Source organism: Sphingomonas sp., assembly GCF_019746665.1.
GTDB lineage: Bacteria > Pseudomonadota > Alphaproteobacteria > Sphingomonadales > Sphingomonadaceae > Sphingomonas.
Window position 1 is genome coordinate 1 of record NZ_JAIERS010000015.1, and the last position, 55,446, is coordinate 55,446.

At 67.2% G+C, this 55,446-nt stretch carries 53 protein-coding genes, 1 tRNA gene and 2 riboswitches (1 of these 56 only partly in view); of the genes, 22 read left to right on the top strand and 32 right to left on the bottom strand.

Translation table 11 applies throughout. The features are described 5' to 3' along the window. The first annotated feature begins 41 nt into the window (after positions 1-41). Both K2X73_RS10415 and K2X73_RS10420 read left to right on the top strand, forming a co-directional pair. Complete coding sequence (locus K2X73_RS10415; protein ID WP_294110776.1) at positions 42-608, top strand: sigma-70 family RNA polymerase sigma factor; 567 nt, start codon at positions 42-44, stop codon at positions 606-608. Positions 609-904: 296 nt separating this feature from the next. After that, the gene (locus K2X73_RS10420) at positions 905-1,639 is read left to right on the top strand and encodes a chlorite dismutase family protein (RefSeq protein ID WP_294110608.1); all 735 of its coding nucleotides are present in this window, start codon (positions 905-907) and stop codon (positions 1,637-1,639) included. Positions 1,640-1,864: 225 nt separating this feature from the next. On the opposite strand, the gene K2X73_RS10425 is transcribed toward K2X73_RS10420, so the two are convergent. Continuing rightward, positions 1,865-2,239: a hypothetical protein gene (locus K2X73_RS10425; RefSeq protein WP_294110610.1), complete on the bottom strand. Its 375-nt coding sequence runs from the start codon at positions 2,237-2,239 to the stop codon at positions 1,865-1,867. 57 nt (positions 2,240-2,296) lie between these two features. Here K2X73_RS10425 and K2X73_RS10430 point away from each other — a divergent pair, with 57 nt between their 5' ends. After that, on the top strand, positions 2,297-2,902 hold the full coding sequence (locus tag K2X73_RS10430; RefSeq protein WP_294110612.1) for a ferritin-like domain-containing protein: 606 nt from the start codon (positions 2,297-2,299) through the stop codon (positions 2,900-2,902). Between the two features lie 45 nt (positions 2,903-2,947). Then, on the top strand, positions 2,948-3,286 hold the full coding sequence (locus K2X73_RS10435; protein WP_294110614.1) for a c-type cytochrome: 339 nt from the start codon (positions 2,948-2,950) through the stop codon (positions 3,284-3,286). 253 nt (positions 3,287-3,539) lie between these two features. On the opposite strand, the gene K2X73_RS10440 is transcribed toward K2X73_RS10435, so the two are convergent. The 8 genes from K2X73_RS10440 to K2X73_RS10475 form a co-directional block, all read right to left on the bottom strand. Further along, positions 3,540-5,561 (bottom strand): TonB-dependent receptor plug domain-containing protein, encoded by a 2,022-nt coding sequence (locus K2X73_RS10440; RefSeq protein WP_294110615.1) that lies wholly within the window; start codon positions 5,559-5,561, stop codon positions 3,540-3,542. Between the two features lie 110 nt (positions 5,562-5,671). Then, positions 5,672-6,808, bottom strand: a complete 1,137-nt coding sequence (locus K2X73_RS10445; RefSeq protein ID WP_294110617.1) for a HAMP domain-containing sensor histidine kinase — start codon at positions 6,806-6,808, stop codon at positions 5,672-5,674. Beyond that, positions 6,805-7,563 carry a response regulator transcription factor gene (locus K2X73_RS10450; RefSeq protein WP_294110619.1) on the bottom strand — a complete coding sequence of 253 codons (759 nt, stop codon included), beginning with the start codon at positions 7,561-7,563 and terminating at the stop codon, positions 6,805-6,807. Before K2X73_RS10450 ends, K2X73_RS10445 begins: the two co-directional genes overlap by 4 nt. Then, positions 7,532-8,050 carry a hypothetical protein gene (locus K2X73_RS10455; protein WP_294110621.1) on the bottom strand — a complete coding sequence of 173 codons (519 nt, stop codon included), beginning with the start codon at positions 8,048-8,050 and terminating at the stop codon, positions 7,532-7,534. The genes K2X73_RS10450 and K2X73_RS10455 overlap by 32 nt, the downstream gene beginning before the upstream one ends. 688 nt (positions 8,051-8,738) lie before the next feature. Continuing rightward, positions 8,739-9,281, bottom strand: coding sequence for a hypothetical protein (locus K2X73_RS10460; RefSeq protein WP_294110624.1), 543 nt, complete (start codon positions 9,279-9,281; stop codon positions 8,739-8,741). Next, positions 9,278-9,598: a hypothetical protein gene (locus tag K2X73_RS10465; protein WP_294110626.1), complete on the bottom strand. Its 321-nt coding sequence runs from the start codon at positions 9,596-9,598 to the stop codon at positions 9,278-9,280. Before K2X73_RS10465 ends, K2X73_RS10460 begins: the two co-directional genes overlap by 4 nt. A 24-nt stretch (positions 9,599-9,622) precedes the next feature. Beyond that, the gene (locus K2X73_RS10470; protein WP_294110628.1) at positions 9,623-10,474 is read right to left on the bottom strand and encodes a hypothetical protein; all 852 of its coding nucleotides are present in this window, start codon (positions 10,472-10,474) and stop codon (positions 9,623-9,625) included. 243 nt (positions 10,475-10,717) lie between these two features. After that, positions 10,718-10,791: transfer RNA gene (locus K2X73_RS10475), tRNA-Gly, on the bottom strand. A gap of 242 nt (positions 10,792-11,033) precedes the next feature. Here K2X73_RS10475 and K2X73_RS10480 point away from each other — a divergent pair. After that, the gene (locus tag K2X73_RS10480; RefSeq protein WP_294110630.1) at positions 11,034-11,942 is read left to right on the top strand and encodes a LysR family transcriptional regulator; all 909 of its coding nucleotides are present in this window, start codon (positions 11,034-11,036) and stop codon (positions 11,940-11,942) included. Here K2X73_RS10480 and K2X73_RS10485 read toward each other — a convergent pair. Then, positions 11,887-12,414: a redoxin domain-containing protein gene (locus K2X73_RS10485; RefSeq protein ID WP_294110632.1), complete on the bottom strand. Its 528-nt coding sequence runs from the start codon at positions 12,412-12,414 to the stop codon at positions 11,887-11,889. The two genes, K2X73_RS10480 and K2X73_RS10485, sit on opposite strands and share 56 nt — an antisense overlap. A gap of 575 nt (positions 12,415-12,989) precedes the next feature. On the opposite strand from K2X73_RS10485, the gene K2X73_RS10490 reads away from it, so the two are divergent. Beyond that, on the top strand, positions 12,990-13,733 hold the full coding sequence (locus tag K2X73_RS10490; RefSeq protein ID WP_294110634.1) for an AraC family transcriptional regulator: 744 nt from the start codon (positions 12,990-12,992) through the stop codon (positions 13,731-13,733). Between the two features lie 18 nt (positions 13,734-13,751). Here the strand turns inward: K2X73_RS10490 and K2X73_RS10495 are convergent, their stop codons facing one another. After that, positions 13,752-14,633, bottom strand: coding sequence for a transporter (locus K2X73_RS10495; RefSeq protein ID WP_294110636.1), 882 nt, complete (start codon positions 14,631-14,633; stop codon positions 13,752-13,754). Positions 14,634-14,772: 139 nt separating this feature from the next. Beyond that, positions 14,773-15,681: an AraC family transcriptional regulator gene (locus K2X73_RS10500; RefSeq protein WP_294110638.1), complete on the bottom strand. Its 909-nt coding sequence runs from the start codon at positions 15,679-15,681 to the stop codon at positions 14,773-14,775. Positions 15,682-16,053: 372 nt separating this feature from the next. Between K2X73_RS10500 and K2X73_RS10505 the strand changes: the two genes are divergently transcribed. Both K2X73_RS10505 and K2X73_RS10510 read left to right on the top strand, forming a co-directional pair. Beyond that, complete coding sequence (locus K2X73_RS10505; protein WP_294110641.1) at positions 16,054-17,268, top strand: hypothetical protein; 1,215 nt, start codon at positions 16,054-16,056, stop codon at positions 17,266-17,268. 22 nt (positions 17,269-17,290) lie between these two features. After that, positions 17,291-19,465: a TonB-dependent receptor gene (locus K2X73_RS10510; RefSeq protein ID WP_294110643.1), complete on the top strand. Its 2,175-nt coding sequence runs from the start codon at positions 17,291-17,293 to the stop codon at positions 19,463-19,465. A 160-nt stretch (positions 19,466-19,625) separates the two neighbouring features. Here the strand turns inward: K2X73_RS10510 and K2X73_RS10515 are convergent, their stop codons facing one another. The 3 genes from K2X73_RS10515 to K2X73_RS10525 are packed head-to-tail and all read right to left on the bottom strand — an operon-like array spanning position 19,626 to position 23,293. Next, the gene (locus K2X73_RS10515) at positions 19,626-20,747 is read right to left on the bottom strand and encodes a hypothetical protein (RefSeq protein WP_294110645.1); all 1,122 of its coding nucleotides are present in this window, start codon (positions 20,745-20,747) and stop codon (positions 19,626-19,628) included. Positions 20,748-20,755: 8 nt separating this feature from the next. Beyond that, positions 20,756-21,316 (bottom strand): chlorite dismutase family protein, encoded by a 561-nt coding sequence (locus K2X73_RS10520; protein WP_294110647.1) that lies wholly within the window; start codon positions 21,314-21,316, stop codon positions 20,756-20,758. A 36-nt stretch (positions 21,317-21,352) separates the two neighbouring features. Beyond that, entirely contained in the window at positions 21,353-23,293 is a 1,941-nt protein-coding gene (locus K2X73_RS10525) for a beta-galactosidase (RefSeq protein WP_294110648.1), read from the bottom strand. An 87-nt stretch (positions 23,294-23,380) separates the two neighbouring features. Between K2X73_RS10525 and K2X73_RS10530 the strand changes: the two genes are divergently transcribed. Beyond that, on the top strand, positions 23,381-24,817 hold the full coding sequence (locus K2X73_RS10530) for an SLC5 family protein (RefSeq protein WP_294110650.1): 1,437 nt from the start codon (positions 23,381-23,383) through the stop codon (positions 24,815-24,817). A gap of 250 nt (positions 24,818-25,067) precedes the next feature. Continuing rightward, positions 25,068-25,673: a response regulator gene (locus K2X73_RS10535; protein WP_294110652.1), complete on the top strand. Its 606-nt coding sequence runs from the start codon at positions 25,068-25,070 to the stop codon at positions 25,671-25,673. A gap of 14 nt (positions 25,674-25,687) precedes the next feature. On the opposite strand, the gene K2X73_RS10540 is transcribed toward K2X73_RS10535, so the two are convergent. Next, positions 25,688-28,753: a PAS domain S-box protein gene (locus tag K2X73_RS10540; protein WP_294110654.1), complete on the bottom strand. Its 3,066-nt coding sequence runs from the start codon at positions 28,751-28,753 to the stop codon at positions 25,688-25,690. Between the two features lie 194 nt (positions 28,754-28,947). On the opposite strand from K2X73_RS10540, the gene K2X73_RS10545 reads away from it, so the two are divergent. Continuing rightward, positions 28,948-29,550 (top strand): PilZ domain-containing protein, encoded by a 603-nt coding sequence (locus K2X73_RS10545; RefSeq protein ID WP_294110656.1) that lies wholly within the window; start codon positions 28,948-28,950, stop codon positions 29,548-29,550. A 14-nt stretch (positions 29,551-29,564) separates the two neighbouring features. Here the strand turns inward: K2X73_RS10545 and K2X73_RS10550 are convergent, their stop codons facing one another. Together K2X73_RS10550 and K2X73_RS10555 are read right to left on the bottom strand one after the other, a co-directional pair. Next, positions 29,565-29,714 carry a hypothetical protein gene (locus tag K2X73_RS10550; protein ID WP_294110658.1) on the bottom strand — a complete coding sequence of 50 codons (150 nt, stop codon included), beginning with the start codon at positions 29,712-29,714 and terminating at the stop codon, positions 29,565-29,567. Positions 29,715-29,736: 22 nt separating this feature from the next. After that, entirely contained in the window at positions 29,737-30,300 is a 564-nt protein-coding gene (locus K2X73_RS10555) for a hypothetical protein (protein ID WP_294110659.1), read from the bottom strand. A 281-nt stretch (positions 30,301-30,581) separates the two neighbouring features. On the opposite strand from K2X73_RS10555, the gene K2X73_RS10560 reads away from it, so the two are divergent. From K2X73_RS10560 to K2X73_RS10575, 4 genes are all read left to right on the top strand, one after another. Further along, positions 30,582-30,989, top strand: coding sequence for a DUF2946 family protein (locus K2X73_RS10560; RefSeq protein WP_294110661.1), 408 nt, complete (start codon positions 30,582-30,584; stop codon positions 30,987-30,989). A 74-nt stretch (positions 30,990-31,063) separates the two neighbouring features. Further along, positions 31,064-33,292 (top strand): TonB-dependent receptor, encoded by a 2,229-nt coding sequence (locus tag K2X73_RS10565; protein ID WP_294110662.1) that lies wholly within the window; start codon positions 31,064-31,066, stop codon positions 33,290-33,292. After that, positions 33,292-34,665, top strand: coding sequence for a PepSY domain-containing protein (locus K2X73_RS10570; protein WP_294110664.1), 1,374 nt, complete (start codon positions 33,292-33,294; stop codon positions 34,663-34,665). The genes K2X73_RS10565 and K2X73_RS10570 overlap by 1 nt, the downstream gene beginning before the upstream one ends. A 37-nt stretch (positions 34,666-34,702) precedes the next feature. Beyond that, the gene (locus K2X73_RS10575) at positions 34,703-35,965 is read left to right on the top strand and encodes an APC family permease (RefSeq protein ID WP_294110666.1); all 1,263 of its coding nucleotides are present in this window, start codon (positions 34,703-34,705) and stop codon (positions 35,963-35,965) included. Position 35,966: 1 nt separating this feature from the next. On the opposite strand, the gene K2X73_RS10580 is transcribed toward K2X73_RS10575, so the two are convergent. The 8 genes from K2X73_RS10580 to K2X73_RS10615 form a co-directional block, all read right to left on the bottom strand. After that, a complete protein-coding gene (locus K2X73_RS10580) occupies positions 35,967-36,617 on the bottom strand; it encodes a hypothetical protein (protein ID WP_294110669.1) in 651 nt (216 codons plus the stop codon). Between the two features lie 84 nt (positions 36,618-36,701). Then, on the bottom strand, positions 36,702-37,718 hold the full coding sequence (locus tag K2X73_RS10585) for a type II secretion system F family protein (RefSeq protein ID WP_294110671.1): 1,017 nt from the start codon (positions 37,716-37,718) through the stop codon (positions 36,702-36,704). Between the two features lie 3 nt (positions 37,719-37,721). Then, positions 37,722-38,699 (bottom strand): type II secretion system F family protein, encoded by a 978-nt coding sequence (locus K2X73_RS10590; protein WP_294110673.1) that lies wholly within the window; start codon positions 38,697-38,699, stop codon positions 37,722-37,724. A gap of 34 nt (positions 38,700-38,733) precedes the next feature. Next, positions 38,734-40,017: a pilus assembly protein CpaE gene (locus K2X73_RS10595; protein ID WP_294110675.1), complete on the bottom strand. Its 1,284-nt coding sequence runs from the start codon at positions 40,015-40,017 to the stop codon at positions 38,734-38,736. 1 nt (position 40,018) lies between these two features. Further along, positions 40,019-40,645 (bottom strand): CpaD family pilus assembly lipoprotein, encoded by a 627-nt coding sequence (locus tag K2X73_RS10600; RefSeq protein ID WP_294110677.1) that lies wholly within the window; start codon positions 40,643-40,645, stop codon positions 40,019-40,021. Positions 40,646-40,662: 17 nt separating this feature from the next. Beyond that, positions 40,663-42,354 (bottom strand): type II and III secretion system protein family protein, encoded by a 1,692-nt coding sequence (locus tag K2X73_RS10605; protein ID WP_294110679.1) that lies wholly within the window; start codon positions 42,352-42,354, stop codon positions 40,663-40,665. Continuing rightward, positions 42,354-43,391, bottom strand: a complete 1,038-nt coding sequence (gene cpaB / locus K2X73_RS10610; RefSeq protein WP_294110681.1) for a Flp pilus assembly protein CpaB — start codon at positions 43,389-43,391, stop codon at positions 42,354-42,356. The genes K2X73_RS10605 and cpaB overlap by 1 nt, the downstream gene beginning before the upstream one ends. A gap of 46 nt (positions 43,392-43,437) precedes the next feature. Further along, complete coding sequence (locus K2X73_RS10615) at positions 43,438-43,914, bottom strand: prepilin peptidase (RefSeq protein WP_294110682.1); 477 nt, start codon at positions 43,912-43,914, stop codon at positions 43,438-43,440. 49 nt (positions 43,915-43,963) lie between these two features. Here K2X73_RS10615 and K2X73_RS10620 point away from each other — a divergent pair, with 49 nt between their 5' ends. Both K2X73_RS10620 and K2X73_RS10625 read left to right on the top strand, forming a co-directional pair. After that, positions 43,964-44,902, top strand: coding sequence for an alpha/beta hydrolase (locus K2X73_RS10620; RefSeq protein WP_294110683.1), 939 nt, complete (start codon positions 43,964-43,966; stop codon positions 44,900-44,902). After that, positions 44,902-45,987 carry an FAD-dependent oxidoreductase gene (locus K2X73_RS10625; RefSeq protein WP_294110778.1) on the top strand — a complete coding sequence of 362 codons (1,086 nt, stop codon included), beginning with the start codon at positions 44,902-44,904 and terminating at the stop codon, positions 45,985-45,987. Before K2X73_RS10620 ends, K2X73_RS10625 begins: the two co-directional genes overlap by 1 nt. 3 nt (positions 45,988-45,990) lie before the next feature. Here the strand turns inward: K2X73_RS10625 and K2X73_RS10630 are convergent, their stop codons facing one another. Continuing rightward, positions 45,991-46,164, bottom strand: a complete 174-nt coding sequence (locus K2X73_RS10630) for a DUF1508 domain-containing protein (RefSeq protein WP_294110684.1) — start codon at positions 46,162-46,164, stop codon at positions 45,991-45,993. A gap of 98 nt (positions 46,165-46,262) precedes the next feature. Here K2X73_RS10630 and K2X73_RS10635 point away from each other — a divergent pair, with 98 nt between their 5' ends. Next, the gene (locus tag K2X73_RS10635; protein ID WP_294110685.1) at positions 46,263-47,471 is read left to right on the top strand and encodes a J domain-containing protein; all 1,209 of its coding nucleotides are present in this window, start codon (positions 46,263-46,265) and stop codon (positions 47,469-47,471) included. A gap of 68 nt (positions 47,472-47,539) precedes the next feature. On the opposite strand, the gene K2X73_RS10640 is transcribed toward K2X73_RS10635, so the two are convergent. The 5 genes from K2X73_RS10640 to ispH form a co-directional block, all read right to left on the bottom strand. After that, on the bottom strand, positions 47,540-48,154 hold the full coding sequence (locus K2X73_RS10640) for a hypothetical protein (RefSeq protein WP_294110686.1): 615 nt from the start codon (positions 48,152-48,154) through the stop codon (positions 47,540-47,542). Then, complete coding sequence (locus tag K2X73_RS10645; protein ID WP_294110687.1) at positions 48,151-48,948, bottom strand: hypothetical protein; 798 nt, start codon at positions 48,946-48,948, stop codon at positions 48,151-48,153. The genes K2X73_RS10640 and K2X73_RS10645 overlap by 4 nt, the downstream gene beginning before the upstream one ends. A 44-nt stretch (positions 48,949-48,992) precedes the next feature. Further along, the gene (gene rnhA / locus K2X73_RS10650; RefSeq protein ID WP_294110688.1) at positions 48,993-49,448 is read right to left on the bottom strand and encodes a ribonuclease HI; all 456 of its coding nucleotides are present in this window, start codon (positions 49,446-49,448) and stop codon (positions 48,993-48,995) included. Further along, the gene (thrB, locus tag K2X73_RS10655; RefSeq protein WP_294110689.1) at positions 49,445-50,413 is read right to left on the bottom strand and encodes a homoserine kinase; all 969 of its coding nucleotides are present in this window, start codon (positions 50,411-50,413) and stop codon (positions 49,445-49,447) included. Before thrB ends, rnhA begins: the two co-directional genes overlap by 4 nt. Before the next feature lie 151 nt (positions 50,414-50,564). After that, entirely contained in the window at positions 50,565-51,530 is a 966-nt protein-coding gene (ispH, locus tag K2X73_RS10660; RefSeq protein WP_294110691.1) for a 4-hydroxy-3-methylbut-2-enyl diphosphate reductase, read from the bottom strand. A gap of 113 nt (positions 51,531-51,643) precedes the next feature. Here ispH and K2X73_RS10665 point away from each other — a divergent pair, with 113 nt between their 5' ends. From K2X73_RS10665 to gcvPA, 4 genes are all read left to right on the top strand, one after another. Further along, positions 51,644-52,288, top strand: a complete 645-nt coding sequence (locus tag K2X73_RS10665) for a hypothetical protein (RefSeq protein ID WP_365980574.1) — start codon at positions 51,644-51,646, stop codon at positions 52,286-52,288. 70 nt (positions 52,289-52,358) lie between these two features. Beyond that, positions 52,359-52,431: riboswitch (glycine riboswitch) on the top strand. 6 nt (positions 52,432-52,437) lie between these two features. After that, a riboswitch (glycine riboswitch) is annotated at positions 52,438-52,538 on the top strand. Positions 52,539-52,583: 45 nt separating this feature from the next. After that, positions 52,584-53,723, top strand: a complete 1,140-nt coding sequence (gene gcvT / locus K2X73_RS10670) for a glycine cleavage system aminomethyltransferase GcvT (protein ID WP_294110694.1) — start codon at positions 52,584-52,586, stop codon at positions 53,721-53,723. A gap of 12 nt (positions 53,724-53,735) precedes the next feature. Continuing rightward, positions 53,736-54,107, top strand: coding sequence for a glycine cleavage system protein GcvH (gene gcvH / locus K2X73_RS10675; protein WP_294110695.1), 372 nt, complete (start codon positions 53,736-53,738; stop codon positions 54,105-54,107). Between the two features lie 133 nt (positions 54,108-54,240). Then, positions 54,241-55,446 carry the 5' portion of an aminomethyl-transferring glycine dehydrogenase subunit GcvPA gene (gene gcvPA, locus K2X73_RS10680; RefSeq protein ID WP_294110696.1) on the top strand. 153 nt of this gene lie beyond the right edge of the window, so the window shows 1,206 of its 1,359 coding nt (coding positions 1-1,206); its start codon is at positions 54,241-54,243; the stop codon falls past the right edge of the window.

Here is a 55,446-nt window from a genome sequence, read left to right on the forward strand (position 1 = left end):
GGGGCGAAAAACGCTTGCCCAGCGAGCAAAATCAGGCGATCTTGAAGTCAAGCGGCAGGCCACTTGGAGAATGTCGGCTCAAAGCCTTTGCCGCGATCGAGACTTTCGAGGGCCGGTCGAAGCTTTCGACCTGGCTTACCCGCATCGTCATCAACGAGGCCCTGGCCCGGCTGCGCTCGGCGCGGCGCCATGCGGCGCGCGCGGAGCAAATGGCAGCGGCGGCGCGCCACATTGACACGCTCTTTGGCACAACGCCGCCGCCGACCCCGGACCAATTTGCCGAGCAAGCCGAACTGCGCGTGTTGCTGGAACAGGCGATCGCGCGGCTGCCGGTTACCTACCGCATCGCGTTTGTTCTCCGAGAGATCGAGGGGATGACGGTGGATGAAGTCGCCGCCGCGCTCAATGTTCTTCCCGCAACGGTGAAGATCCGGCATTTTCGGGCGCGGCGCATGCTACAGGCTGATCTCGCGCCGGTCGCGCGCGACGTGCTCGATGGGTCGCTGCTGTTTGGCGGCGCGATCTGCGTGGCGCTTACCGAGCGGGTGAACGCGCTGATCGCCGCGCACCGCGACGCGGCGCCGGGCCGCGCGACGCTGTCGGGTTAAACGAAGCAGGGCAAGCGCGCCGCGTTTCTTCGCGCGATGCTGAAACGCCAAAGGGCGCTTGGGCATCTAAGCGCCATGCTCCCTGGATTTGCCCCCCGTGATCCGTCTTTGGCCCTGTGTTTCACCCGCTATAGCGCCGCCCGATTTCAGCTCGGGCGCCAGCGCAAGGCGGCTCGAAAATCGCAGCCCTTTAGAAACGCGCCGCCGCGTCCCGGTGTAATCGCCCGCTTCGCCGGGCTGGCGCGCCTATGCGGCAGATCGTGACCATCGCCTCTTGAGAAATAAGGAACCCCAGGATGACCGATCGAGACGGGCTTGCGGCAAGAGCGATGATCGCCAATAGGCGTCATTTCATGCTGGCCGGGGGCAGCGCGCTTGCCGGGATCGGCGCGCTCGGTTTCTCAGCCGACGCTGCCGCCGCCGCTGCCGCGCCAGCCGCCGCGGCGGGGGGCGTCAACCGGATCGGCTTTGCGGGCGGCGCGGGCGGGGAGTGGCGGGTAAGAAGCCAGACCACCCTGACCGGGGAGTCCTTGCCAAAGGTTGCCGGCTTGACCGTCCAGCTCAATGCGGTCCCCGCCGTGCCCGGGGCGGTGTGGACGCTCGACGGTGTGATCAGCAATTTGCGCTACACGACAAACCAAGAAGTCGCCGAGTTGCGACGCGCGCAGGCGCCCCTCGCGCGGCCCGAGGCGATCTATGCATCGCTTATTCCCATCCGCAAGAAACAGGCCTGGTGGGATCTGCCCCAGGACGATCGGCGCGCGATATTCGAGGAGCGCTCGGGCCACACCTCGATCGGCTTGCGCTTCCTGCCGCAGATCGCCCGGCGTCTGCACCACTCGCGCGATATAGGCCAGCCGTTCGATTTCCTCACCTGGTTCGAATATGCGCCGCAGCATGAAGCACTGTTCGAGCAGTTGCTAGTGGAACTGCGCGCAAGTGAAGAATGGACCTATGTCGACCGAGAGATTGACATTCGGCTGGTCCGCAGTGCGCCGGCGCAAGCGGTCGGCGCTAAAACCGATCTATAGGCGCGACATCACCGGGGTCGGCGGGGCGAGACACCTCTGCTCGCCGGCATCCCGACAAGAACTCCATGCGCCAGCTTTCGTGAATATTCTCGTTTAATTCCGTTATAAAACCCCCATCCGTGATCCATTATCTTACAAAGAACCCTTAATTGCCGCACTATTATTTGTGGAAATGTCGGCGTTATATCGTTATAATCGCCAAAAATATAGCGCGCGTCCGCAACTTCAATCGACAGAGAACTTTTCTGTTCTTTGCATTATTGTCCAAAATTGCTGCGATGGTTCGATGTCATCGGTAACGCAGGCGCCCGAGCGGTATCTAATAGCAAACAAGCCGTCGGAAGGCGAACCCGTGAGCCTGATTACGGCACCCACCTCAGCCGCTGCGCTGCCCGCCAGCCTAGCCGGCCAAGCCTGTTGATGACCGCGATCCCGATCCCCCAGCGCGTTTAAATGGGGCCGGTCCGCCGCCCAAAACTTCCGTACCGCGTAATCAAATCGCCGATTTATCGCCGGAACATCGTTCCCCATGCCGTTTTTTCGTGGATCACGGAACCGGCAAGCGCCTGCGTTCCAAAATAGATCGGCGACTTCAACCATTTCCTTAGGCGCGAGCAACCCTGAAGCAATCGCGCCCCGAGCAGAGGGAGAATGACGATGATTGAAAAGAACCGGCTGAAAACGGCTGAACGCGCGACCGATCGGCGGAATTTCATGCTCGGCGGGGGTGCCGCTATCGCCGGGATCAGCGCGCTCAACTTTCTGAGTGGCCCCGCCACCGCCGCCGCGGTCAAGCGGCAGCTCAAGACGGCGGGTGAGGGTGATGTCGGCATTCTACAGGGCGCGCTCGCGCTCGAAATGGAGGGGATCGCCGCCTATACCATCGCTGGCGGCAGCGGCTTGTTGACTCCCGGCACGCTCAAAGTGGCGCTGGTGTTTCTGGGCCACCACAAGGCGCACCGAGACTCGCTCGCCAATCTGATCATCAAGGCGGGCGGCAAGCCGGTCGAACCCAAGACCGATGCCGAATATACCGCCAATCTCAACCTTGGCGCGCTGAAATCGGAGGGCGATGTGGTGAAGCTCGCCGCAGCGCTCGAGCAGGGCGCCGCCAACGCCTATGTCGGTCAGGTCGCCGCCTTGCAGGACCGGTCGATCGGCCATTTGTTCGCGCAGCTCTCGACCGACGAAGCGGTTCATTGGGCGGTACTGAGCGGTGCGCTGGGCAACAGCGTTCCAGCCGAACCCTATCTGTTCGGGTGATCAACGATGCGCCCTTCTTCAATCATCGTGGCGATGGCGGTTCTGATGACCGCCACGCCCGCCGCGGCGCAATCGCCGGCGGATGGCCAGGCGCTGTATCAGGCAAAATGCGGCGGCTGCCATTCGCTGGACGCCAACCGCATCGGCCCGGCGCATCGCGGCGTCGTCGGCCGGAAGATCGCGACCGCACCGGGCTATCCCTATTCCAGCGCGATCAAAAAGCTCGCCGGTGTCTGGACCCCGGCCCGGCTCGACGTGTGGCTGCAAGGTCCGCAGAAGCTGGCGCCAGGATCGAAAATGTTCCTCACCATTCCCGATCCAACCCAAAGAGCCGCGATCATCGCCTATCTTGTCGCGAACTCGACAGCTTCGACCGGGCGGTAGGGCGTTAACATCTATTCCTGATTATTGTGGATCAGGTGCATAGGATACGCTGTGGTAATGAAAGATTGATCTGGTGGCGGCGGTGTTCCAAGCGAGCCTGCGCGAACACGGTCGCCACCCCCAAATCTTCGGTAGAAGAGCCAAAAGACGCCGCTGATTTTGGGATCACGAACGGCCGCCCTGAACGGCCGAAAGAGTGGCGCGTAGCGGCCAGTGGCTCCCAAAGTCTGCTTAATGGCGCCATCGGCTACCCTCAGAAACCTCCCTCGATCTGTAGCGCGAACAGCCGCCGCGACATTCGTCGGCGCGATTCGATCACCGAGAAGGGAACCTCGCCCCGCACCCCGGCATAGCGGAACAGGTCGCGGTCGACCGCCTGGTCGAACAAGCGGTTCACTTCGAGCGAAAGTTTCAACCCCTTGCGCACCACGAATTCGCCGAAGACCGAAACCGCCGGTCCGGGGCGGTAATCGCTGAACAGCGCGCTGCGGAAAGTGCGGCTGGGCGGCTCATAGGTGAAACGTGCGCCATAGGTGATGTCGCGCGAGGCGACGTGGCGGAAGCTGATGGTGCTGGGGTCGAACTCGCTGTTCTGGAAGGGGCGGGTCTGCCTGTTGAACGGATCGGTCACCATCGTGCGCCGCCAGGCGGCGTTCACCGTCAACTCGGCGCCGCGCAGCAGGAAATCGAGCGGCAGCGTCGCCAGCAGATCGACGCCATAGGCGGTGCCGCTCGGGATGTTGCCGATGCCCTGGCCGCCCGCCACCGGGATCACGTCGACGATATTGCGCGCGCGCTCACCGACCAGCGTGACCGCCACGCTGCCGCGCTTGCCCCAGCGGCGCTCGATCGTCAGCCGCGCGGCGTCGGTCTGCGGCGGTTGCAGCGCGGCGTTGGTCTGGGTCGCCGATCCGTCGGACACTTGCTGCGCGCCGACGAAATCGCCGAAATCGAGCTGGCCGACCAGACGTTCGAGCCGCAGGTTCACCGATGTGCGCGCGCCCGCCGCCCAGTTGAGCACCAGCCGGGGCTTCAGGAAGCGATAGGTGTTCGCACCGCGAAACGGCGCGGCGAGCTCGATCCGCGAGATTTCGCCGGCGAGCGCGGCTTCGATGCTCAACTGCTTGATGCCGCTATAGGTGGCGGAAATCGCCGCCGATCCACGCCATTCGCCGACATCGGTGGTCCCTTGGTCCAGCAGGGATTGTCCCGCCGGGCTGGTGCCGAAGAAAGCGGTGGCGGCGCCCAGCGTCGTCCGCACGCCCTCCACCGCAATCTCGCCCGAAAGCTTGGACCAGCGCGGCGCCCAGCCCGCGCGGAGGATCGTTTCCGATCGAGTCTGCTTCGATTCGAACCGCGAAGCAGCGAAGTCTTCATCGGGAAAGCGGGATTCGATGCCCGAAAGGAAGCGCGATCCCGACCAGGTTTGCAGCACGATCGCCTTGGCTTCGCCCCGCCCGATCGGGCACTTCAGCTCCAGCGAAAGCTCGGCGCTGCGATCGCGACTGGTATCGCTTTCCAGATCGAGGCGCGTCAGCTCGGGCTGGCCGATGGTGAACACGTCGAACTGGGACCGCCGGGTGAATTCGGAGGTGCGCAGCGCGGTGGACAAAGTGGTCGTCACGCCGGCGATTTTCCCGGCGATGCTGAACGACCCGGCGACCGCCTGATTGCGCCGGTTATCGACCAGCGGACCATCCTCCACGATTGCGCCGCCCGCGTTGATCAGCCGTTCGCGCCCTTCAAGCCGCATCAGCGTGTCGACCCCGCCGTCAACGCTTGCCGAAACGCTCGCCCCGGCGATAGCACCTTTCCAGGAAAGGGCGCCTGTGGGGGCGACGCGACTGTCGCCCACCGTTTCGCCGCGCAGGCGCCAGCTGCCGCCACCGCTCGCCTTCAGCACGATGTTCGCGATCAGCCGGCTGCCGCCGCCCTGCAGCCCCGCCGAGGCGCCGTCGAGCAGCTCGATCCGGTCGACCGTGGCGGCGGGAATGCGCTTGAGATACTCGGCGAGCGCGACATCCTTGGTCACCGGGCGCGCGCCGTTTATCAGCACATTGCCCGCGGCATCGCCAAAGCCCCGCGCGCCATTCCCCTCCACCAAGGTAAAGCCGGGCACGCGGATCAGCATATCCAGCGCATTTTGCGGCTGCACATCGGCAAAGAAGGCGGCGGGATAGCTGGCCTTGGCGGTCGCGCCCTCGGCGGCGGCGGCGCGCGCTGAAACGATGCCGGCGCACAGCACGGCGAGCAGACTGACCGATCCCAGCTTCATTGATCCTCCCCAGCTTCCATCGTGCTGGGTCGCATGTGCCTGGTGCGGGCTGGTTGGCGGTTGCTTGCCGGATTGTTGCGATCGACCAAGCGGTGGCGGTGCCGCGCGGCTCAATCCGCCGGCAGGATCATCTCGGCGCGCGCGCCGCGCGGCTGGTTGGCGCTGAGCTGCAATTCGCCGCCATGCGCGCGCGCCACCGCCTCGACGATTGCAAGGCCCAGCCCCGATCCGCCCGATTGGCGCGAGCGCGACTCGTCGCCGCGCACGAAAGCGCCCGCCAGCGCCTGCGGATCGGCGACCGGCCAGCCGGGGCCGGTGTCGCTGACCGCCAGCACGATCCTGCCCCCGCTGCTGCCGACCGAGAGGCGGATGGTGCTACCGGGCGCATAACGGATCGCGTTGCTCACCAGATTGAGCAGCGCCCGCTCGATCCGGGCGGGATCGGCACGGGTAGTGATCGCGGCAACCTCGGGGATCAGCGTCGCGCCGCCCGCCTCGGCTTCCGGACGCAACGCCTCGATCACGGCACGGGCGGTCTGGTCGAGCCGCACGTCCTCGATCTCCAGCCGCAGCTCGCCCTGCTGGCGTGCCGCGAGCAGGTTGAGGTCCGCCACCAGTTGATCGACTAGCGTGATCTGTCGCAATAGGCTTTCGAGCATTGCCGCGTCGAACGCGAAGACGCCGGCTTGGGCGCCGATCAGCCGCCCGCGCATCACCGCGAGCGGGGTGCGCAGCTCATGCGCGATCGCTGCCGAGCGCAGGCGGACATCGTTATCGGCGGCATCGAGTGCTGCGACCATCGTCGTGAAATCGCGGTGGAGCGTCGCGATCTCGCGCGGGGCGCTGCTGCTGAGCGGCGGCGGCGGTTCGCGGCCGCCGAGCGCCACCGCGCGCGCGCAATCGGCAAGCGCGGCGATCGGCCGGGCAATGCGCTGGGCCGAGCCGATGGCGAGCGCGCCGCAGATGGCCGCCGTCAGCGCGATCAGCGCGCCGAGCGCCCAATTATAGTTCAGCCGCCACGGCGCAAAGCCATGCGCCAGCTTGAAATTTTGCACCTGCGGCGAACATTGGCCGTGATCGGCGAGCAAACGCGAAAGCGTCTGCTGATCGGGCGCCGACAGGCTCGCCAGGAACAGCTTGTCGCGAATGAGGTAGATGTAATCGGGCACGAAGGCTGCGACCAGGGCCGCGACCACGCTGATCACGATCGCGCTCAGCGCGATGCGCGTGCCAAGGCTCGTCGTCATGCCACCAGATCCAGGCGATAGCCCTCGCCGCGGATGCTGGTGAGCCGCACGCCCGCTCCCGCGCTTTCCAGCTTCTGGCGCAACCGGCTGATGTGCGGATCGACCGAGCGATCATATGCATCCCCCGCCAGCGCATGATCGACGATCTGTGCGCGGCTCACCAGCCGGCCGCCGCGCTCGACGAACAGGCGGAGCAGGCGGAACTCGACCGGGGTGAGCGTGAGCGGCACGCCATCGGCAAAGGCCCGGAACGCCTCCAGATCGACCCGCAGCTTGCCGAAGCCGAGCGTGCGATGCTCCGGCTGCCGCGCCGCGCGCCCGAGCAGCACCTTGGCGCGCGCGATCAGTTCGAGCGGGTTGAACGGCTTCACCAGATAATCGTCGCACCCCAGCCGGAAGCCGGTGAGCTTGTCGATATCATCGCCCAGCGCGCTGACGATCAGCACGCCCGTCGCCTTGCCGGTCGAGCGCAGCTCGGCGAGCACCGATAGCCCGTCGCGCCCCGGCAGGCGAATGTCGAGCACCAGCAGATCGGGGCACCACCACCGCGCGGCGTCGATGGCGTCGGTACCGCTGGTCGCGATCAGGCACTGCGCCTCCTCCTTCTTGAAGAAGGCCTCGACGATTTCGGCGATTTCGGGTTCGTCCTCGGCGATCAGCACCTTCACGCCGCGCAGCGCGTTGTCGATCGTGCGGCTGGCTTCCTCGATCACATCACCCCCGTCATTCGCGCGCCTGTTCGAGCGAAACATCATCTATAACCAGCGTGCCGCTTTCCTCGAACACCGAGATGCCGATCGCGATACGCTTCGTGCCCGCCGGCACCACCGCGCGCAGCCGGCGTTCGTTCCAGGCGGCATCGCGCCAGGGCGCGTCATAATCATTGAGATAGCCGAGCCGTTTGCCGGCTGCATCGACGAACGCCAGCCACAGGCCCGCCTTGCTCTTCGGGTTGCCCCGGTGGAGCCAGGCGGAGAGGATGATGGGGCGGCCCTCCAGCCCCTCCGCCGCTATCCCCTGGATGATCCCGGCATAGCCGGCGCTGCTCGTCTGCTTGTCGAAAGTGATCGCCACTGCATTGGCGCCGCCATGCACCTGCGCGGTTGTGAGGGCGTAGCCCGCCTCGGCACGGTCCGGGCGCCAGCTCTCGGGCAGATCGGGTGCTGTCGGCGCGGCGCCTTCGAAGCCCCCGTTCTTCAGCAGGTTTGGCGCCTGGGCATCCACCGGCTGGGTCCAAGACACCAGAGCAACGAGCGCTAACAAGATGTGACGAAGAGATATAGCGCGCATCGTTTCCCCGCGAGTATTGGGTAAGGCGCGCTCGCGGGTGCGGGCGTCGCGACATCGAGTGGTGGCAATAGCGAACGTCGACAGCTGCTCGGGCTGGTCGATGCCACGCCGTTGTTTCCCCGGCATTGTCAGATTGTTGCGACACTGTTGCGCCGGGTGCCAAGGGCTCGCGGCCAGACGCAATTCATGCGGCCGCAGGCGCAGTTATCCGCCGTTTTTCGCCGCTGAACGTCGCACACCGTAAGAAACGGTTGCGAATCCTCTCTCATCAACCGTTTTCCGCCGTTTCACGGTGTAGAACGGCAGAATTCCTAGCTTCCCCACCACACAATCACTTCCTGATGTGCGTCATTCGTACGTTGCGGTGCTGCTCAGGCTGGGCGGCGAGAGCAGCTATGCGTTTGCGTTCTGACGGATAACGCACTTGTGGTTTTCTGGCCAATGACGAAACCGTGCTCGCCCACCAGCAGTATCAAGCCTTTTTTCGGGCGGCACACCCGGCCGCTGACCCGGTGCGTGACCGCTGCTCAACTGGCAGAAGGCGGACCGGTGCGGGATCAAGGTGATCAGTCACAGCCGGCAAGGCTGCGACCATTACTTCCAGGCGCTTGGCTAGGATTGGGGCGCTGCCTTTCATGAATCAGGCCTTCGAATATTTTCTTGGGCCCGTCCCCTCGCGCGCATGACCCAGGATGTCGTCAACGATAAGTTGCTTGGCATCCGACGCATCCGAAGCGCTGCCTCCGGTCGTTCGAAGGGAGTGAAGGTCGGCGCGCTTGCCCTCCGATGTCCCCGGTAGCGGGAGAAAACCGTCAACATAATCGAGAGGGTACCGGCCCGCCGATGCGTAGAACCGCTTCCCGCCGACATTTACGAGATTCTTTTGATACAGCTCATGAAATGCCTCGACATGCCCCTCGGTCTCAATGGCCTTGGCATAATCTCGTAGACCAAGCCGCAACAGCTCCGGATGGAGAGGGACCATGCGACGTCGCGAAGGACGCTTTAAGCCTGGCGGCCGCTCGCCATCTTTGCTTTTTGTCATGTTTTCGGCGATCGTCAAAAACAGTGTGTCAACGTCGATGGCGAAATCTTCGCATTCCAATCCGCATAATTGCTCTTGTGAAATAATACTGGAATTGAGAAGGAGAGGCGCCCAATATGCCGCATCGTGCCAGATCATTGGTTATTGGTGATCTTGAAGCGCCGACCGCATCCACCGCCGCCGGTATAGATCGGCGATGAGAAAAACTGACGCAAATGTTTATCCGTCCAAGGCATTCTATCGGGATCGTCGGGATTATCAATCGGGCTGGCGCTTGTTAAGGCCGTGAAGTCGAGCACGGGATCCTTGCCATAGCGAGGCTTCCACGCGGTCTTCCTCAACTCTCGGCCGAGTCTGCTGAGCGTGGTTAGGTCACGGTTAACCGTTCGAATATCGCGCTTCTTACCGGCTTTCTTCGAGACCTCGGTTATCACCTCATCAAACGGGCAGCTCATGTTGCCCTTCTCGACGGTGCCCCATTAAAAATCTGTCGGTAGTTGTCGAAGCGTGGCGGCAAAGTGCTGTGCCTCGCCTGGCCGATAGTCGCACAGCCGCTTGTTACCTGTGATCCAAGCGAAACCGCGGATGACGCGCACGCGTTGCGCCACGTCTTCGTTCCAATCCCCCGATGCTTGGATATCGGCGACGATGTCGTCGATGACATTCGAGAGGCGGCGCGTGTCGTTCGTCAGGAACGGCGTTGGGATTGGTGCCTCGACAGGCGCGGGCGCCGCTCGTGCTGTCTCGCTCACATCGACCCGAAGCTGCATGACCAAGTTGTCGTCGAGCAGAATCGACATCCGATTACCGCCGGTTGCAACTTCAGCGCGATCAAGAAGCTGTGCCCTGGTCTGAGCTTCGGCTTTGGCCGGCAAGATTTGTGCCTTGGCGTCTCGGCTTGTGGCGGTGTTGATCGGGGCCTCGATCGACGCGAGGCATGCGCGCGCACTTGCTGTGGCCGCCCGGTGCGGTGCCAACGCCTTGAGCATCAGCACGACCGCATGGCGGTCAGCGTCTAAGAACCCCTCCGTCAAGCTATTCAAAAGCTCGATCGATATCGTGTCCGCATCTGGGGCGAGGCGGGCGGCGATGCGATAAGTCGCCTCAAGCACTTGAGCGGCGCGTGGATCGCTCCGCCCATCTCCGTCGAGCCGCGCGGCGGTTGCCAGACCGAGCTCCTCGTCGAGGCCGCGTTTAAACGGAGCAACGGCCTCACTTGCGGTCATAAGGCCGCGCTCGATCCGCTCGTTCATCATCATCGTCATCGCATCCCACCGGACCGACAGCCGGCAGACGAGGCGGCGTGCCTCGACGGGGTCGGCGGTCTTCAACGGAACGGTTATAGGACGGTTTACGAATTTCCGCCGGTAGAGCCTGCGGCGATAATGGTAACGTGCGCCACGCCGCGTGAGATACGATATCGTCGCCACTTCCGAGCCTCGCTCCGGTCGGCGGCACCGGCTCTTTTCGCAGGCGGACGGTGTGGCGTGTGCGCAGCTTGGTGCACAGACGCGTGTCCCGCAGAGCTGGTTCCGACGCCGGAATGGCGGATTTCTGCGGGTTCAGCGCGGATGTGGAGCGGGTGAAGGGAATCGAACCCTCGTCGTAAGCTTGGGAAGCTTCTGCTCTACCATTGAGCTACACCCGCGAGCTGATGGCCCCTTGGCACAGTCGCGGGCGAGGCGTCAACCGGCGGCTAGCGCAACTTCCCGAAAGCTTCGTTCACCAACCTTGGCAATCGTCACCGAACCGAAACCGCGTTACGAGTGGCATAGCTACATGAAGATGAACGTCGACCAGCCCTGTTGCCGCCGCCTCCCCCTTGTAACGGCCATACGCTTCGCCGCGAACCCAAAGCAGAACATCGCGCACTGACGGGAGGCCAACCACATGGAAATGCAACAGGTCCGCTATTTTCTCGCGGTGGCGGAGACGCTCAATTTCACCCGTGCGGCGGCGCAGTGCCAGGTGAGCCAGCCCGCGCTGACGCGCGGTATCAAGCTGCTCGAGGCTGAGCTCGGCGATGAGCTGATCCGCCGCGAGGGGCGACTTACCCATCTGACCGAACTGGGCGCGCGGCTGCTCCCGATCCTGCGCCAATGCTATGACAGCGCGGTCTCGGCCAAGGCGGTGGCGGCGGCGGTGACGGCGGGGGAGGCGACGACGCTGCGGTTGGCGATTACCCCGGTGCTCGATCTACAGCTGATCATGCCGATGCTGCGCGAGCTGCGTCGGGTCTATCCCGGGCTGCGGCTGAAGCTGCGCCGCGCCGCCCCGGACGGGATCGCGACAATGTTGAAGCGCGGCGAGGCGGATCTGGCGATCTGCGCGCTGCTCGAGGATGAGTGGGATCGGTTCGAGGCGCGGCCGATCTTTACCGAGGGTTTCGACCTGCTGTTCCCCGCCGACCATCCGCTGGCGGCCGAGGCCGGCGTCGTGCCGGTGGCGGCGGCGGCGAAGGCGGGCGAGACTTTTGTGCTGCACCGCGGGGCGGGGCTGATTGGTGGTGCGGTCGCGGCGCTGGAAGCCGCGGGAGTCGATTCCGGCCGCGCGCACGAGGTCGATCGCTGCGATGACATGATCGCGCTGGTCGAGGCCGGGGTGGGGGTGGGCGTTGTGCCGGCCAGCGGCCTGGCAGTTACCCAGCTGCGGCGTCGGCGCGGCGTTGGTCTTCCGCTTTCGCGCACGATCGCGATTTATGCGGTGACCGGCCGACCGCAGCCGCGCGAGGCGGCGGCGCTCGTCAACCTGCTGCGGGCGGCGGACTGGTCGGCGGTGGCGGCCCCGGCGGCGGCATGAGCGTGGCGAGCGCCGCGCGCAGATCGAGCCGCCGGCGATAGTCCGGATCGACATGGGCGAGGCGGATCACGCCGTCCCGGTCGACGACGAACACCGCCGGAATCGGCACGATCCACCCGGCGCCGTTCTGGTAACTCGGCACATCGATTCCTGCCGCCTCGATCTGTCGCGCGACCGACGGATCGATCCAAACCGCGAGGCCCAGCGATAGCAGATAGCCCGCACCGACATCGCATAGGAACACCGCGTCGTCGCCAATTTTCTGGCGTAGCGCGGCGGCGGGGCCATGGGTTTCGGCGGAAATGAACACGAGCCGCGCCGCGCCCGCCGCCGACGCGAGATCGGCGACCTGAACCCGGCAATAATGGCACCAATGGCCGCGTACGACAACGATCGCGACCGGCCCCTGATCGAGCAACTCGGCGAGCGAGACCAGCCGATGCGCATGATCCGGCAAGCGGAACGCCGGCATGAGCTGCCCCGCGCGAGGTGTCTGAAGTCCGGCGCCCGCGCGTTCCAGGCGTGTGATAAGCTGTTCAATTGCCCGCGCAAATCGGGGGCTTGCGCTGAGCAGGCCTTGGGTGACGACCGCCAGTTTTTCAGCGAGCGGCGCGTCGAGAGCGATTGCCGAATCGGCCACTCTATCGAGTTCTCGAACGACGTCGTTCAAGTTCTTGGCCTTTCCGTGCTAGCCCTGATGGTACGGAGCGTGCCTTTATGCATCACTGGTGTACGCTGCGCCACGCATCGAAACGATACACCCCGCCGTGCCGGCTTGGGGTTAGTCTGGAAACCAGTGGCAGCAATCGGCGCGAGGGCACGCGCGATCAAAGGGATAGTTTGGTGACCGTCGCCAATCGCCTATCGCTGGGAACACCCCCACCGCCGCATGCCGCGGGCGGCTCGCGTCGTCAGCGCCGGCTGCGCGGGCGTGATTGGCTGCCGCCCAATGCCTGGGCCGAGTGGGCCGAGGGGCGGCCGCCTGTCGCGGTATGCAATCATCTGTCAGGCGCTTTGATCCAGCGCTGGTCGAGCACGGCGCCCGCGATGATGCAGCCGCCCCTCGATCATCACCTGCTCGTGCTGCACCTTGGCGGCCCGAAACGGATCGTCCGTTCTGGCGGCCTGAGCACGGCGCATGTCGATATCGGCAGCGGCGCCTTCACGATGGTGCCGGCGGGCAGCAGCTATCGATGGCTCACCGCCGGGCCGATCGATTTCGCGCACCTGTTCCTCCACCCCGATCGCTTCGCGCGCGATATCGCCGAGACCTATGGCGTCGCGGCGGATCAGGTCCGCTTCGCCGACCAGCTCGGGCGTAGCGATGCGATAGTGCGGGCGTTGTTCGAACTATTGCTCGCCGATAGCGGCACCGATCCGCTCGCGGCGGAGGCGCGACTCACGCGGCTCAACCTGCGGCTGGCGACGCTTACCGGGGCGACGCTGCGGGCGCTGGGCGATGCACCCTTGCCGCCGGCACGGGTCGCGCGGGTGCGCGATTATGTCCGCGCGCATCTCGCCACGCCGATCACGCTCGATGCGCTCGCCAGTGAGGGTGGGATGAGCCGCTATCACTTCATCCGCGCGTTTCGCGCGGCGACGGGCCTCACCCCTTATGCCTTTGTGATCGCCGAGCGGGTGGCGGCGGCGGTGGATGCGCTGCGCGCGGGCGAGCGTACCATCGCGGAGATCGCGGTCGAGACCGGCTTTTCGAGCCCCGCGCGGTTCAGCGAGCGCTTCCGCGCCCTGATTGGCCATACTCCGGCCGAGTTCCGCCGCGCCTGTCGATAAGGCGCGGCGGCGGCGGGGTTAAAAGCCCTGCACGATCTGGACGATGAACCGTTCACGGAACGAGTTGCGATAGGGCGTTACCGGGAAAGTCACGCCGCCGAGCAGGAACAGATTGCCGCCAAGATGGGTACGCAGGCCCGGCGTGATGCTGACGAAGCTGGGCGCGTTGCGCGTCACCGGTTCGGACCAATTGGCGGCGACATACCATGTAAGATCGCCGAACGGCGTCTTCGAGTGCGGGGTCACCGTCTGGCCGATCGTCGCGTTGACCACCACCGCATCGGGATCGGTCCGATCGCCGATCTGATAGCCGACGCGTCCGCGCAGCGAGAAGCCGTGGCCGATGTCGGTGAAGACGTTGACCTGCGGCGTAGGCGAGAAGCGGTTGTTGCCTAGCAGCACCGATCCGGTCGGCAACCGCCAGCCGACCCCGGCGTTGATCGACAGGTTGCGCGTTTCGGCGAGCATCACGAGCGTCGACAGGGTGATGTCGCCGAAATTGTCGCGGCCATTGGTCAAGCGCTGATAAAAGGGCACTTCGAGCCCGGCCCAGAAGCGGCGCGACAGGGGATAGTTGAAGCGCACCAGCACTTCATGCGCATCGGGTCCACGGCTGTCGGTGTAATCATAGGCCAGGTGGAATTCGCGGGTGAAGAAGCCGTCCGCGGTCGCCAGCCAGCCCTGGCGCGGCGCGCCGCTGGTGCCATTGGGCACCGGAATCCAGCGCTCGGTGAATTCCTTGCCGAAATTGCCGAACTTCAGCGGAGTCCATTCGCGCGGCGCTGGCGCCGGGTCCACTTGAGCTAGCGCGATCGCCGGTTCGGCGGTGGCCGGCTCGGCTGGGGCAGCGGCGGCGGAGTCGATCGGATCGGCGTGGCAGATTGCAGGTGATGCAAGCAATGCGATAGATAAGGCGAAGAAACCGCCTTTGACGTTAACAGCCATAGTTGAGCCCTTTTATAATCGGCTCATGCTAAATATGGCTGTGGGCGCGAAGAATATTCTCTGTTTCGGATGTCTATTGCGGATCTCTGCGCTGTTATCGTATATAATCCCGGCGATAGCGCCCTGGCGAGGTGCCCAGCGCCTTGCTGAAGACCGAGGTGAAGTGCGACTGGCTGGCGAAGCCGCATTCGAGCGCGATCTGCACCAGCGGCAACTGGCTGTCGCTCAGCAGCTGCTGCGCGCGCGCCAGGCGGCGCAGGCTCACATAATGATAGGGGCTTTCCCCCGTCGCCAGCTTGAAGGTGCGCGAGAAATGGAAGGGAGAGAGGCCCGCCACCGCCGCCAGCGCGCTCAGGCTGATGTCGCTATCCAGATTGGCCTCGATATAAGCGAGCACCCGGCTGAGCTTGGCGGGTGACAGGTGCACCCGCTCGCGCGGGCTCGGGTCGTTGCTGCGCACCAGCACGGCGGCGATCGCACGCATCAACCCTTCCACCAGCTGGTCGGACGCGAAGCTGGGGGCGCGCATTTCCTGCTCGATCATCATCACCAGCTGCGCGAGCCGCTGATGCGGCTCCATATAGAACGCCGGCGGCACTTCGGCACCCAACTCGCGGATCAGCTCCGCCAGATAATCCCGGGGGATGGCGACGATCAGCGCGCCATTGCCAGCGGGACATTCGAGATCGGCTTCGATGCCGGGCGGCATGAAGCTGACATGGTGCCGCAGCAGCGGCTTATCGATTTGCTCGGCGCCGATCTGGCCGCGGCAGCGCCCTTGGGACCCCAGGTTGACGATCAGCGCGGCGTTGGCCCCGTCGCGGCTGCGAACGCGCACCGGCCCGTCGCCGCGCGCGCCGAGGTGGCGCACCACGCTCAGCCGATCCTGGTGGAAATAGACCAACTCGGCGATCGGCGGCAGCGAGAACTGGATAGCATCATAGGCGGCGCTGCCGGTGGCGCCGTGGTACATCAGGTCGTTCGGCCTAAGCGCGTTGCACATCGGTAGACTCCCTGGTCGCCGGGTATCGGCAGCACATTGCTGCTTCATTGCTGCCAACCCGTGGGTGCTAGCTCGGTCGATCGTGACACAGGCGCAAGGGGTCGGGCGGAAGAACCGCAATAAAGCGGAAGTGCCGGAAAACAGCCAACCAGCCGCCAAGGTGAGGTAGGCAACCGATTGTCGCCGTGAAATTTTGTGAGTCAGATGCCTCTTGTCGGTTTTCGAACATAATCGTCGAGCGCCACCCTCGACCGGGCAAGCATCCACAAAAGCGACCGCGAACCTGAAAGCGTGCCTGCTCGATTCACGGCATTTCGGCGCCGCCACGCAATAGATGCGCGATGAGCGGAAGTCGCTGAACAGGAGAAACCGATGTTGTCGAAAGCCATCACGAAGAAGGCCGCGATCCTGGCCGGCATCCTACTGACCGGAACCGCGACAAGCGCTTTCGCAGGGGAAGTCGTTGTGCGCGGCAAAGAGGGCAAGCCCCTCGACGAGGTGCGCCGCGCTCCGGCCTCGATTTATCAAGATCAGCGCACGATCGTCGCGCAACCTTCACCCTCGGAGGTGAAGCCTGAATTTCTTGGGCCGGTGCTGTTGATGAAATCAGCCCATGTCGATCTCGAGAAGGGCACCGCGACGCTGCCGCTGCGCAAGGGCAAGCTGAAGGATGGCCGCCCGGTTTGGTTCATAATTACCGACACCACCGATGAGAACCTCGCCAATTTGAGCGGCGTCAACTACTCGCCGAAAATGGCCTATGGCCTCACGGGCGCCGCCACCCGCCACGCGACGATCGAGAAGGACGGCACCTTCACCTTCAATGCCGGCTCGGTGGACTTCAAGCCGGCGCTGTCGATCGTTCCAGGCCCGGCCAATGCGCCGTTCCCGCCCAAGAGCTTCCAGCCGGGCGCGGTGGGTGACGCTGCCTATACGCCGATGGTCTATATCGACAATTCGGCCAAATCGGTGATCTTCAACGCCCCCGTCGTCTCGATGGCGAGCGAGGCCGAGCTCAACACGATGTGCGACGGCAACGCCGATTACAGCAAGGTGCATGACAAGGTTGTCGCGATCTGCCCGCGTGACGAAACCGTCACGCTCAAGCTGACGCTGGGCTATACCTTCGACAAGCCGATCCAGTATCTCTCTACCGAGGCGAACGATCCGTTGGTCGCGACGCTTGAAAACGCCATCTACGCGCCGGCGCTCAAGGATCTGCCGTTCGCGCTCGAGGATGCCTCGCCGGGCGAATCAGCCGAGCGTATCGTTGTCGTGGTGAACGGCGCGACCGGCAAGGACAATCCGCACCGCCAGGGCTTGGTGAGCGCGCTGAGCGGCGAGGGCGGCCCGCTGAATGTGCTTGGGGGCATCCCCACGATCAATCTGGACTATTCGCCGATGTGGCGCATCTTCCCGCTGGTTTGGACCGACGAGGCGATCCAGAAGGGCTATCGCTATCGCATCACCAGCGCGCTGCAGGCCGCCGAAATGGATACGCGCGGCTTCCTGAAGAGCCTGGACGGTGGGCCGTTCCGCGCGGTGGGGTTCGTGGTCAACTGCCCGGTGGTCTATCGCATCAACTAAACCCAACCGTGTCCCGAGCCGGGTGACCAGCCTGTCCCCTATCCAACTGGCCACCCTGAGCGCGGCGCTGGCGATTGCCGGCGCCGCCGGTGCCGGGGCGGACGCGCAGACAACCGCCGACCCGACTGCGTCGTCCGCCCTGGCACAACACTCCCCGTCACCACCCGACATGCCCGCGATCGAGGGCATGACGCCCACCGAGGTGACACGGATGGCGCCGATGGCGGCGCTGCCTCCCGACATCGTCGTCACCGGCGCGCGGGTGCGCCGCCAGACCAGCCTGGTCGCGAGCGGCGCGGTGCTTTCGGGCGAGGAACTGGCCGCGCGCGCCCGCTCGACGATCGGCGAGACGCTCGCCCACCAGCCCGGCATCAGCTCTACCGCCTTCGGCCCCAGCGCTTCGCGCCCGGTGCTGCGCGGCTTCCAGGGTGAGCGCGGGCGGCTGCTGATCGACGGGGTGGGGACGCTCGACGTATCGAACACCAGTCCCGATCACGCGGTCGCGCTCAACCCGCTGGTCGCCGACCGGATCGAACTGCTGCGCGGACCGGCGGCGCTGCTCTATGCTTCGGGATCGAACGGCGGGGTGGTGAACACCGTCAGCGGGCGCATCCCGCGCCGCGCGCCGGCTGGGATCGAGGCGACGACGCAGCTCGGCTATGGCAGCGCCGCGACCGAGGCGAGCTTCGGCGCGCGCGTCGATGCGCCGCTCGGCGGCCTCTGGGTCGCGCATTTCGACAGCCAGTATCTGCGCGGCGATTCGGTCGAGACCGGCGGGTTCATCCTCGCGCCGATCGAGCGCGCCGTCGCCGCCGCCGCGCCCGATCCGGCGATCGCGCGGCTGGCACGGCTGCGCGGGCCGCTCCCCAATACCGGGTTCCAGACCTGGGAAGTGGGCGGGGGCTTGAGCGCGGTATTCGGCGGCGGCCATGCGGGCTTTTCGCTCTCGAACTACGGCAATCAATATGGCCTGCCGACGCGGCTGTCGCTCGATCCGGCGACGCCGCAGCCCGACACCTATATCGCGCTCAACCAGCTGCGCATCGACGGCCGGTTCGAGGTCGATCTGCCCGCCGGGCCGTTGAGCACGCTGCGCGGCCGCTTCGCCTGGGCCGATTACCGCCATTTCGAGATCGTGCGCGGCGGCCCGATTTCGGCGGCGTTCCGTAATCTGGGCTATGAAAGCCGGGTGGAAGCGGTGTTCGGCCGTCACGCCTGGCGCGCGACGCTCGGCGCGTCCTATGCCGATCGCGATTTCAAGGTGCTGGGCGCGGCGCCGCTGCTGCCGCCCAACCGCACCCGACAATATGCGCTGTTCGCGCTGCACGATCTCGATCTCGGCCGGCTGAAGCTGGAGGGCGCGGTGCGGTTCGACCAGAGCGACGTGCGCGCGGTGGTCGATCCCATCCTGCGCAACCCGCCGCTCGGGCGCGGCTTTGGCGTCTGGGCGATTTCGGGCGGCGCCAATTATGCGCTGGTGCCCCAATGGAAGCTCGCGCTCAACGCCAGCTATCTGGAGCGCGCGCCGGTGGTCGAGGAATTGCTGACCCAGGGCATAGACCCCGGAACGCAGGGCCAGTTGATCGGCAACCCCGCGCTTCCGATCGAGCGCAGCTGGGGCATCGAGGCGGTGCTGCGCGGGCAGGGACGCTGGGGCAGCGCGACGATCGCCGCGCATTACACCGATTTTTCGAGCTATATTTTTCCCGCCGAGACCGGTGCGTTGGTGCAGGGGCTACCGGTGTTCGCCTTCACTGTCGCCCCCGCGCGTTATTGGGGGATCGAGGCGCAGGGCCGGGTGCCCATCGCGCGCTGGCACGGGGTTGCCATCGCGGGTGACGCGCTGGTCGATTATACCGAGGCGACGCTCGCCGGCGGCGCGCCGGTTCCCCGCATCCCGCCGCTACGACTGCTGGCGGGGATGAGCGCCACCGCCTCCCGGCTGGACGGGCGCGCCGAGATTGAGTGGACCACGCCGCAAAGCCGCGTCGCCGCGTTCGAAACGCCGACGCGCGGCTTTGTGATGGTGAACCTGAGTCTCGCCTGGAAGCCGCTGCCGCGCCTTAGCCGGTTGCAACTACGCCTCGTCGCGAACAACCTGTTCGATGCCGAGGCGCGCCGCCATGCGAGCTTCCTGAAGGACTTCGCGCCGCTCGCGGGGCGCGACGTGCGGCTGAGCGCTCGGTTGGGGTTTTAGGGGGGCGCCATCCCAAAAATGACGTGCACCCATAGATACCAAAGTCACCCCCGACGTTATCCGCGGTCCCACTTCTTCTCCTGTCGCCAGGTAGCGGGATCGCGGCTCATGGCCGGGGTAACGGGCAGTTCATTGGGGGGACGCTGACCCGCCCGCCGCCTCAAAGACCCTCGGGCTTCGGCCCGCGCCGGACGGTGTCGAGCGTCGCGCAGTGAAACGCGCCGCCGAACGGACCGTAAGCGATGAAGTCGCACGGGATCGGCTCATAGCCCCAGTCCTTGAACGCCTTGATCAGGCTCGGCTGGCGCTCTTCCACGATCACGCGCTTCTCGTCGATCGAGAGCACGTTGATGCTCGTCCACGGGCTGCACATGGAGATTTTCTCCATGATGTCGTCGACCGGATCAGGGCGCGGCGCGATCAGCAGCTCCCAGTCCTTCAGCACCGGGGGCAGCGCGTCCATGTCCAGATAATCGGGGTTCACCAGCGCGCGCTTGGGGCCGAGGATCAGGAAGGTGGAATCGATGTGCATCGGGTTGCGGCACTTGCTCGGCATCCGGTGGATGCGGAACCGGTCACCCAGATGGCGTTCGAGCCAGGTGATGCCCATTTCGTTCGTCACGTTCGAGCGGGTGACGAAAATGTCGCGCCCGGCGCGCGCGAAGTCGGCGGCGTCGAACACCGGCTCGAACTCGGTCGTCAGGAAGCGCAGCGGCTCGCCATATTTGGGAATGGTATAGTTATAGTCGAAAATCTCGTCGGTCAGCTGCGGGCGCGGGGCCGAGGTCCAGCGCGCGCCGCGCCGAAAATAATCCTTGAACAGCCGGCGATAGGCGTCGCCCTCGAAATAGCGCGAACGCCACGCCATCGGGGTTTCGATGATCTCATCGCCGATCACCAGATAGCCGTCGCGCGGGCAGGCGACGCAGAAGCCCTTGCTCGACCATAGCGGCGAGCCGAAGCTGCGATGGTGCGGTACCTGGTCCGGGCGGACGACCTTGACGTTCGCCTGTTCGAGCACGCGGATCAGGTTGTCGAGCGCCGCCTGGCCGCGCTTGACCATCCATTTGGGATAGCGGCGTCCCGCGACCAGCCGGTGCAGCCGGCCGGTGAAGCTCGGGACGTTGAGCGTCACCGAGACGTGATAGGGCGGGATCGTCGCGCCTTCCAACCGGCCGACGATGACTTCCTCAAGCGGATCCCACTCGTTCCACGACCACACCGCGGGCAGCGCGGCCTCCGGCGTGCCGCTGTGCGAAGGCGCATCCTGTTCAAGCAACATCTAGCGACTCATTCCCCTGGCTTCGGCGCCTCCGCATCCGGCAACCGGACCAGGCGCACTTCCACTTCGCGCGCGACATGGCGCCATTCCTCGGTCTCGCGCAACCTTTTAAGTAGTTTATCGAAGGCGCCCTCATGCTCGGGGGCGAACTCGAACCAGGTCAGGAAATCGAACTCGCCGCCCAAGTCCCGGCAATGATAGAGTTTTCGGGCGACCTCCGGCAGATACTCGTGCCCGATCGAGAAATGGCCGCTGCGCGCGTAGATCGCGCGGCGCTCGTCCTGCGCCAGTGCCCACCAGGCGCTGCTCTTGCTGATCGGAATCAGCACGCCGTGAAGCGCCTCCCGCCGGTCGAGCGGGGCGGAGACCGGCTGCAGCGCGTCGCGTTCGTCGGCGGTGGTGTAGCGCAGATTGCTGGCGATGCCGCTCAATTGCCAGGCGCCGCGCCCCGGCGGGCCGACCGCGAGCCGTTCGGCCGGGGGCAGGGTGCCGCCGATGATCGGCTCGATCGAGGTGATCTGCCAGCGACCTGTGGTGCCGGCGGTGAAGTGGGTGGGCTGAGCGAACATGGCGTCGTTGTGCGCGTTGGTCTGGCGCCGGTCTTTTCAACCATTGCGCCCCCGTATCGGCCACGCCGCGACACCGGCGGGCGGGAGCGGGTCGGCGCCGATCATGGGCGCGCCGAACTCCAACGGGGTGAGCGGCACCGCTTCGGGGCCATAGTTAAACGCGAAGCACCAGCGATCGGTGCGGCGCACGCGAAGGTCGGCGGGCAGGGGGGTGAGCTTTAGGTCGGCCTCCAGCGCCATGCGTCGCATCAGCCGGTCGAGCAAGGCAGCGTCGGGCCAGGCGCCGAGGTAGCGCAGTTGCCCCGAGCCGAACACGATACCGCGTCCGTCGGCGAGCTCTTCCTCGGGGGCCAGGTCGCTCTCGACATGCTCGAGCCAGCGGGTCACCGCGAAGCCGTCGCCGTGCTCGGCCAAGCCCTCGCGCAGGCTTTCGACGCGCACGACTTTTAGCGGCAAATGCTCCTGGAGCGGGCCGGGCGGCAGCTCGGGCGGGGTCTGGAAGCTTTCGGTGCGGCTGCCGGTGCGCGGGCCGAACAGCACGGGGACGCCGAGCGCCGCGATCCTGTCCGCCGTCGCTGTGTCGAGCATCGGCAGGCTGGGCGCGACGATCATCCGGTAGGCCGCCAGATCGGCCTCGGGCGGCACGATGTCGACGTCCAAGCCCAGCCGGCGCAACGCCGTGTACCATTCGTGGGCGAGCTGCAGATAGCGGAAGCTCTTGCCCTGGGGCTGGGTCTCGATCGCCCAACTCGCGGGATAGCTGAACAGCAGCGCGACCGGGGCTTGCGGCGTGCCGACCTCCCCCAGCGCCGCCAGATCGTGCGCGGCGGCGCGCGCCTCGATCGCGCCCTGATCCTCGGCGCTGTCGGGGCGGAGCAGCCCGGCGTGATGCGCCTCCTGCCCGAACGGCGCCTGGCGCCAGCGGAAATAGCTGGTCAGCTCGGCACCATGCGCCGCGGCCTCCAGCGTCCACAGCCGCACCATGCCGGGAAGCGGGGCGGGGTTGTGCGCGGACCAGTTCACCGGCCCCGGCTGCTGCTCCATCACCCACCAGCGCCCGCGCCCGGCGCCGCGATAGAGATCATGGTGGAAGGCGGCGATGTCCGGATGGCCTTGCCGGGCGTAACGCAGCTTATCCTCGCGGCTGAACCAGAAGCTGTCGAGGAAGCCGATCGGATAGCTGTCCCACGTCGCTACATCGAGATCGGCGCTGACGTCATGGTGATCGAACTGGGTGAAGAAGCCCATGAAGTTATGGACGATGTCGCGCCCCGGCGAGTCCGCGCGCAGGATCGCGACTTGCGCCGCGTTGAAGGCGCGCACCTGATCGGAGGAAAAGCGCCGCCAGTCCATCACATGCGCCGGGTGCGGCTCGGTGACGGTGAGGTTGGGCGGGTCGATCTCGGCGAAGTCGCGATATTCCATCGACCAGAAGACGGTGCCCCAGGCGGCGTTGAGCGCCGCGACATCGCCATAGCGCGCGCCGAGCCACGCCCGGAACCCCTCGGCGGCGGCTGGCGAATGGCTGATCGCGGTATCGTGGCAGCCATATTCATTGTCGGTCTGCCACGCGACGATGGCGGGATGATCGCCGTACCGTTCGGCCAGCGCGCGGGTGATGCGCTCGGCCTCGGCGCGGTAGCCGGGGTGCGAGAAGCAATAATGGCGCCGCGAGCCGAAACGGCGCGGGCGACCCTGGGCGTCGAGCGCGATCATGTCGGGCATTTGATCGACCAGCCATTTGGGCGGGGTCGCGGTCGGCGTGCCGAGGATGATGCCAAGGCCCTCGGCCGCCAGCGTCGCGATCGCGCGATCGAGCCAGCCCCAGTCGAACCGACCCGGTTCGGGCTCGATCCGGCTCCAGGCGAATTCGCCGATGCGGACCCGGCTGAGCCCGAGCGCGGCCATCCGCCGCGCATCCTCGGCCCACCAAGCCTCGGGCCAATGTTCGGGGTAATAGCAGCAGCCCAGACGCATTACGATCTCCCTTGGCGGCCGGCATAGCCTGCCGGCTTGCGCGCGCGAAAGCACCTTCTATGCTCTTTGAAAAACAGGGGAGTGGAGATGAACGGCGTTCAGATCGCGGTCGCGCTGGGGATACTCGCGCTGATCGCGCTCGCCACCTGGGCCAAGGTGCGCACCACCCGCCACGACGGATCGGAGCGCGACGTCTATCTCGCCGGTGGCGGGCTCAGCTGGCTGTACGTCGCGGGTGCGATCACGCTCACCAATCTCTCGACCGATCAGCTGGTCGGCATGAACGGCAACCAGATGTTGCTGCTCGCCTGGTGGGAGATTTCGGGCTTTTTCGGGTTGCTGATCCTCGCCTTCGTGTTCGTGCCCATTTACTATCGCAACGGCTGCACCACCGTCACCCAGTTGCTCGAACGCCGCTACGCGGGCGAAACGGCGGAGGTGCGGTTGCTGATCTCCGCGCTGTTCCTGTTCGGCAATGTGCTGATCTATGTCCCCGCCGGGCTCTACAGCGGGGCGCTGTTCCTGAACGCGCTGTTTGGCGGCGGCATCCCGCTGATCGCGCTCGCGGCGTTCCTGGCGGCGGTGAGTGCCGCCTATACGATCCTCGGCGGGCTGCGCGCGGTCGCGGTGATGGACACTTATTCGGGCTTTGGCGTGCTTGGCGTCGCGCTGCTGATCGTGCTGCTCGCACTGTCGGCGATCGGCTGGGACTTGAGCGGGGTTCCCGCGGAGCGGCTCACCTTCATCGGCGACGCCAACTCGCCGATCCCGTTCCACACGCTGTTCACGGGCATGGTGTTCATCCAGATTTACTATTGGTCCACCAACCAGAACATCACCCAGAAGGCGATGATCGCGCCCAATGTGCGGGAAGCGCAGAAGGGGGTGCTGGCGGCGGCGGTGGTGCGTATCCTGATCATCCCGGTGATCGTCACGCTGCCGGGCGTCGTCGCCTACAAGCTGCTCGGCCCGGTGGGGGACAAGGCGTACGGCCTGCTCGTCGCGCGCATCCTGCCGGCCTGGCTCGCCGGCGCGTTCGCGGCGATGATCGCGGCGGCAGTGATCGCGCACACCGCCGCCATCCTGAACGCGACCGTCGCGCTCTACGCGGTCGATTTCCACCCGCGCATCGTCGGCGAGGTGCGCGACCAATGGCGGCTTTCCGGAGTGGCGACGCTGGTGGTGACGGCGATCGCGCTGGTGCTGGTGCCCGTTTACGCGGGAGCGAACAGCATCATCAACCTGTTGCAGCAATTGAACGGTTTGTCCTCGATGCCGATCCTGTCGGCGTTCATCGTCGGCTTGGTGTTTCGTGGGGTGTCGGGGCGGGCGGCGATGGTGGGGGTGATCTGGGGGGTGCTGCTGTACGCCCTGTTCCAATTCGTGCTCGCGCCCGGGGGCTGGGTGACGCTGCATTACATCGATTTCATGGTCGTGGTGCTCGCGAGCTCGGTCGCCGCCGCGTTGATCGCCAACCGAATAGGCGGCGGCGAACGCGGTATCGATGCCGGCATATTTACGTGACTCAGCCGGCGATTCCTAACCTTGATCAAGGGCGCGGCACGGCCCATGGCCCCTCTTGCCCAAAGCGGGCAACGCTTTGCAAAATTAGGTCGTTACGATCTTGAAAGAAGATTGGACAAACACGACTTCCGTGGGAGTCAAGCTGGATAAATCGTGAATAGACGCGGTGCGGCGATCGGCCGCATTGCGCAGTGTGGGCCGCGTTCCTCTTTGGCCGATCCCTGGTAAAAGCTGGCGCCGGAGACAAGCCGTGCACGTCTATATCGTTGACGACGAACCCGAATTGCTTACCTCGCTCGCGATCCTGCTGCGTCGCGCCGGGCACGAGGTGGCCGGTTTCGCCACCGCCAACGCCTTCCTGTCGGTCGCGGATGATCTGCCGCTTGGTTGCGTGCTGCTCGATCTGCATTTGCCGGATTTGAGCGGGCTGCAAGTGCAAACCCGACTGAACGAGGCCGAATGCGGGCATCCGGTCGTTTTGCTCACCGGCGCGGGCGACGTGCCCGACGCGGTGGCGGCGATGCGCGCCGGCGCGCTCGATTTCATTCGCAAGCCATATCGCGCGGCGGAGCTGCACGAGGCGTTGGAACGCGCCGATGCCGCGCTCGAACTCGCCCGCGAACGCCGCCGCCGAGCCAAGCGGCTGGTCGCGCTCGAGCGCTTGTCGCTGCGCGAGCGTGAGGTGCTGGCCGCGCTCGCGCATGGCGGGCCGAGCAAGACGGTGGCCTATGATCTTGGCATCAGCGTGCGCACCGTGGAGATGCACCGGGCCAACATTCTGAAAAAGCTCGACGTTCCCAATATCGGCGCCGCGTTGTTGATGGCGCAGGCGGGCAACATGCTCAATCTGCAATAACGCGCGCGATTAGGTTACGCCTCGACCCGCGCCGCCGCATCGAGCGCCGCGCGCACCTGTGCCGCCAATTCGGCGCGACGATAGGGCTTTTGCACCAATCGCACCGGACGGCGCGGATCACCGCCGTCGAGCGAGCGATCCTCGGCATAGCCAGTGGTGAACAACAGCTTCAGCCCCCGCCGTAGGTCTTGCGCGAGCGTTGCGAGCGCGCTGCCGTCGAGCCCGCCCGGCATCACGATATCGGTGAACAGCAGATCGACCGGCGAGTCACTCTGCAGCACCCGCAGCGCCTCGCGTCCATCGGCCGCGGCGAGCACGGTATAGCCCAGCCCACGAAGCAGCGCGCAGGCATGGTTGCGCACCAGCGCGTCGTCCTCCACCACCAATATGGTCTCGGTTCCCGTGGGAATATCGGGCGCCGGTCGCGCGCGCGGCGCGGTCGCGACCTGGCCCGGCGCGCGCGGCAGGTAGATGGTGACCGTGGTGCCGCGGCCCAATGTGGTGTCGATCGTCACCGTTCCGCCCGACTGGCGGGCGAAGCCATAGACCATCGACAGTCCCAGGCCGCTGCCCTTGCCGACTTCCTTGGTGGTGAAGAACGGGTCGAAAGCGCGTTGCAGCACCTCGCGGCTCATCCCGGTGCCGGTATCGGTGACCGAGATCGCGACATATTGGCCGGGCGGGATGCCATCGGCCTGCTCGCCGATCGCGCTATCCTGGGTGATGTTGGCGGTGCCGATCGTCAGCGTGCCGCCGCTGGGCATCGCGTCGCGCGCGTTGAGCGCCAGATTCAGCAGCGCGATCTCCACCTGGCCGGGGTCGGCGCGCGCCGGCCAAATCTGCGCGGCGGGCTGAAGCTCGATCTGCACCGTTTCCGGCAGCGTACGGCGCAGCAGCGCGCTCATGCCCTGCATCAGCTGGTTGCTGTCCAGATCGCGCGGCGCGAGCGCCTGGCGACGGCCAAAGGCAAGCAGACGGTTGGTGAGTTCGGCGCCCCGTTCGGCCGCGCTCATCGTCATCTTGGCCAAGACGTGCAAATCGGGGTCGTCGCTCGCGATTTGCGCCATCGCCTCGGCATTGCCGAGGATGACGGTGAGCAGATTGTTGAAATCATGCGCCAGCCCACCCGTCAGCTGGCCCACCGCTTCAAGCTTCTGCGCCTGGCGCAGCTGCTCGTCGAGCTCGCGCTGTTCGCTCACGTCCACCATTGATCCGATCGCGCGGATCGGCCGGCTCATCTCGTCGCGCAGCACGAAGCCCCGGTCGAGGATATGCGCGATCGAGCCATCGGCGCGCTTCAGTCGATAGTCGGCGCGCCACACCGTTTCCTGCCCCGCGAGCGCCCCCTCGAAGCTAGCCCGCACCCGCTCGCGATCCTCGGGAACGATCAGATTCTCCCAGCCCTCGACGCTGGGATCGAACGTGGCGGGATCATAGCCCAGCAGGTTGCGCAGATTTTCGTTCCACCAAATCCGGCCGTGGTGGATGTCATAATCCCAGATCACATCGCTGGTGGCGCGGGTGATCAGCCGCAGGCGTTCGGTATTGAGCCGCAACTGCGCCTCCACCCGTCGCTGTTCGCTCACCGGGCGTTGAATAACGAGCCAACTCGCCACCTCGCCTTCATTGCCACGGATGATCGACGCATCGGTTTCGACCAGGATTTCCTGCCCGTTCTTGCAGCGCATCCACAGATCGCAGCGCACCGCCTGGTTGCGCGACGCCGCCACCTGGATCTGCTCGATCAGCGCGGGATCGTTGCGGCTGTCGTAAAGCACCAGCGGTGTCTGGCCGATAACGTCTTCCGCCGCGAAGCCGGTCGCGTTCAGATAGGTTTGGTTGGCATAGAGGATGCGCCGCCCGCCCTGCGCGTCATCGAAGTCACGGCTTAGGATGAATACGAAGTCGTTCGCGCGATCGACCGCGGTCTGCAGCAGGCGCATCTGCTCTTCTTTTTCGCGCTGCTCGGTGATGTCGTGCAGATGCAGCAGCATCCCATGCCCGGTCGGGTACAGGTTGAACCGGTACCAGCGCTGGACATGCGGCAGATGCAGCTCGACCGAGACGGCGCAGCGCTCACGCACGGCGTTGCGCGCCGTGTGGGTCGATGTGCTTTCGTCGGGGAAGGGGCAGATATCCCAGAAATACTGGCCGGTCATCAGTTCCGGCGGGCGGCCGATCAGATCGGTCGCCGATTGGTTGCAGAAGGTGAGCCGGCCGGAGGTGTCGAGGATGCAGAACGGATCGTTGATGCTGTTGATCACCGCGAACAGCTGCTCGCCGCGCCGCGCGCTTTCCTCGCGCGCGGTGAAAAGCTCGGTCACGTCCTGCGTCGCGCCGAGGCAGTGGCGGATGCGCCCCTCGGCATCGCGCTCCACCTCACCGATGACATGAACCCAGATCCGCCCGCGATCGTCGGTGTCGAGCTGGCACACGGTATCGAAGGCGATGCCCTGTTCCAGACAGCGGCGGAACGCCTCGCGGATACGTTCGCGGTGTTGCGGCGCGACCCGCTCGAACCCCCGTGCCAGATCCGGCGCCGTTTCGGCGGTGAACCCGAAGATGCGGGCCGCCTCCGGCGTCCAGGTCACGTCTCCTTCGGGCGAGACGGTCCACCCGCCGAGCCGTGCCATCTTGCCCGCGATCTCGTTGATCCGCGCGAGGCGGCGCGTCTCGGTCTCCTGCCGACGGTCCTCGGTCACGTCGCGCACCACCGCGATCACGCAGGCGCGATCGTTGACTTCGGTGGCATAGGTGCGGACGAACGCGTCGAACGTGCTGCCGTCCTTGCGGCGGTGCACGGCGTAGAAGGTTTGCTGCGCGCCCGAGCCCGGCTCGCTGAACACCCGTTCGCGCGTTACGCGTAATTGCTCGACGCTCATCCCCCGCAGTTCGTCCAGGCTATAGCCATAGATGCGGGTGGCAGCCGCGTTCGCGTCGATCAGCGTATCGGTTTCGACGTCGAAAATCCCCATCGGGTCGGGGTGATTCTCGAAAAACAGTCGAGCCAGATCGGATGTGGTTGTCGTTATCGTCGCCAGCACACCGAGCCCGCCTTCCATCACCAGGGCCGGCGTCATCCGCGGCCGCTTCCGTCAGCCGGACATAGCATAGTTTTCATGCGAAACGGACCGTTCTCCATACCCCGCAAATTTACGGCGGTGACTTTCCCGCCCGGTTCGGTAACCTCATCGAAACCAGGCGCGCGCTATTGCTGACGTTGCACTAAGCGCTTGACAGTCAACGACTTTGTTCTGCGCGCAGGAGACGATCGGTGACCCGCCAACCCATGCTCAGAACAATGGGGCAGCATCCCGCGCGCCGGGAAGAGCGGCACGAGCAGGAGGGCCGCAGCATCCAGCTGCTCACCAACAGCGTGGTGCATCGCTTCGATCTGCACAATCTTTCGGGCTTCGGTGCATCGGGCGCGGCCGAAGTCGCCCTCGCGCCCGGCGCCACGATCGAGCTGCTGTTCGAAAATGGTCACCGGATCGGTGGCCGGGTGCGCTGGCATCGTGACGCACTGATCGGGATCGAGTTCTTCAACCGGCTGCCGCTCGACGTGCTGCACGGGCGCGGGCAGAGCGAGCGGGTGGCGCGCGCGCCGCGCTACCGCGTTGCCCGGGTCGCGACGATCGCTGTCAACGGTATCAGCCGGGCGGCGACGATCCGTAACGTGTCGCGCGGTGGCATGATGATCGAGACCGCGCTGCCGTTGCTGCCGGGACAACGGATCGAGATCAGCACCGGGGAGCTCGGCGGCCTCTGCGCGCAGGTGCGCTGGTCGCGCAACGGCCGCGCCGGCGTGCAACTGACCCAGGCGCTGTCGATCGACGAGTTCGATGCGGCGAGCGCGCGGGGCGCCTCGGCGGCCTGAGCCGGGTGCGACGCTCACGGCCGTTTGGCCCGGCGCGGGCGCACACTCGCCGCACGTAGCGCGATCGCCTTGCTCGCCGGCTTCGCGGCGATGCGCCGGCGATCGATCATCGCCCAATAGAGCATCGCGCTGACCGCCTGCACGAACAGCGGCAGCGAAGCCACAGGCGCGGTGCGTCCGCGCCATTCAAGCTGCGCGTGCCGGGGACCCCACATGCTGTGCCGCACGGCGACGAGCGGCCCGGAGAGGGCCTCGGCCCGGCGCGGGGAAGGGGCGGATGACGGCGTCGGACAAGGGGAGTAACGGGTCATTATCGTCCTCCTGCGGAAGAGAAAGCCGGCGGTGGAGCTGCGCGAGCGCGGCCACCGTGCCGCAGCCGCGCGTCGCGGCGATATCGGGGTCCCAAACTTCGAGCCGGTCACCGGCGCCGATCAACAGCGCGTCGGCGCCCAGCCAGCCGCCGGCCCGGGCGATCGCCGGCAGTTGCAGCCGACCGCTGGAAAAGAACGGCGCAGGCTCGAAAAAGCCGAAATTGCGCTGCGCTCGCCGCGCTCCGCCGGCCTGCTCCAACCGCTCGGCCAGGGCCCGCTCATCGAACAGGCATAGACAGGGCGCGTCCGGATCCGGCCCCGCGAACAGCAGCCAGTTGGGCGATCGCTCGCTCGCCAATTGAAGAAGAAACGGCGGCAGTTCGATCGATCCGTCGGGATCGACCTGGCATAGCCGGGCACCGACATAAGGCTTGTTCATTACCACCAACCCCCGCTGGCAACGCTGTCACTATCCGCCCACCACGAAATCGTTCCAGCTGTCGATTCTACGGCGGGTTAACCACGAATTAGCGAGTTAAGTTGTTGGCCTAGAATAAGTATCTTCCGCAAAACCGCCTCGATCGTACATCTACCATGGCTTTTGGCCGCACCCTGCCAATAGCTCAGCGCCCATGATTATTGCGCGGTAAGTGGCGATATTGGTGATGACGACCATCCGGGGTGACGGCGCCCCCGCCATCTGCTAGCGCGACCAACCACATGAGGGGCTTGCGCGCATTTTGTGGCCGACATCGGGCCGCCGCGGCGACGCTGATCGCGTTCGCGCTGCTGATCCGCGCGCTGGTGCCCGGCGGGCTGATGCCACACTTCGGCGACCATGGCCTGCGGTTGGTGGTGTGCAGCGGCGCGGCGACCGGCGTGACGATCGACGTGCCGCTGGGTGGCCCGCAGGATCACCAAGACTCTCCCGCGGGTGACTCGCATAAGCTGGCGCCGTGCGGGTTTGCGGGGCTGGCCGCGCCGGTGCTCGGCGGGCCGCCGCCGCTCCTGCTCGCCCTCGCGATCCTGGCGGCGTTCGGCGCGGTGCTGCGTCGCCGTGATGCCCCATCTCTCCCCGCGAGCGCGGCGCTGCGCCCGCCGCTGCGCGGTCCTCCCGCCTTGGCCTGACGTTCCCGCCGCTCGCCAACGCGAGCGATACCGCGCGCGCCATCGCCGCGCGAAACTTACGCCAAGGTATTGTTATGTCTCGCTTCATCAGCGGTGCCGCGCTTGGCGCGGCGTTGCTCCCCTGTGCCGCCCATGCGGCACCAGCCAATGGCCCCGCCGCCCTGGCCGACGAAGTAACCGTGATCGCCCGGGCACTGCCCGCGACCGAGGTGACCAAGGGCCAGGCCGCGACCCGGATCGACGAGTCGGCGGTGCGGACCACCCCCGCGACCAATGTGGCGGACTTTCTCCGCCTCGTCCCCGGCGTCGCGGTAATCCAGGGCAATGGCCCGCGCGACGTTGGCGTCTCGATCCGCGGGTCCAACGCGCGCAACAGCTTCGGCGCGCGCAATATCCAAGTGTTCGAGGATGACTTTCCGGTCACCCAGCCCGATGGTCTCGCCCGGTTCGATCTCGCCGATCCGCATGCTTATGCCGCGATCGAGGTGCTGCGCGGACCTTCCTCGGCGCGCTACGGCAATTACGCGCTGGGCGGCGCGGTCAATTTTCGCACCCGGCGCGGGTTGAACGGGGGCGTGTTCGGCAGCGACCTGGGGGCCGATGGTTTCGGCAACGTTTATGCAACAATCGGCGATAGCGGGCCGCGTCACGACGCCGCGATTTTCGCCAGTTTCGCCGGCGCGGACGGCGCGACCGCCCATAACGACTACCGAACCTTCACCCTGAACGCCTATGCCACCGCCGATCTGGGTGCCCGCGATCGCGTGGCGGTGAAGTTCATCGCGAATCAGGGGCTGTTCCGCCTTTCGACCCGTCTGTCGTTCGATCAGTATCGCGCCAATCCCTATCAGCAGGGATGTGAGGTGGCGGCGCGCGCTGCGGCGGGATGCGGCGCCATCGCCGTGTTCGCCAATGGCACCAATGGCGCGCGGGTAAGCGAAAGCGCCGCCGAGGCCGATCTCGCCCGCGACGACCGCCGCCTGATCCTGGGGCTGCGCCATGAGCATGACTTGAGCGCCGGACTCAGCTGGCGCACGCAAGTCACTCTCGACAATCGCGACGCCTTCCAGCCGACCAACGCGACGCCGTTCCGCGGCACGCTCAACAGCCTGAACCTGACGAGCGAACTTACCCGCCACGGCCGCCTGTTCGGCCTGAGTTCGACCAGCTTTGTCGGTTTCTTCTACAACATCCTCGATAACCAGAGCTTCACCTTTACCAAGGCGCCGGGCGGCCGCGAGCGGCTGGGCGCGCTCGCACAGACCGTTACCGGCGATGTGCGCAACTGGGGTCTGCGCGCGCGGCAGGAACTGGCGATCACCTCGCGCCTGCACCTGATCGCCGGGCTCGGCGCCGAGCGCTCGACGATCGTGATGACGCAGACGGTGTTCAGCTATCCGCTCGGCGCGCCGCCGCGCAGCCAGGCGATCCCGGCTGACCGGCGCTTCTGGAACGTCGCGCCCGAAGCGGCGCTGGCATGGCAGGCGACCCAGGATATCAACCTCCACGCACGGGTCGCGACCGGCTATGGCATTCCGCAGTCGGGCAATTTGTTCGTCACGCCGCAGGGGGTGTTCGGCAACAACCTGGCGCTGAAGGCGCAGAGCAATATCGGCGCCGAGCTTGGCGCGGAGCTGACGATGCACGCGCTCAGCTTCTCGCTCGCGCTCTATCAGGAATGGTTCCGCAACGAGCTGATCACCCAGTCGGCGGGGGTCAATCTGTTGAGCTATACCGCCAACGCGCCGCGCTCCGTGCATCGCGGAATCGACCTCGCGATCGGCTGGCGCCCGCCCGCGCTGCCGGGGACGAAAGTCGACCTAAGTTATGGCTATACCGATCAATTCTACACCGATTTCTCCGAAAGGCTGAGCAACGGCCAGCAATCGCTGCTGTTTTCCCGTGGTGGCAACGCCATTCCCGGCGTCATCCCGCATTTCCTCAACCTGCGCGCGGGCTTTGACCAGCCGAGCGGTCGCCGGCAAGGGCTGGGGGGCTTCGCCGAGGTCACCTGGCGCGGCGGCTATTTCATCGACAATGGCAACCAGCTGCGCATCCCCGGCTACGCGCTGCTCAACCTCAACCTGCATTATGATCCGCCGGCGGGTGGGGGGCGGTTCAGCCTGTATCTGTCGGTCCAGAACGCGCTCGGCGCCACTTATGTCGGTTCGGCGTCGGTGATCGCCAACAGCCTGGGCGCGACCGGCGCGCAGAACGGGGCGAGCGTGCTGCGCGGGGTGACGGGAAGCATCTACGCCGGCCAGCCGCGAACGCTGTTCGGCGGCGTGAAGACGAGGTTCTGATGGCGAGCGAACGTTCCTGGCCGCGGCGGCCCGCCTTGTGGCGCTGGCATTTCTACGCCGGCCTGTTCTGTGTGCCGTTCGTGCTGTGGCTGTCGGTCACGGGTGGCATCTATCTGTTCCGGCCGCAGGTGGAGGCATGGCTCGACGCGCCTTATCGCGGGCTTGCCCGGACCGGACCAGCGGCCGCGCCCTCGGTGCAGGTGGCGGCGGCGGTGGCGGCGGTGCCGGGGGCGGTGTTCCACCGCTATCAGCTGCCCGAGGCGCCAGGTGACGCCGCGCAGGTCATTGTCGGGCACGGGCGAGCGGAGACGCGCGTCTATGTCCACCCGCAAAGCCTCGCGATCCTGGCGCGTGTCGATGAGGATAGCCGGCCGATGCGGATCGTCTTCCGCTTGCACGGCGAACTGCTCGCCGGCGACGCCGGATCGTATCTGGTCGAACTCGCCGCGAGCTGGGCGATCATCATGCTGGTGAGCGGGCTGCTGCTGTGGTGGCCGCACGGGGGCGGGCTCGCGGGCGTCGTCTATCCCCGGCTGGGGCGCGGACGGCGAGCGATGTGGCGCGATCTTCATGCCGTCACCGGCTTTTGGGTGTCGGCGATGGCGCTGTTCCTGCTGCTCTCCGGGCTGCCCTGGGCGAAGAGCTGGGGCGGGTATCTGAAAGCCGTGCGCAGCGTCGCGGAAGGGCCGGCGAAGCAGGATTGGTCAAGCGGCCAGGCCGCGATGCTCGCCGAACGGGCGGCTTTCGATGCCGGGACGCGCGCGATGATGAACGACCATGCCGAGCATCAGGGAATGACGATGGCGCACCCGCCCGGCGACGAGCATCCGCTCGATCGGCTGGTGCCGGTCGTCGCCGCGCAGCGCCTGGCGCCGCCGGTGCTGATCGCGCCGCCCACCGCGCCGGGCCAGCCCTGGACGGCGAAGTCGGATGCGGCCAACCGCCCGCTGCGCAGCGATCTGACGCTCACCGCCGATGGCCGCATCCTCGGGCGCCGCGATTTCGCGGGCCGCAAGCTGGTTGATCGGCTGGTCGGCTGGGGGGTGGCGATCCATGAGGGCCAGGCGTTCGGTTGGGCGAACCAGCTGCTCAACCTGCTGACCGCCTTGGGGCTGATGTTGCTTTCGGTGAGCAGCGTCGTGCTGTGGCTGCGGCGGCGACCGGCGGGACGGCTGGGCGCGCCACCGCCACGCCCGCGCCCGGGTTTCGCGCGCGGGTTTGGCGTGCTGCTCGTGCTGCTCGGGGTGCTGCTGCCGCTGTTCGGGCTGTCGCTGCTCGCGGTGCTGCTGGTCGAGCGGCTGGTGCTGCGCCGCTGGCCAGCCGCGCGCATCTGGCTTGGCCTGCCGCCACCGGGGATTGTTTCGCCGGCATGATCGGTTAGCCTTCCTCCACGCGCGAGGGGGAGAGGGCATGGCACGACCGAGCACCGGCACGATGGTCCGCGCGGTGGGATTTTGGGGACTGGCGGCGCTGGTGTTCAACGGCATCGTCGGCGCCGGCATCTTCGCGCTGCCGGGCGGCGCGGCGCGCTTCGCGGGTGGCATGGCGCCGCTCATCGTGATCGCGGTGTGCCTCGCGCTGATGCCGATCGTGCTGCTGATGGCGCGATTGAGCGCGCTTTATGACGAGACCGGCGGCCCGATCTGCTATGCGCGCGACGCCTTTGGCCGGTCGACCGCGTTCCAGCTCGGCTGGATGCAATCGCTGTCCAGCGCGACCTCGGCGGCGGCGAACAGCAATTTGTGCGCCGATTATGTCGCCCGGCTGCTGCCCGCGCCGCTCGCCGGGCCGCTCGGCCATGCGTTGCTCGTCTTGCTGTTGCTGGGAGTCGTCGGCGCGATCGCCTATGCTCCGGTCGCGCGCGGCGATGCGGTGCTGCGCGCCGCCTCGCTCGCCAAGCTCGCGCCGCTGATCCTGCTCCTCGTGCTGGCGGTGCCCGCCGCGCTGGTGGCGCAGGGCGCGGTGCCGCAGGCAGCCGAGCCGTCGCTGCCCCGCGCGGTATCCCTCGCCGCGTTCGCATTGGTCGGTTTCGAATCCGCCCTGACGAGCGCCGGCGAAGCGCGATCACCGCGGCGCGATTTTCCCCGGGCGTTGCTGCTGGTGTTCCCGGCCGTCGGGCTGCTCTATGCCGGGCTGTGCAGCGCCTATGGCCTGCTTGCCTTCGATCCGGCGGTGAAAGACGGTGCGCCGCTCGCGACGCTCGCCGCGCGCCTGGTCGGCATGGGGGGCACGGTGTTGATCGTGGTGGCCGCGGTCGCCTCGATCCTCGGCAACGCCACGACCAATGCGATGGTGGTGCCGCGCCGGCTCGTCGCGCTGTCGGCGATGGGGCAGTTGCCGACATGGTTCGGCCGGATCGACGCGCGCGGCGTGCCGACCAACGGCACATTGTTCACCATGGCGGTGCTGGTCACGCTCGCGCTGAGCGGCGGTTTCGCGGTGCTTGCGATGATGACGGTCGCCTCGCGGCTGATCGTCTACGCGGTGTGCATCGCCGCCTTGCCCCGGATCGATCGGGGGCGGGGGGCTTCGACCTTGGCGGTGCTCGGCGGCGTGGTCTGCGCGGCGTTGGTGGCGATGAGCGAGCCCGCGTCGTGGCTGGCGGTCGCGGTGGCGGCGGTCATCGGGGTCGCGCTCCAGGCGCTCGCGCGCGCGGCCCCGCGCCCGGCTTAGCTCACTCGGCCGCCGCGTCGTCGAGCAGCGCCGCCTGCAGCCGCCACTGGTGCCGCGCGATATAGCCGGCGGGCAGCTCGAGCCGGATCTCCAGCGCGATCTCGTCCTCGCCGCTCAGCGTCTCGATGTCGCGCAGCGTACGGATGCCGTGGCGCTCCAGATCGCCGGCGAGCGCCGGGGTCATGCCGCGCAGCCGGGTAAGCGGCGGCGAGGGGGCGAGGCCAGGCGCTGGTGCGTCGGTCGGCGCGGCGGGAGGGATGAAGGTGACGACCGGCTCGGTCGCGGGGTCTGGATCGACAACGGGTGCCGGCACAGCGACCGGCTCGGCCTGCATGACCGGCTCCGCCGCGACCACGATGGCGGGCTCGGGCGCGGGGGGCTCGGGCGGGGGCGGGGCGATCACCGCCGCCGGGAGCGGCACGTCCGCGTCACCGCGCGCCGCGGCGAGTTCACCCTCCAGTCGCGCGATGCGGCGAAGCTTTTCGGCGAGCAGCGTCTCGCTCTGGTCGCGATAGGCGGCGTAATAGTCGCGCTCGACGATGAACCGCCGGCGCCAGACGCGACCGCTGAGATTGGCGGCATAGCCCGCCGCCAGCCCGCCCAGAAAGGCGGCCGCGACGATCGCGAACAGCAGCAGCGGTGACAGCGTCATCTCGTTCACCCGGGCCTAACCATGCGACTCGTTGTGATCCGCGCGCTTGCCGCAATCAAGCGCGCGTTTGGGCCGTTTTCCCGCTTAATTCCCATGACTGAACGCATCGGCGATCGAACAGGCCGCCGGACCCAGAATGACGACGAACAGCGTCGGCAAGATGAACAGGATCAGCGGCACCGTCATGATCGCCGGCAGGCGCGCGGCCTTTTCTTCGGCGCGCATCATCCGTTCGTTGCGGAATTCGGCCGACAACACGCGCAACGCGCTGGCGAGGGGGGTGCCGTATTTCTCGGTCTGGATCATCGTCGTCACGACGCCCTTCACCGCGTCGAGCTTCACGCGCCCCGCCAGATTCTCGAACGCCTGGCGACGATCGGTGAGGAAGCCCAGCTCGATCGAGGTGAGCGTGAACTCCTCGCCCAGCTCGGGATAGGCCTTGCCCAGCTCACGCGCGACGCGGGCGAAGGCGGCGTCCACCGTCAGGCCCGCCTCGGCGCAGATCACCAGCAGGTCGAGCGCGTCGGGCAGCCCCTTGCGGATCGCGTGGCTGCGCTTCTGGATGAGATTGTCGAGATAGATGTCGGGCGCCTTGTAAGAAAGGATGAAGGTGCCCGCGACGACGCCATAGGCCTTGAGCGGGCTCCAATCGGCGAACATGCTGGTGCCGTAGACTACGTATAGCGACAGGCAGCCGAACACGATCGGCAGCACCAGCCGGCCGAAGATCACCGCGACGCCATATTCCTTCGATCGGATGCCCGCCTGGACCAGCTTCTGCTGCGCGGTCTTAACCTGCTCGTCCTGCAGCACCTTCATCGACTGCAGCATCGCGCGGATGACGTCGGTCGTCTGGTTCTGGCGGATCAGGCTGGCGCGGCGCTTGGAGGTGGAGGCGGTGATGCCGGCCTTCAGCTGCTCGCGGCGATCGTTCAGCGCCTTCAGCCGGCGCTCCATCGGATCGTGGAGCAAGCGCCGCAGATAGAAGCCGAACGGGACCGCGAGCGCGCACGCGCCCAGCGTCATCGTCGCAAGCGTATAGACATCGGCCCCCATGAAAGTGGGCGAGGCGGCGGTGCCGAGGGCAAGGGTCGCAAGCATCGGCTAAATCTCGAAACTGACCATCTTGGCCATGATGAACCCCCCCAAACCCATCCAGATCATGCCGCCAACGCCCGCCACCATCAGTCGCGGATCGGTGAAGAAGTGCATCAGGTAATCGCGGTTCACCATCCAGACGAGGCTGAAGACGATGAACGGCAACGAGCCGACGATATAGGCCGAAGCCTTCGATTCCGACGACATCGCCTTGATCTTCAACTTCATTTGCGCGCGGCCGCGCAGCACTGTGGCGAGGTTGGACAGCGTTTCGGCCAGATTGCCGCCGGTCTCGCGCTGGATCGCGATGGTGATGCAGAAGAACTGGAATTCGGGCGTCCCCAGCCGCTCCGCGGTTTCCTGCAGCGCCACGTCCATCGTGCGGCCGATCTTCATCTTGTCGGTGATCGCGCGGAATTCGACGCCGACCGGGCCGGGCACTTCGGTGCCGACCACCTGCATCGTCTCCGCGATCGGCAGGCCCGAGCGCAGGCCGCGCACGAGCAGTTCGATCGCATCGGGAAATTTCGCCGTGAACTTCTTGATCCGGCGGCTGATCGCCATCCCCACCGCCAGGTGCGGCACGCCGCCACCGACGAACAACCCGATCAGCGCGGCGAGCAGCAGCGGCAGCCCGAGCACGAGCATCACCACCGTGACCGACGCGAACAGGCCTGCGGCGACCAAGCCATATTGGCCGACGGTCCAGCTCTCGCCGGTCATCGACAGGCGCTTCTGCAGCTTCGCCGGGTTGGGCAGGAAACTGTAGAACGCCTTGTCGATCCGCGAGGCTTCATTGGTCTTGATCCGGCGCAGCTGCGCTTCCACCGAAGCGGCGGCGGTCATGGCGTGGCGCTGGGTGAGCGCCTTCAGCCGCCGCGTCTTCGCGCGGCCCGGACTGTCGCCACGCATCATCAGCAGGACGCCGCCGCCGATGACGAGCAGCCCCAGCACCACCGCGGCGATGATCATCATCGGCGACATCAGTACCTCGTGCGCGGCTGGCGGATCATGGTGGTCAGGCGTCCTTGGACTTGCGCGACATCAGCCCGCCCAGCAGCGATCCACCCGATTTGCCGCCATCGCCCTTGTCCTTCTTGCCGCCCTTGCCCTTGGCGGGCGCGGCGTCCTCGCCGTCGGTCACGGCCAGCAGCTGCGCGGCGAAGGCGGGGAGCGGCGCGATCGTCTTGCTGCCCTTGCCCGCCTCGACGAAGGGTTTGCCGACCTTGGCGGCCTGCGCGGCGAGTTTCTGGTCGAACGGGATCACCAGATCAGCCTTGCGCTCGATCGAATTCTCGAAATCCTTGCGGCTGATCTCGACCAGGCCATTGGCATGGACCTTGTTCGCCACCACGAAAGGCTGCGCCTGCGGGGCGTTCTGCTTCAGCCAGGCGAGGACGCGGATGGTGTCGCGCGCGGCGGCGAGGGTCAGCTCGGTCACCACCACCGCCACCTGCACCTCGCTCATCAGATGCGGGTGATTGACGAGCATCGCGCGCGGCAGATCGGTGATCGTGCATTCGAACGCGGCGCGCATCTCCTCCTGCAACTGATAGAAGGCCGAGCCGTCGCTGATCAGCGGCGCGTTGATCGGCGCCTCGGCTGACAGGATCGCGAGCCGTTCGGTCGCGCGCACCATCGCGCGTTCGATGAACAGCCCGTCGATGCGGCTGGGATTCTCGATCGCGTCGGTCAGGCCGCGGCCAGGCTCGAGATCGAGCGCGAGCGCGGCGGTGCCGAAATGCACGTCGAGATCGAGCAGCGCCGTGGTGCGCGAGTGCTTCTCGCTCAGCAGCCAGGCGAGCGACGCGGAGACGCTCGATGCGCCGACCCCGCCGCGCGTGCCGATCACGGCGATCCCGCAATGCGGGCGCTCGACCCCGGCATCGACCGGCTTGGGCGCGTTGAGCAGCGCCTGCGCGGTGGCGAACGCCTCGCGCAGCAGATCGGGGCTCAGGGGCTTCAGCAGATAATCCTGGATGCCGCTCGCGACCAGATCGCGGTACAGCCGCACGTCGTTCATCTGCCCGGCGGCGATCACCACCGTGCCGGGCTCGCACACCTCGGCGAGCGCGTTGATGTCGTTGAGCGGGTCGCCGCTTTCCGACAGATCGACGAACAGGATCTGCGGGCTCGACGAGACGGAGAGCGACTGCACGGCGTTGCGCAGCCCGCCCTTGTTCACCTTTTCGGGTGCCCAGCCGAGCTCGCCCGCGATGGTGCGGATCGTCTCGGCGGTCGCCTCGTCGCAGACGAAGCCGATAAAGGGTTCACGCGTGGTAGGACGCCAAGGTGCATTCATCTCAATTCCCCCCTCGCGCGCTTTCGGCCTTCACCTGATTGCCCTTGCCGGTGGGCACGGCGCTGCGCAGCGTCTGCACCGCCCGCGCGCCGGTGACCGGATCGGTCGTGGGGCTGCCCGCCTGGCCGAGCACGAGGTCTTCGGGCCGGGCGACCATCGCCGCCAGATTGGTGTTGATCGCGCAGCCATGGTTCGAGTTCGTATTGCCCTCGAACTCGGGATATTGGACGCGGCTGAAATCAGGGCAGTTCGGCACCCGCGCGACCGAGCGGGTGACGATGACGCGAACCGTGCCGGGAGCCGTCGCCGCCTGGGTGATCGGCGTGGCGTCGCCCAGGATCAGGCCATAGGGCGCGATGATCGCCGCCACCTGCGCGCGCGTACCGCTGGTCGCCGCTTCGTCGATCGAGACGCGATCGCCATAGCTCAGCCGCAGCGAGGCGAACCAGCCGGCGAGGCGCTGCGCCTCCCCGGGAGCGAGGCCACTCGCGCCGGCGTTCACGTCGAACGTGTAATCGGTGCGCGAGACGACCGGCTGATGGATCGATTCGAGCCCGCGATTCTGGGTACCTGTGCAGGCGGCGAGCAGCGCCGGCACGGCAAGGGCGAGCAGCGGACGCAGTTTCATCGGGCGCATTCTCCGGATCATTGCAGGCTGAAGCCCGGCGCGGCGCCGGACGATTTACGCGGATCGGCGGGCAGGGCCTTTTCCTCGCGCCCCGCCCGTGCCGGCTGGGCCGGGGCAGGGGTCGGAGCCGGCGGCGTCCCGAGCGCGCCCACCGAGGGGGCGGCGCCTTCGGGCACGGCGATGCTCGGTTTCGGCCGGGTGCCGCCATTGGTGCCCTTGCCGAGTTCGCCCAGGAACACGCGGCCGAGATCGGTCGGCGCCTTGTAGCCATCGGTCGGCAGCGCGATGTCGCCGGCGTTCACCGGCTTCACCAGATAGGGCGTGATCACGATCACCAGCTCGGTTTCGTTGCGCTGGAACGAATTGGAGCGGAACAGCGCGCCGAGCACCGGCATGTCGCCCAGGCCCGGCGCCTGATCGATCGAGTTGTTGTGGTTGTTCTGCAGCAGCCCCGCGAGCATGAAGCTCTGGCCCGAGCCAAGCTCCAGCGTCGTCTCCGCCCGGCGGGTGGAAAGCGCGGGAATGGTCGTGCCGTTGATCTGCACCGCGCCATTGCCGGTCAGCTGCGACACTTCCGGGCGCACGCGCAGGCTGATCCGGCCATCGGCGAGCACCGTCGGCGTGTAGGACAGGCTGATGCCATATTGCTTATATTCGACCGACACCGCGCCCAGCCCCTGGCTGATCGGGATCGGAATTTCGCCGCCCGCCAGGAAGCTGCCGGTTTCGCCCGACAGCACCGTGAGGTTGGGCTCGGCGAGCGTCGTCACCTGGCCGTTGCGTTCGGCGAGATCGAGCGAGCTGAGGAAGTCCATCCCCAGGAAGCGGCCGGCCGCGCCCAGCGTGGTGCCGTTGGCGACCGCGCTGGGGAAGTTGAAGAAATTCTGCCCCGGCACGCGGCCATTCGTGTCCACCGGCGCGCCGACCTGGCCGGGCACGCCGGGAACCGTGCCGATGGTGCCTGGGCGCCCTTGCGACAGGCCGAAGGTGAAGCCATTGCCGTTGTCGCGGTTCTGCAGGTTGACGCCGATATTCTTGACGAAGCTGCGGCTCACCTCGGCGAATTTCACCTGCAGGTTGACTTGCAGCGGCGTCGCCGTCTTCAGCCGGTTGATCACCGCGAATTTCAGCTGCGCGCCGGGGGCGTTGGGATCGACCCCCGGGTTGAGCGCGGCGACTACCAGCGCTTGCGCTTGGGCGATATCGTCGGGCGAGGCGACGGTGCCGTTCAGCACCGCGAGCTGGCCGGCGGTGGTGACGGTGATGTTCGCCCCCGGCAGCGCCGCGCGCAGCATCTGATCGAGCGCGGTGATGTTCTGCGCGACGCGCACCCGCGTCGAATAGATCACCTGGCCGCTCTTGTCGGTCGCGAACACGGTCGCTTCGCCAAGGGCGATACCGAACAGGTTGATGTGGCGCGGATCGCGGACATAGACATCGGCGATGTTCGGCGCCGACACCCAGACATCGGCGACCGCCGCGGGCAGGGTGATGAGCTCGCCCTCGCCGATCGAAAGCAGCACTTCCCGGGTCGGCCGTTCAGCGCCCGCGGGCAGCGGCGCGATGCGCGCCTGGCGGGCGGCGGCGGTGCGGGCCGCGGCGGCGCGCAGGCGCCCCTTTTGCGCGGCGAGCGGCGCCGGCGCGCCGGTCACCAGCGCCACCGCGACGGTCGCGCCCAGCGCGCGCCGCAGGCTGGTCGGATTAGCCATTAGTTCTTCCCCCCCACCGGAACTTCGCTGACACTGTTGCCGCGCGCGACGCGAACCACGGGTCCGCGCGAGGCGCCCGGATAGCCTCCCGCCGGGCCGACGGCGCCCGCCGCGGCTTGATCGGCGACCTTGCCGGGCACCGTCGCGCGCTGGAAGCGCGAGACATCGGCGCCGGTGACATAGCTGCTCTTGGCGGCGACGGGCTCGCCGGCGGCGCGCTTCATCATCGCCTGTTCGGCCTTCGCATCCATCCCTTCGGGCACGTCGAGCGCGCCCGAGGCGATCCTTTCTTCGAGCTCGCTCGCATTGTCGGCGATCGAGCGCAGCGCGACCGAGAGCGAGCCGCCCAGATTTTGGATGGCGACGATCTTCTCGGCGAGCTTGGGCGTCGCTTCCACGGTCACGCTGTTATAGGGGCGCACCAGGGTGTTGCCCTTGTCGTCCTGGGCCTGATCGGTGTGCGAATCGGTCGCGAGGACGCGCAAGTTGCGCATCACCGTCTCGGTCACGTTGAGCGGCGGACCATCGCCGCCACCCACGACGCGCTGGTTGAGGATCAGGTCGATCCGGTCGCCCGGGAAGATGAACCCGGCCACCTGCTGCGACTGGCCCTGCAGCGGCACCGTCACCGCGCGCATCCCCGGCCCCAGCGCGGCGGCCAGGAAGCCGCGGTCGCCGGGCTTCACCAGCGCGCCCTGCGTCACCGGCTGGCCCGCGGTGATCGCGTTGCGCACGACGGTACCGAGCAGGTTCTTGATGTTCGATTCCGGCCGATCCTTCAGGAAATAGGCCTTGTCGATCAGCTCCTTCGGCCACGGCTTGAACGTGACCGAGGTCTGATCGAGGATGGTGCCCACGGGCAGCGCGCGGGTCGCGACCAACACTTCCGGGCCGTTCGGCACGGTTGGGGCGACGACCGCGGGCACGGCGGCCGCCGTCGGCGCCGCCTGGCCGAACACGAAGGTACGTGCGACAAAGGCGGCAATCGCGGCGATGATGAGCGCCCCGATGAGCAAAATGATCTTGCGAACATCCATGCGAAACTTACCCCCTCTGGCCCAAACCCCAGGGCTCCACGCTCACTCATCCGGTAAATTGGTAAAAAAGCGGTTCACGAAGCATGATTAAGCCCGCGACCGCGATCGCGACCCCATAGGGCGTCTCGGTCCGCCCCGGGCGGCGGCGCCAGCGATGCTCGATCGCGGCGACGATCGTGATCGCCGCGCCGACGATTGCCATCAGCATCAGCAGCTGCATCAGCGGCACCGGCGGCAGCCACAGCGCCATCGCGCCGATCAGCTTCACGTCGCCGCCACCCATCTGCCCCAGCGCGAAGATGCCGACGAACAGCGCGAACACGCCGACCGCGACCCCCAGGTGCAGCGCGAGATCGGGCCACAATGCCCAGCCCTGGCTCCACCACCACAGCGGCGCGAGCAGCGCGATCACCGCGTTCTTCCAGTTGGCGATCGTGCGCTGGCGCATGTCCTCGATCGCGCACGCCACCAGCAGCACAGCGAGCAGCGCGAGCAGCGTTAACGAGAGGCTGGTGCCATTCATGGCGTTAACCGCTAGACGAGAGGGCTTGCCAAAACGTAACCAGTGCCGCGTGACCTCCGCTTCCCTTTATCGCCGCGCGATTCCCGCCGCCGCCCGCATCAGCCAGTGGCACGCCGCCGATGGCTGGCCCATGCGCCGTTTCGATTGGCCGGGGGCGGGGCGGGGGCGCATCCTGTGGCAGGGTGGGCGCGGCGATATTTTCGAGAAATATCTGGAGCTTTTCGCGCATTGGCACGCTGCCGGCTGGAGCGTGACGAGCCTCGATTGGCGCGGGCAGGGCGGCTCCGGGCGCACGTCGAACGATCCGCATGTCGGCGACATCGGCGATTTCGCCCATTATATCGCCGATCTGCGCGATTTCTGGCGCGCCTGGTCGGCCGAGGCCACGGGGCCGCGCGTGCTGATGGGCCATTCGATGGGCGGCCATCTGGTGCTGCGCGGCGTGGTGGAGGGGGCGGCGGCGCCCGACGCGCTGGTCCTTTCCGCGCCGATGCTGGGCCTCAAAAGCCCGTTCGGCTGGACCTGGGGCGAGCGGATCGCGCACCAAATCGCGCGGTTCGGTGATCCGGCGCGCGCGGCGTGGCGCGGCAACGAAAAACCGGCGACGATGAAAAGCCGGCAGGAACTGCTGACCTTCGATCCGGAACGCTATGCCGACGAACTCTGGTGGCAGGCGGCCAAGCCCGAACTCGTGCTCGGCCCGCCGAGCTGGCGCTGGGTGGCGCAAGCCTTCACCTCCACCCGCCAGCTGCGCCGCGACCCGCGTTTGCCCGAGCTGGCGGTGCCGGTGCTGCTGATCGTGCCGCTCGCCGATCAGCTGGTCGATCCACGCGCCGCGCTCGGCATCGCCGAACGGCTCCCCGACGCGCGGCTGCTGACTTTTGGCAAGGAAGCCGCGCACGAAATTCTGCGCGAGGCGGACCCCTCGCGCGCGCGCGCCGTCGCGGAGATCGACGCTTTCCTGAGCGAGCGGGTGCCGGCGGCGTGATCCAGGCCGATATCGCGATCATCGGCGCCGGCATGGCGGGGGCGAGCCTTGCCGCCGAACTCGCCGCGCAGGCGCGGGTGGTGCTGATCGAGGCCGAGGATATGCCCGGCTATCACGCCACCGGGCGATCGGCGGCGTTCTGGTCCGAAACCTATGGCGGGCCGGGGGTGCAGCCGCTCACCTCCGCCTCGGGCGATTATCTGCGCGACGGGAGCTTCCTGGCGCCGCTCGGCTCGCTGCATGTCGGGCGCGAGGCGGACCGCGCCGCCGCCGATGCGTTCCTGGCGGCGTTCGCGGGTACCGGCGTTTCGCTGGAGGCGGTCGATCCCGCCGCGTTGCTCCCCGGCTTGCGGGCCGATTGGGTGGTGGGGGTCGCCGAGCCGAGCTGCGCCTATATCGATGTCGCCGGGCTCCACGCGCATTACCTGGCGCACGCCAGGGCGGCGGGCGCGACATTGCTCACCCGCGCCGAGCTGATCGCCGCCGAGCGGAGCGACGGCGCCTGGCGGATCGAGACCCGCGCCGGTCCGGTCACCGCCGAAACGCTGGTTAACGCATCGGGCGCCTGGGGGGACGTGGTCGCCGCCCGCGCCGGGGTCGCCCCGATCGGCCTCAGCCCCTATCGCCGGACGATGGTGCAACTGCGGACCGAACCGGCGGTGCCCGAGGGGCTGCCGCACGTCTCTCACCTGGGCGGCAGCTTCTATTTCAAGCCGGAAGGGCAGGGCCGGCTGTGGCTGAGCCCGCATGACGAGATTCCCGACTTGCCGGGGGATGTCGCGCCCGAGGAGATCGACGTCGCCATCGCGATCGATCGGTTCGAGCATCTGGTCGATTGGCGCGTGGCGGCGGTCGAGCGGCGCTGGGCGGGGCTGCGCACCTTCGCGCCCGATCGCCTGCCGGTGTTCGGCTGGTCGTCCACCATGCCGGGCTTCTTCTGGTGCGTGGGGCAGGGCGGGTTCGGCATCCAGACCGCACCCGCCGCCGCGATGCTCGCCGCCGCGCTACTCATGCGCACGGGGCTCCCCGCGCCGGTCGACCTGATCGACGCCGAACGCTATGCCCCGGCACGGTTTGGAGCTTAAGGCCTAATCGGTCTCGACCACTTCGGCCGCGCCCGAATTCTTCACGTTTTCGATGCACTTGAGCGCCGACGCCTTAGAAGCATAGCCTTCCGAGGTGGTCGCCAGGATATTGCCGTTGCTATGCTTCAGCCGCCAGCGCCATTCACCGGCCTTGTCGGTATAAAGTTCGAACTTCATCGCGACTCTCCCGCTCATTGCGCTCGCGATCGTTGCGTTTGTGGCATGGTGGCGCAAGCGGTTTCGCGGGCGCCCCGTCTGCGCTAGAGTCCGCCACCATGGCGCAGAGCGGCTATCTTGGCTGGGTCGGTGGCGGCTGGTGGCAAGGGCTGGCGCGGCTGTTCGCCCGGCGCGTGCGGGGCGGCGCCGCCGCCCCCGGCTGGCGCGGCATCTTCGGGCACGAGCATGAGGAGTCGATCGTCGCACCCGTGATCCGCGCGGCGCCCGTCGCCCAGCCGATCGCCCCCGCGACGCGTCCTGCCTTCCAGGCGCCACCGCCGGTCGCGATCGAGGCGCGGGTCAAGCGGCTGAAGCGCCGCGCCGCGATCGACATGTTCGATCAGGTCGGCCTCGCGCCGATCCCCGGGCAGCTGTGGCGCTTCGTCGATGGCGAGGCCGATCCGTTCAACGGGGTGAGCGCGTTCCTGCGCGCGCTCGGGCTCGATCCGGCGGCGGTGCGGCGGCGCGACAGCGGCGAGATCGCCCGCGCCAATGCGGTGCTCGAACTGCTCTACACGATCGATCATGTGTTCGATCGGGTCGCGCCGTCGGTCGCCGCGGCGCTGGAGGCACGACTTTGCTCGGGCGATTACAAGGCGGTGCGCGGCGCGGCGGAAGTGGCGCAGACGTTCGAGCGGATCGCCCGGCTCGAAGCGCGCTGGCCGGCGTCGCACCGGCTCGCGGTGCTTGGCGCGTTTCTGGACGATGTGCGCGGCGGGCTCGCCGATCCGCTCGGGGTGCCGGCGCACGTCGCCGCGCACGCGCAGGAGGTGGCGGACGAATTGGGCCGGCAAATGGGCGCGCTCGATACCGAGCTGCGCGATGGCGCCACGCTCCACCAGGCGCTGTTGCGGCGCTGGCCCTCGATCTGGGATAACGGTCCGCAGCACGCCAAGCGCGCGCGGGCCGAGGCGGAGACCGCCGACGCGCACCGCCAGTTGCTGACCAATTCCGGGCTGCGGCATGTCGAGGTCGAGGCGCAGATTGGCCGCATCCGCGCGGCCAATGACGTGCTCTCGCAACTGCTTGGCTTGCTCGACGGCGAAGCGCCGACGCGCGCCAAGAGCGAGGCCGAGCGCGCGCTGAGCTTCTTCGGCTTTCCGCCCTTCGCGCGGCCCGATCTGGCGACGCTCGCCGCGCGGTTTCGGATATTGGCGCGCGCCAACCATCCCGATCTCGCCCCGGCCGATCCCGAAGCCCGCGCCGCCGCACACCAGCGCTTCGTCGAGCTCAACGCCCATTACGAGGTGCTGAAGGCGCTGGTTTAGAGCGATTTCGGGGCAGGTGGCATCACCTGCCGGCTCGGAAATCGCTTCAAATGAGAAACTTGCAGCGGTTATTCCCGCCGGCGCCGCAGCCTTACTTCGATCCGGCGGCGCCCGGCATCGGCGCGCGCCTCGCCGCCTGCGATCGTCTTATCATCGGGCTGGAGGAAGGGGCCGGCCGACAGGGGCACGATGGTGAAATCGGCCAGCCCAGCCAGCCGCAGGAAACGCGCGACCGATACCGCGCGTGCCATGCCAAGCCCGGCATTGTCCGACGCCTGGGGTTCCGCGGTCGCCTGGCCGAGATAGAGCGGCACCAGCGTGCGATCGAGATTGCTTGGCAGCCGCCCGCCGCCTTGGCGGGGGGTCTCGTCGGTATGGCCGATCACCTCGATCACGCTCGCGTCATAGGCTTTGCCGATCGCGCGCAGCCGAGGGACGACCTGGCGCGCGAGCCGCGCCTCGAACGCCGGCGACAGCGCGGCCGACCCGGCGGGAAAGCTGAACCCGCCCGCCTCGGGCAGCACGATGATCGGCGGTTCCTCGCGCGGGGTGGGGCGGTTGGCGAGCGCGACCAGATAGCCGCCAAGCAGGATCGCGCTGAACAAGGCGACCGCGAGCAGCAGGTAGATCGTCTCCTGCCCCATTTGCAGCGCGAGACTGGATCGCGTCGGTTGCCGGCTCATGCCGGCTCCGCGGGCTTCACGAAGCGTTCGACCGAGTCGATCAGGTCGCCCAGCGTGGTCAGCAGCGCGCTGGTATCGCCGGCGGCCTGGTTGAGCCGCGCCGCCTCGCCCGCGAGCCGGGCGACCTCGTCGCCGCTGCGCTCGGCGGCGGTGGACAGCGCGGTGAGCTTGGCTTCGCTGCGCTCGACCATCAGCACCAGCTTGGCGGCCTCGGTCTGCATCGCCTGGCCGAGCTGCTGGCTGGTCGCGGCGGCAAGGGCCAGCTGCTCGCGCAGTTCGCGCAGCACGCGCACCGTACCGCGCAATTCGGTGCCGAGATCCTGGGTCGCGATCGTGAGGTCGGTCATCTCGGCGCCGGGCTCGGTGCTGCCCGCCTCATGCGCCTCGATCCGCAGCAGGACCGCGAAGAACGGCGCGAGCCCCGCCGTCGCGAGCCCTTCGAGGAACGGAATGGCGAGCCCGGCGAGCGCCGCCAGACTGTCGACGCGCAGCGTGGCGGTGCCCAGGAACAGCGGGATCACCGCGGTGCTGATCCCCAGGATCAGCGAGAGCACGCCGAACGCGACGATCATCTCGGCGGCGATCACCGCGTCGAAATCGGCGCGCTGGCGCAGCAACAGGCTCGCCTGCCAGCGCAGGAACACCAGCGCCGCCAGATTGCCGAGGAACAGCAACGGGAAAGTGGTCTGGGTGAGCAGCTGCACCAGATGCAGCCCCAGGCTGCCGCTCAGCACGAACAGGCCCATGCGGCTGAACGCACTCGCGCGAAGGCGCCCCCGACGTTGCACGACCATCAGCTTTCTCCCCAGAGCGCTATCGCCGATTTGCGTGAGCGAGGCTAGGGGCGCGGCTGGCCCTGCGCCTTGGCGGCGTCGCTCGCCAGCTTGTCCACCCGTTCATTTTCGGGATGGCCGGCATGGCCCTTCACCCAGCGCCAGTCGATCCGGTGCGGGCGGGCGGCGGCGAGCAGTTCCTGCCACAGATCGGCGTTCTTCACCGGCTTCTTGTCGGCGGTTTTCCAGCCATTCTTCTGCCAGCCGTGAATCCATTTTGTGAGGCCGTCCATCACATAGCGGCTGTCGGTGTAGAGCGTCACCCGGCAGGGGCGGGTGAGGGCGTTCAGCCCCTGGAGCGCGGCGGTCAGCTCCATGCGGTTGTTGGTGGTGTTCGGCTCGCCGCCCGCAAGCTCCTTCTCGTGCGCGCCCATGCGCAGCAGCGCGCCCCAGCCGCCGGGGCCGGGATTGCCCTTGCACGCGCCGTCGGTGAAGATTTCGACCTGGGGAAGCTCGCTCATCGCAGCGTCGGCAGCTGGCGGGCGAGATCGGGCGCGTAGGTGGCGATCCGCCGCCAATAAGCGAGTGGGTCCTTGCGCGTGACGAGCGCGTCGGCGGGCGTATTCAGCCAATCCCAGGTGCGCGACAGCGTGAAGCGGATGCACGCGCCCACGCACAGATTGGCGAAGGCCACATCGTCGGCGTCGCTCGGCGCGAAGTGCCGCGCATAACCGCGCTTCAGCGCCGCGGCGATCGCCGGATCATAGCGCGTGCCGCCCGCGTCGAACGCCCAGCTCGTGTCCATCACCGCCAGATCGTAGAGCCGGATGTCGGTGCAGGCGAAGTAGAAATCGATCACCCCGGTCACCCGGTCGCCCAGCATCAGCAGATTATCGGGGAACAGATCGGCATGGATCACCCCGCGATCGAGGCCATCGCGATCCCAGCTCGTCGCGAGCTGGCCGATCGCTTCGCCAAGGTCGTGGTGCAGGCCGGGCGCGATGGTCTCCAGGCTGGCGCCGCAGCGCTCATAAAGCGCCTGCCAGCTCGGCTGGCCCATCGCGTTGGGCCGCGACAGCGAAAAATCGGCGAGCGCGCGGTGCATCGCGCCGAGCACGTCGCCCGCCGCCTCGGCCTGCGCGGGCGTCGGGTGCGACAGCGCGACCCCGGGCAGGAAGGTAATGAGGCACGCCGCGCGCCCGCACAGCTGCTGGATCGCTTCGCCCTTCCGATCCCGGATCGCGGGCGGCACCGGCAGACCCTTGGCGGCGAGGTGATCGGTAAGCGCGAGGAAGAAGGGCAGCTCCTCCGCCCGCACCCGCTTTTCATAGAGCGTCAGGATGAAGCGGCCCTGCGTGGTCTCGACCAGATAATTGCTGTTCTCCACCCCTTCCGCGATGCCCTTGGCCGACACGAGCGTGCCCACGTCATAGCCGGCGAGGAAGGTGGCGAGGGCTTCGGCGGAAACCTGGGTGTAGACGGCCATTGAGCGCCCTTCCCTCGATCAAAGCCTGAACGGCGTCGCCCCGGCCATCGAGCCGGGGCTCGGCTGCCTTGCGAGGGTAGAAGAAGAAGCCCGGCCCCGGCTCAAGGCCGGGGCGGCGTTCAGGGTGTAGCGCCCGGCCAACAACCCTGGCTCAGGCCGCCGCCGTTTCCAGCCCGCGCGGCAGCTTGAACGCGATCGTCTCGCGGGTCGTTTCCACCTCGCGCTCGGTGGTGTGGAAATGGGTGCCGAGCAGATCGAGCAGCTCGCGCACCAGCAGCTCGGGCGCGGAGGCGCCGGCGGTGATGCCGAGCGTCTTCACGCCATCGAGCCAGCTGAGATCGAGGTCCGCGGCACGCTGGATCAGCCGCGCCGGCGTGCCGCATTTCTCCGCGACCTCGACCAGGCGCAGCGAGTTGGACGAATTGGTCGCGCCGATCACCAGGATGAAATCGGCCTGCGGCGCGATCGCCTTCACCGCCGCCTGGCGATTCGAGGTGGCGTAGCAAATGTCGTCGGCGCGCGGCGCCTTGATCTGCGGGAAGCGGCGCGTGAGCACGGTGACGATGTCGGCGGTATCGTCCACCGACAATGTGGTCTGCGTCAGGAAGGCGAGGTTGGTCGGGTCGCTGGGGGCGAAGGCCTCGGCATCCTCCACGGTCTCGATCAAGGTCATCGCGCCATCGGGCACCTGGCCGAACGTGCCGATCACTTCCGGATGGCCAGCGTGGCCGACAAAGACGATGTGCTTGCCCTGATCGACCAGCCGCTCCGCCTGGCGATGAACCTTGGAGACGAGCGGGCAGGTCGCGTCGAGATAGGAAAGCCCGCGCTGGCTCGCCTCGGCGGGCACGGACTTCGGCACGCCGTGCGCGGAGAACACCACCGGCACGCCGTCCGGCACTTCCTCCAGCTCCTCGACGAACACCGCGCCCTTGGCGCGCAGCGAGTCGACGACGAACTTGTTGTGGACGATTTCGTGCCGGACATAGACCGGCGCGCCATATTTCTCGATCGCGAGTTCGACGATGTGGATGGCGCGGTCGACACCGGCGCAAAAGCCGCGAGGGGCCGCGATCAGCAGGTCGAGCGGCCGTGGGGTCGTGTTGAGCATGGCCATGCCTCTACGCGATTGCTTGCGCGGGCGAAAGCCGGTTCCTATGGTGCGCGCCGCAATCGCCGTGCCCGGGAGAGGCACGCCGATCCAGTCGCCGTTCCATCTTTGGCCAAGGGGTGCCTTTGTTGATCCGCCGAATTGCTCTGCTCGCGCTGCCCCTCGCCGCCACCGCCTGTGCCCCCAAGACGGGCGAGTTCACGCTGGAAGGCATCACCGCCGTCCGCACCGCCTGCCCGAATGTCGCGGTGCCGGCGGGGACGGGGGACATCACCCTGTTCAACCCGGCGTCGAGCACGGACCTTGCCGCGCTCGACGTGACCGCGACCATCACCAATGTGCGCGACAGCTGCTCGGACGTGGGCGAATATGTCCAGTCGGCGGTCACCTTCGACGTGATCGCCCGCCGCAGCGAAGCGGGCGCGGCGCGCGACGTGGTGCTGCCCTATTTCATCACCGTGGTGCAGGGGGGCACGGCGGTCGTCTCCAAGCGGATCAGCCGGGTGAACGTCCATTTCGACGCCGGCCAGCTGCGCGCGCAGACGTCCGGCCAGGCGAGCGCGAGCGTGCTGCGCTCGGCGGCGACGCTGCCGCCCCAGCTGCGCCGCGAGATCACCCGCCCGCGCAAGGCCGGCCGCGAGGAGGCGGCGACCGATCCGCTTTCCCGCCCCAATATCCGCGCCGCGATCGCGCGGGCGACCTTCGAGGCGCTGATCGGCTTCCAGCTTACCGACGATCAGCTGAAATATAACGCCACCCGCTGAGTGCGGCGTTGACACATCCGGACGCGCGCGGCACAGGCTCGCGTGCGTCGGCTTTCAGCCAGCCCCAGCCGCGGGAGAGCGCGGGACTCGTCCCGCCGCCGAAGGAGCAACCGCCCCGGAATCTCTCAGGCCAAACGGACCGCCTGGGGCAAGACGACTCTGGAAAGCGACCCCGATCATGGGGTCCACCGAAGGGGTAAGCCGGCGTGCCCGGCGAAAGCTCTCAGGTTTCCGTGACAGAGGGGGCGCGGCGGGTTTCGGGATGAAGCGTCGCCGCGCGACCAATGGAGCGGGCATGAGCGACGACGAACTGATTGACGTGCCGATCGAATCCCTGCCGCTCGACGGCTGGCACCGCGCGCGTGGCGCCCGGATGGTCGAGTTCGCCGGCTATTACATGCCGATCCAATATGAAGGCATCATGGCCGAACATCTCTGGACGCGGGAAAGCGCCGGGCTGTTCGACGTGAGCCATATGGGGCAATTGCTCTTCTCGTCGGACAGCGTCGATGTCGCCGCCGCGCTGGAGAGCGTGCTGCCCGGCGATGTGAGGGGCCTGGCGCCGGGCCGGATGCGCTATTCGCTGCTGCTGAATGGCGAGGGCGGGATTCTCGACGATCTGATGGTCACCCGCCTGCCCGAGGGCAGCGCGTTCGACGCGGCGTTCTACATGGTGGTGAACGGCGCGACCAAATGGGATGACATCGCCCATATCCTCGAAACCCTGCCCGAGGAAGTGACGATCAACCATCTCGGCGAGCAGGCGCTACTCGCGCTGCAGGGGCCGAAGGCGGTCGACGCGCTCGATCGGCTGGTGCCGGGCGTCTCGGCGCTGCGCTTCATGCAGGCAGCCGGCTTCGAGCGCGACGGCGTGCCGCTGTGGATCAGCCGCTCGGGCTATACCGGCGAGGACGGGTTCGAGATTTCGCTGCCCGCCGAGGATGCGGAAGGCTTCGCCACTGCGCTGCTCGACCAGGGCGAAGTCAAACCCATCGGCCTTGGCGCGCGCGACTCGCTGCGGTTGGAGGCGGGGCTGCCGCTTTACGGGCATGATCTGGACGAAGCGACCACGCCGGTCATGGCCGATCTCGGTTTCGCCATTGCCAAGCGGCGGCGCGAGGCGGGGGATTTCCCCGGCGCCGAACGGATCGCGATCGAACGCGCGCACGGCGCTGCCCGGCAGCGCGTGGGGCTGGTTATCGAGGGCCGCCAACCGGTTCGGGAGGGCGCGGCGGTGCTCGACACGGGCGCGGGCGAGGTCGGGCGCGTCACTTCGGGCGGTTTCGCGCCGAGCGTGGGGGCGCCGATCGCAATGGCCTATGTGCCGCTCGCGCTCGCCGCGCCCGGCACGCGCATCCAACTTGCCCAGCGCGGCAAGGTCCATTGGGGCACGGTGACGCCGATGCCCTTCGTCCCCCACCGCTATGTCCGCTGAAGGGAGCCAGCCATGAGCCGCTATTACACCGAAGACCATGAATGGATCGAACTCGACGGCGAGATCGGGACGGTCGGGATCACCGATTATGCCCAGGGCCAGCTGGGCGACATCGTGTTCGTCGAGGTGCCCGACGAGGGTAAGTCCTTGAGCAAAGGCGACGAAGCCGCCGTGGTCGAAAGCGTGAAGGCGGCGTCGGACGTTTACTCGCCGGTGTCCGGCACGGTGGTGGAAGGCAATGCCGCGCTCGCCGACCAACCCGCGCTGGTGAACGAAGACCCCGAAGGTGAGGGCTGGTTCTTCAAGCTAACGCTTTCCGACACCGGCGAGCTGGAAGGGCTGATGGACGAAGCGGCTTACGAGGCGTTCGTCAGCAAGTTGTGAACCTTAATCCCTCCCACAAGTGGGAGGGGGCAGGGGTGGGCAACCCCTTGGAATAACAAGCAACCCGGCGCGCTTCTCGCCCATGGCGCGCCCACCCCCGCCCGCACGCGGGCAGGGGAGATGAAAGTAACCGATGCGCTACTTGCCCCTCACCGATACCGACCGCCAGGCGATGCTCGCCGCCATCGGCGCGGGGTCGATCGACGATCTGTTCGTCGACGTGCCCGCCGAAGCGCGGCTCTCCGGCCCGATCGCCGGCTTGCCCAACCACGCCAGCGAAATGGCGGTCGAGCGCCACATGAAGGCGCTGGCGGCGCAGAATCTGGTCGCGGGCGAGGTGCCCTTTTTCCTCGGCTGCGGGGCCTATCGCCATCATGTGCCGGCGAGCGTCGATCACCTGATCCAGCGCGGCGAGTATTTGACGGCCTACACGCCCTATCAGCCTGAAATCGCCCAGGGCACGCTGCAGATGCTGTTCGAGTTCCAGACGCAGGTCGCCCGCCTGCTTGGCACCGATGTCGCGAACGCCAGCATGTATGACGGCTCGACTGCCTGCTGGGAGGCGATCGGCATGGCGCGGCGGATCACGAAGCGCGGCAAGGCGATCCTCTCGGCTGGGCTGCACCCGCATTATGTCTCGGTCGCGCGGACGATGGCGAAATACACCGGCGACCAGCTCGAAACGTCGCTGCCCGCGCTCGAAGCGGCGACCGATGCCGAGGCGCTGATCGCCGCGATCGATGACGATACATCGTGCGTCGTCGTCCAATATCCCGATATTCTGGGGCGCATCACCGATCTGCGGCCCATCGCGGCGGCGGCGCACGCCAAGAAGGCGCTGCTGATCGCGGTCGTCACCGAGCCGGTCGCGCTCGGCGCGATCATGAGCCCGGGCGAGATGGACGCGGACATTGTGGTGGGAGAAGGCCAGTCGCTCGGCGTCGGGCTGCAATTCGGTGGGCCCTATGTCGGGCTGTTCGGCGCGAAGGAAAAATATCTCCGCCAGATGCCGGGCCGGCTGTGCGGCGAAACGGTGGATGCCAATGGAAAACGCGGCTTCGTGCTGACGCTTTCGACCCGCGAGCAGCATATCCGCCGCGAAAAGGCGACCTCGAACATCTGCACCAACAGCGGGCTGTGCGCGCTGGCTTTCTCGATCCACCTGACACTGATGGGTGAGGCTGGCTTGCGCAAGCTCGCCGCGATCAACCACGCCAAGGCGGTGCAGGCCGCCGAGCGGCTGGCGCGGGTGCCCGGCGTGAGCCTCGTGAACGACGCCTTCTTCAACGAATTCACCCTGCGCCTGCCCAAGCCGGCGCGCCCGGTGGTGCGCCAGCTC

Bases quoted from the DNA above. Each gene is read 5' to 3' on its own strand.
- K2X73_RS10540 (WP_294110654.1), bottom strand. From the start codon at position 28,753: ATGACGCCGGCCCTGGTGATGGAAGGCGGGCTCGGTGTGCTGGCGACG.
- K2X73_RS10585 (WP_294110671.1), bottom strand. From the start codon at position 37,718: ATGCTTGCGACCCTTGCCCTCGGCACCGCCGCCTCGCCCACTTTCATG.
- K2X73_RS10590 (WP_294110673.1), bottom strand. From the start codon at position 38,699: ATGTCGCCGATGATGATCATCGCCGCGGTGGTGCTGGGGCTGCTCGTC.
- K2X73_RS10515 (WP_294110645.1), bottom strand. From the start codon at position 20,747: ATGTTGCTTGAACAGGATGCGCCTTCGCACAGCGGCACGCCGGAGGCC.
- K2X73_RS10640 (WP_294110686.1), bottom strand. From the start codon at position 48,154: ATGAGCCGGCAACCGACGCGATCCAGTCTCGCGCTGCAAATGGGGCAG.
- rnhA (WP_294110688.1), bottom strand. From the start codon at position 49,448: ATGAGCGAGCTTCCCCAGGTCGAAATCTTCACCGACGGCGCGTGCAAG.
- K2X73_RS10580 (WP_294110669.1), bottom strand. From the start codon at position 36,617: ATGACGCTGTCACCGCTGCTGCTGTTCGCGATCGTCGCGGCCGCCTTT.
- K2X73_RS10570 (WP_294110664.1), top strand. From the start codon at position 33,292: ATGGCGAGCGAACGTTCCTGGCCGCGGCGGCCCGCCTTGTGGCGCTGG.
- K2X73_RS10615 (WP_294110682.1), bottom strand. From the start codon at position 43,914: ATGAATGGCACCAGCCTCTCGTTAACGCTGCTCGCGCTGCTCGCTGTG.
- K2X73_RS10560 (WP_294110661.1), top strand. From the start codon at position 30,582: ATGAGGGGCTTGCGCGCATTTTGTGGCCGACATCGGGCCGCCGCGGCG.
- K2X73_RS10480 (WP_294110630.1), top strand. From the start codon at position 11,034: ATGGAAATGCAACAGGTCCGCTATTTTCTCGCGGTGGCGGAGACGCTC.
- K2X73_RS10450 (WP_294110619.1), bottom strand. From the start codon at position 7,563: ATGATGTTTCGCTCGAACAGGCGCGCGAATGACGGGGGTGATGTGATC.
- K2X73_RS10530 (WP_294110650.1), top strand. From the start codon at position 23,381: ATGAACGGCGTTCAGATCGCGGTCGCGCTGGGGATACTCGCGCTGATC.
- K2X73_RS10600 (WP_294110677.1), bottom strand. From the start codon at position 40,645: ATGAAACTGCGTCCGCTGCTCGCCCTTGCCGTGCCGGCGCTGCTCGCC.
- K2X73_RS10465 (WP_294110626.1), bottom strand. From the start codon at position 9,598: ATGAGCTGCCCGTTTGATGAGGTGATAACCGAGGTCTCGAAGAAAGCC.
- K2X73_RS10485 (WP_294110632.1), bottom strand. From the start codon at position 12,414: ATGCCGGCGTTCCGCTTGCCGGATCATGCGCATCGGCTGGTCTCGCTC.
- K2X73_RS10630 (WP_294110684.1), bottom strand. From the start codon at position 46,164: ATGAAGTTCGAACTTTATACCGACAAGGCCGGTGAATGGCGCTGGCGG.
- K2X73_RS10505 (WP_294110641.1), top strand. From the start codon at position 16,054: ATGTTGTCGAAAGCCATCACGAAGAAGGCCGCGATCCTGGCCGGCATC.
- K2X73_RS10635 (WP_294110685.1), top strand. From the start codon at position 46,263: ATGGCGCAGAGCGGCTATCTTGGCTGGGTCGGTGGCGGCTGGTGGCAA.
- K2X73_RS10440 (WP_294110615.1), bottom strand. From the start codon at position 5,561: ATGAAGCTGGGATCGGTCAGTCTGCTCGCCGTGCTGTGCGCCGGCATC.
- K2X73_RS10565 (WP_294110662.1), top strand. From the start codon at position 31,064: ATGTCTCGCTTCATCAGCGGTGCCGCGCTTGGCGCGGCGTTGCTCCCC.
- K2X73_RS10645 (WP_294110687.1), bottom strand. From the start codon at position 48,948: ATGGTCGTGCAACGTCGGGGGCGCCTTCGCGCGAGTGCGTTCAGCCGC.
- K2X73_RS10490 (WP_294110634.1), top strand. From the start codon at position 12,990: ATGATGCAGCCGCCCCTCGATCATCACCTGCTCGTGCTGCACCTTGGC.
- K2X73_RS10460 (WP_294110624.1), bottom strand. From the start codon at position 9,281: ATGATCTGGCACGATGCGGCATATTGGGCGCCTCTCCTTCTCAATTCC.
- K2X73_RS10430 (WP_294110612.1), top strand. From the start codon at position 2,297: ATGATTGAAAAGAACCGGCTGAAAACGGCTGAACGCGCGACCGATCGG.
- K2X73_RS10435 (WP_294110614.1), top strand. From the start codon at position 2,948: ATGACCGCCACGCCCGCCGCGGCGCAATCGCCGGCGGATGGCCAGGCG.
- K2X73_RS10595 (WP_294110675.1), bottom strand. From the start codon at position 40,017: ATGAATGCACCTTGGCGTCCTACCACGCGTGAACCCTTTATCGGCTTC.
- K2X73_RS10575 (WP_294110666.1), top strand. From the start codon at position 34,703: ATGGCACGACCGAGCACCGGCACGATGGTCCGCGCGGTGGGATTTTGG.
- K2X73_RS10555 (WP_294110659.1), bottom strand. From the start codon at position 30,300: ATGAACAAGCCTTATGTCGGTGCCCGGCTATGCCAGGTCGATCCCGAC.
- gcvH (WP_294110695.1), top strand. From the start codon at position 53,736: ATGAGCCGCTATTACACCGAAGACCATGAATGGATCGAACTCGACGGC.
- thrB (WP_294110689.1), bottom strand. From the start codon at position 50,413: ATGGCCGTCTACACCCAGGTTTCCGCCGAAGCCCTCGCCACCTTCCTC.
- K2X73_RS10500 (WP_294110638.1), bottom strand. From the start codon at position 15,681: ATGTGCAACGCGCTTAGGCCGAACGACCTGATGTACCACGGCGCCACC.
- K2X73_RS10525 (WP_294110648.1), bottom strand. From the start codon at position 23,293: ATGCGTCTGGGCTGCTGCTATTACCCCGAACATTGGCCCGAGGCTTGG.
- gcvT (WP_294110694.1), top strand. From the start codon at position 52,584: ATGAGCGACGACGAACTGATTGACGTGCCGATCGAATCCCTGCCGCTC.
- K2X73_RS10420 (WP_294110608.1), top strand. From the start codon at position 905: ATGACCGATCGAGACGGGCTTGCGGCAAGAGCGATGATCGCCAATAGG.
- K2X73_RS10425 (WP_294110610.1), bottom strand. From the start codon at position 2,239: ATGGTTGAAGTCGCCGATCTATTTTGGAACGCAGGCGCTTGCCGGTTC.
- K2X73_RS10445 (WP_294110617.1), bottom strand. From the start codon at position 6,808: ATGACGACGAGCCTTGGCACGCGCATCGCGCTGAGCGCGATCGTGATC.
- ispH (WP_294110691.1), bottom strand. From the start codon at position 51,530: ATGGCCATGCTCAACACGACCCCACGGCCGCTCGACCTGCTGATCGCG.
- K2X73_RS10605 (WP_294110679.1), bottom strand. From the start codon at position 42,354: ATGGCTAATCCGACCAGCCTGCGGCGCGCGCTGGGCGCGACCGTCGCG.
- cpaB (WP_294110681.1), bottom strand. From the start codon at position 43,391: ATGGATGTTCGCAAGATCATTTTGCTCATCGGGGCGCTCATCATCGCC.
- K2X73_RS10520 (WP_294110647.1), bottom strand. From the start codon at position 21,316: ATGTTCGCTCAGCCCACCCACTTCACCGCCGGCACCACAGGTCGCTGG.